Raw genomic sequence first — 56,855 nt, 5'->3', positions numbered from 1 at the left:
GCCGCTCAATCACGCCATGGTTTCGCGTTGGGCAGATAGTGCGGGTGCGGTCCTGATTTGTGGTCGCTACGAGGGTATTGACCAGCGTTTCGTTGACGAATACGTGACCGAGCAGATCAGCCTGGGGGACTTTGTGTTGTCCGGTGGCGAAATTGCAGCCATGGCTTTGCTGGACTCGGTCGCCCGACTTCAACCAGGGGTTTTGAATACGGCCGACAGCCACCAGCAGGATAGCTTCAATCCCGCGCTTGATGGATTGCTCGATTGCCCGCATTACACGCGACCCGAAAACTGGGCGGGCAGAGCCGTGCCTGACGTGCTGCTATCGGGTCACCATGCCCAGATTGAACGTTGGCGGCGCGAGCAGCGGCTTGCCATCACGGCCCGTCTGCGCCCTGAACTGATTGACCAGGCACGGCGGGATGGGCGTCTCACGGCCCAGGATGAAGTGGTCCTGGACAAGATCAGGTTATAATCTAAGGCTTACCGATCCTCTGGCCGGCCGTTTTGCTGTTTGACAGCCAAACTTTTAGCGTCAATCCCGACGCAGGTGTTGCCAAGATCATTTGAGGAAATCATGAATCTGATCCAAACCCTTGAGCAGGAAGAAATTGCTCGTCTCGGGAAAACCATTCCCGAATTCGCTCCTGGCGATACCGTTGTTGTGAGCGTCAACGTCGTTGAAGGCACACGCAAGCGTCTGCAGGCTTATGAAGGTGTTGTGATTGCCAAGCGCAATCGTGGCCTGAACAGCGGCTTTATCGTTCGCAAGATCTCCAGCGGTGAAGGTGTCGAGCGCACGTTCCAGACTTACAGCCCACTGATCGCCAGCATTGAAGTCAAGCGTCGTGGTGATGTGCGTCGTGCCAAGCTGTACTACCTGCGTGATCGCAGCGGCAAGTCGGCTCGTATCAAGGAAAAACTGCCAGCCAAGAAAACAGCCAACGTATAACGAAAGCTGTTTCCCAAAAGGCCGCCCCAGCTTATGCTTGTGGCGGCTTTTTTATTTTCCAACCAGCCAAAGCTGCCGTGTCCAAGTTGCCCTATTTTGATCCGCGCCAGATTCCCGTAGCAGGCGTTGACGCCCATCTGCCGGCTGTGGCGCACCATGTCTTGCAGCCGGCGGCTCTGCGGCAGCGTTTCATTTCACCGCCTGTGTGGACGCCCGAGTTGGTGGCCGAAAAAACGTTTTCGGAGCGTCAGCCCATTCATGCCTCGGTTCTGTTGCCGATTGTGATGCGTGAGCAGCCCACGGTTTTACTGACCGAGCGGACCATGCACCTGTCGACCCACTCGGGGCAGATTGCTTTTCCCGGGGGGAAAGCCGATGAAGAAGATGCGGACGCTTCGGCCACCGCCCTGCGCGAGGCACAGGAGGAGATCGGACTCGATCCTGCATTCGTCCAGGTGTTGGGCCACATGCCGCACTACATCACAGGCTCTGCGTTCATCATCACGCCAGTCGTGGCTCTGGTGGAGACTGGCTTCAAGCTGACCCCGAATGCCAACGAAGTGGCAGATATCTTCGAGGTGCCGCTGGCATTCTTGATGAATCCTGCACACCATCAGCGCCATGCTTTCGAGTGGGAAGGCGCGCGCAGGGAGTGGTTTTCCATGCCCTATCTTGAGCAGATGAACGGCCAGACGACACAGCGCTTTATCTGGGGCGCCACGGCCGGCATGCTGCGCAACTTCTATCGCCTTCTTTCTGCCTGAGGGAGCGTGCCGGTATGATGGTCGCATGAGCTTTATCTCTGTGCTTTTTGCCCTGCTGCTGGAGCAGGCTCGTCCCCTGGGTCGAGGCAACCCGGTTCACGCAAGTTTGCGCGCCTGGGTGCGCTGGAGTACCCGCAATTTCGACGCTGGCAAATCATTTCATGGCTGGTTGGCCTGGGGATTTGCGGTGGGCGGGCCCACGCTGGCGTCGCTTCTGATTTATTGGGGGCTGGATGCCTTGCTAGGCTGGCCGGGGTCGGTCGTATGGAGTGTGGCCGTGCTCTACGCCACGCTGGGTTTTCGCCAGTTCAGTTTCCATTTCACGCAAATCCGGGATGCTCTGGCTGACGGAGACGAGGAGCGTGCCCGCGAACTGCTCGCCACCTGGAAGCAGATCGACGCAAGTGAGTTGCCTCGTAGCGAAATATTGCGTCACGTGATTGAGCATTCCGTGCTGTCGGCCCATCGCCATGTGTTTGGTGTACTTGCCTGGTTCTCGGTGCTGGCCGCCTTCGGTTTCGGTCCTGCTGGCGCGGTTCTGTACAGGCTGAGTGAATTCGTGGCCCGTTACTGGCAGCACAAGAGCAAGACGCATCATCAGCCCGTGAGTGAAGCGCTGCAGACAACTGCGATGGACGCGTGGGCGATGATTGACTGGTTGCCTGCCCGTATCACGGCCATCAGCTTTGCCGTTGTTGGCAGTTTTGAGGAAGCGATAGATGGCTGGCGCAACCATGAGCCGCGTTCAACGGGGGACAACGATGGCATTGTGTTGGCTGCAACGTCTGGTGCCGTGAATATCCGCTTGGGTGGGCGCGCTGCGAGCGCATCGGCTTTCAACGCCGACGGTACGCCCGCAATGCCCCCATCCCCGGCTGACATGCCTGGGGACGCGCTACCAGGGCAGACGCCGGAGTTGGCGCATCTGGCGGTCATCGTGGGCCTGGTCTGGCGCACCGTGGTGATGTGGATGGTGTTGCTGGCGCTGTTGACCCTGGCGCGTCTGCTCGGCTAAATCCTTCAATTAATACACGCTTGGCCACCGCAGTTCCTAAGTGATCTGCCATCAAAATGGAAGTAAATCCTCTTTTGAAATCCTCGTTTTGCAGCCCCGTGGTGAGCCGCCTGGTGCCGTATGTGCCCGGTGAGCAGCCCAAGCTGGACCGGCTGGTCAAGCTCAACACCAACGAGAATCCTTATCCGCCATCGCCGCGGGTCGTTGCGGCCATTCAGGCAGCGGCGCAGCAGGGTTTGCAGCTTTACCCGGACCCTGAGTCGACCGCACTGCGCGAGGCCATCGCAGGGCACCATGGATTGGCGCCAAAGCATGTGTTTCTGGGCAATGGCTCCGATGAGGTGCTGGCCCATGCCTTTTTTGCTTTTTTCCAGCACGGTTGCCCCTTGCTGATGCCAGACATCAGCTACAGCTTCTACAAGGTGTACTGCGGCCTCTATGGCATTCCGGTGGAAACGGTTCCCCTGACGCCTGGGATGCAACTCGATGTTGCAGGCTATGCACGCCAGGACGGGAGTTCGGTGGCCGGGGTGGTCATTGCCAACCCCAATGCACCTACCGGCATCGGCTTGGCACTTTCAGAGATAGAGCAACTGCTGCGCTTGCACCCCCAACGCGTGGTTCTGGTGGATGAGGCCTATGTGGACTTTGGCGGCGAAAGCGCGATTCCCCTGATTGCCCGGTACCCCAACCTACTGGTGGTCCACACCCTGTCTAAGTCGCGCTCGCTGGCGGGTCTGCGCGTCGGCTTCGCCTGTGGACAGGCGCACCTGATCGACGCGCTGGAGCGGGTCAAGAACAGCTTCAATTCCTATCCTCTGGACCGGTTGGCGATCGTCGGTGGCGTCGCTGCTTTTGAAGATCAAGCCTACTTCGAGCAGACGCGCCAGGCCGTGATGAGCAGCCGGGAAGGCTTGGTGCTGGCTCTGGAAGACCTGGGCTTCGTCGTGCTGCCCTCGCAAGCCAATTTTGTTTTTGCGCGGCATCCGAACCATGATGCCGCCGGTATGGCGGCAGGTCTGCGCGCGCAGGGCGTGCTGGTGCGGCATTTCAAACAGCCCCGCATTGAACAGTACCTGCGCATCAGCATCGGCACGCCGGCGCAATGCGATGAGTTGCTGCAGGCACTGGGCTCAGTACTTTCTGATCTGGCTTAGCTCGGCATACAAATCGCCATAAATCTTATAGCGATTGGCGCTTATTCCATCGGGACTGCCGTCTGGTTTTACGGCAGCAATGACACCGCAGCCGGGTTCATGCAGATGGCTGCAGTTGTAGAACCTGCAGTTGGCCACGTGAGGTTTGAGGTCCGGCATATAAGCCGCCAGTTGCGCCGGATCAATGTGGTTCAAACCAAACTCCTGGAATCCCGGCGAATCGATCAAGGCCGTGGTCTTGTCCGCGTCGACCCAATACCAGGTGGTGCTGGTGGTGGTGTGCTTGCCCGAATTGAGCGCCTGCGAAATCTCGCCGGTCTGCGCCAGTGCGCCAGGCGCCAGCAGATTGATCAGTGTGCTTTTGCCTGCCCCGGAAGGCCCCAGTACCAGTGTCGTCTTGCCGTGCAGCAGCTTGGTGAGTTCCGCACGATCGACATCGCCGGAAGCCTTGAGGGACAGCGGCAGCACGCCGTAGTGCATCTGCCGGTAAGGTCGCAGCCACTCCCAGGCACGGGCAAAGGGCTCGACCAGATCGCTCTTGTTGAGTGCAATGATGGGCGTGATGTGCTCGGCCTCTGCCGCAATCAGCGCACGTGACAGCTGGCTGCTGGAGAACTCGGGCTCGGCTGCGATCAGGATCAGGATCTGGTCCAGATTGGCGGCAAACGATTTGGTCCGAACTTCGTCCTGACGGTAAAAAAGATTACGGCGCTCTTCTATTTTTTCGATCGTGCCCTCGTCTTGCGATGCCTGCCACAGGACCCGATCACCCACGACCCCCGTGCTTTTCTTGCCACGTGAATGGCAGATCAGACGCTGCCCCTGCGGTGTTTCCACCAGAAAGTGGCGGCCGTGGTTGGCGACGATCAGGCCGCGATGGAGTGTGGCCTGTGTCATGGATGGCTCGTCATAGATCAGTGATTGTCACGCCAGCAAGGCATCAATCTGCGCCGCGCAGTCAAAATCAGTCATGGAAATGCCCCCCAGATCATGGGTATTGAAACGCACGACGCAGCGGCTGAAATGCACTGACAGGTCAGGATGATGGTCCTGCGCGTGCGCGATGAAGGCCACCGCATTGACGAAGGACATGGTCTCGAAGTAGTTGGCAAAGGTGAAGGTTTTCTCGATGGCGACCGCAGCCCCATCGCCGTTCAGCCTCCAGCTTTCCAGCTTGGCTAAATTCGCTACAACTTCTGTAGCTGTCAGCGCACGTCGGGTGAGGGTTGACCAGTCTTTTTTCTTGAGCATGGAGGGCATGGCGGCGGTATCGAGGTGACAAGTTGCGGGGTCAGGCCACCATCTTTGCCAGGCGCTCGGAGGCTGGTGGATGCGAGTAGTAGAACTTCACGTACACCGGATCAGGTGTCAGTGTTGATGCATTGTCTTCGTAGAGCTTGAGCAGTGCGGTGGAGAGATCCTTGCCGCTGGTTTGGGCGATGGCATAGGCATCGGCTTCAAACTCGTGTTTGCGCGAGAACTGCGCCATTACCGGTGCAATGAAGAAGCTGAACACCGGAATGGCCAGCATGAACAGGAGCAGCGCCAGGGCGTCATTGGGCGCCTTCAGGTTGGGCTGTACTCCCAGTCCGGTGTAGAACCAGACCTGGGTAGCGAGCCAGCCCAGCAAGGCAAACCCCAGCAGGCTCAAGGCAAACTGCGAAACGATGCGCTTGATGATGTGCTTGTGCTTGAAGTGCCCCAGTTCGTGGGCCAGCACGGCGTCCACTTCGCCTGCCGAGAGCTTGGATAACAGCGTGTCGTAAAACACAACGCGTTTAGCAGCGCCAAAACCGGTGAAGTAGGCGTTGGCATGCGCACTGCGCTTGCTGCCATCCATCACAAACAAGCCCTTGGCGGCGAAGCCGCAGCGCTGCATCAGGGCTGTGACGCGCGCCTTGAGGGTTTCGTCTTCCAGCGGCGCAAACTTGTTGAACAGCGGCGCGATGAAGGTTGGGTAGATCGTGAGCAGAAGCAAATTCAAACCCATCCAGACGCCCCATGCCCACAACCACCACACCGTGCCGGCGGCGCCCATCATCCACAAAATCAGCGCCACGATGGGCAAGCCAATGACCGCACCCACCAGGCTGGACTTGATCAGGTCTGCCAGCCAGAGCTTGAAGGTCATTTTGTTGAAGCCGAAGCGCTCTTCAATCACGAAGGTCTGGTACAGCGTCAGGGGCATGTCGATCAGGCCGCTGATCAGCACAAAGGCCGCAAGCAGCGCCACTTGCTGAACCATGCCGCCACCAAGCCAGTCGAGCAGCGCGAGGTTGAGCGCCGACAGGCCGCCCAGCAGTGTCCAGCCCAGCAGGACCGCGCCACCCAGAGCCATGTCCAGCAAGCCCAGGCGGGCTTTGGTGATGGTGTAGTCGGCGGCCTTCTGATGAGCGGCCAGCGACACGGTGCCTGCAAAGGCAGGTGGTACCTGGTCGCGGTGTTGTGCCACATGCCGGATCTGGCGCGAGCTGAGCCAGAATTTCAGCACCAGACTCGCCAGCAACGTGAATGCAAAGATCAATGTCAGCATCAATGCGGGGGGAAGAGGGAAAAGTGAATCAGCCATGGCGCCCGAGTTTAGGCCATCAGCGACAATTGAGCGCATGGATCCTATCAACACCCCCACGACGAGCGCAGCGCTGGCCAAATCCGATCAAAACCTTGTCTGGCTCGACTGTGAAATGACGGGTCTTGACCCTGAGCGGGAGCGCATCATCGAAATCGCGGTCATCGTCACCGGACCCAAGCTCGAATCCCGGGTCGAGGGTCCTGTGCTCGTCATCCACCAAAGCAACGAGCAGCTGGACAAGATGGACGCCTGGAACAAAGGCACCCATGGCAAAAATGGTCTCATTGACAAGGTCAAGGCATCCACGCTGTCGGAGGCCCAGGCCGAGGAACAATTGATCGCCTTTCTCAACCAGTACGTGCCCAAAAACAGCTCCCCCATGTGCGGCAATAGCATCGGGCAGGACCGACGGTTTTTGGTGAAGTACATGCCCAAGCTGGAAGCGTTTTTTCACTACCGCAACCTGGACGTGAGCACGCTCAAGGAGTTGTCCAAGCGTTGGCGCCCTGAGGTCTACAACTCGTTCAAAAAGCAGCAGCGTCACACGGCCCTGGCCGACGTTCACGAGTCCATTGACGAGCTGGAGCACTACCGGAAACATTTTTTAAAGCTGGGGGATTAGGTAGAAACCCGAATCTGTGCCATAATCCAAGGCTGCGCTGCAAACAGCAGTGCATATTTGTACATCTCCCTTCATTCACTGGGTCCAAAGCGTGTATCGCATCCGCGGCATTGCTTAAGAAGGGCCCCCAGCGCTGATTGAACTCCTCGTGAGTCAGAGCAGGTTCCGTTTGATGGTTGATGTTTTTTAACCATTGACGGAGCAGTCGCAGACCCTGCGGCGCTCGCGTGTGAGTAAATTCATGACTGACGCTATCCAAGCGACGGGCGAAACATCGCTTGTCGAAAATTTTTCCAATGACACAACCGTGGCGACGCAAACCGTTGCCCAGCCTGTTGACGCCGTCGAGGCTGTTCAAGCTGCTGAAGCCATCGCAGAAGTCCCCAATGGCTTTGTAACTCTGGGCCTCGCTCCCGAGTTGATCCAGGCCGTGAAAGACCTGGGTTTTACCCAGCCCACTACGGTGCAGCAGAAAACCATTCCCCTGGCCATGCAAGGCCATGGCGCTGACGACAAGGCGGCCCGCTTTATCGATTTGATGGTTTCCAGCCAGACCGGCAGTGGCAAGACGGCCGCTTTTCTGTTGCCCGTGTTGCACACCTTGCTGACTCAGCAAGCGCAAGCCGAAGCCAAAGAGCGCGCTGATTTCGAGCAAGCTGTTGCTGACGCCGCTGCCAAGGGCGAGGCGCCTCCCAAGCGAGCCAAGCGCAAGGATCCGACCAATCCGCGTCATTTCGCGCCCGCCACACCGGGTGCCCTGATCGTGTGCCCGACACGCGAACTGGCCCAGCAAGTTGCCCACGACGCCATCGATCTGGTGCAACACTGCCGCGGTTTGCGGGTTGCCAACATCGTTGGCGGCATGCCTTACCAGTTGCAAATTGCCAAGCTGCAAAATGCCAACCTCGTGGTGGCCACACCGGGTCGTCTGCTTGATCTGCAGCGCTCCATGCAAATCAAGCTGGACCAAGTGCAATTCCTGGTGGTTGACGAAGCCGACCGCATGCTGGACCTGGGCTTCTCCGATGACCTGGCTGAAATCAACCAGCTGACCATCCAGCGCAAGCAAACCATGATGTTCAGTGCTACTTTCGCACCGCGCATTCAGCAACTGGCTTCACGCGTGATGCGCGAACCGCAAAAACTGCAAATCGACTCACCGCAAGAAAAGCACGCCAATATCAGTCAAAAGCTGTTCTGGGCCGACAACGCACAGCACAAGCGTAAATTGCTGGACCACTGGCTGCGCGACACCACCATCAACCAGGCGATCGTTTTTGCCAGCACGCAAATCGAGTGCGATGGCTTGGCCAATGACCTGCAACAAGACGGCTTCTCCGCTGTGGCATTGCATGGTGCCTTGAGCCAGGGCGTGCGTAACCGTCGTTTGATGGCGCTGCGTCAAGGTCAGGTGCAAATTTTGGTGGCGACCGATGTGGCAGCGCGCGGTATTGACGTACCCACTGTGACACACGTGTTCAATTTCGGCTTGCCCATGAAGGCAGAAGACTATACCCACCGCATTGGCCGTACCGGACGTGCCGGACGTGACGGCATTGCCGTGACCTTTGCCGAGTTCCGCGATCGTCGCCGCATCATGGACATCGAATTCCATAGCCGCCAGCAGTTCAAGGGCGAGACCATTCCTGGACTGGAGCCGCAGCAGCGTTTCCCTGACTCGCGTCCCAATTCGGGTGGCCGCGGCGGCAACGATGGTCACTCCCGTGAGCGCAACTTTGGTGGCGGTGGCCGTTCGGGCGGTTTTGCTGGCAATCGTGGTGGTTTCGCTGATAGAAATGCCGGAGCTCCTCGTGAATCGTTTGGAGGTGGCTATCAAAATAATAGCAATTCCGGATTTGGCCAGCGCGACGATCGCAGCGCAGGTGGCGGTGCCCGAGAAGGTTTCAGCTATGAGCGCAAGGGTGGTTTCAACGACCGCTTTGCCGGTGCCCGCAATGACGGTGCTGCTGCACCCCGTGGTGACTTTGGTGCCCGTAAGCCAGCTTTTGGCAAACCGATGGGCGTGAAGCCCGGTAACGGCGGCAAAGTGTTTGTGCCACGCGACGCCAAAAAACGTCCTGCACGCACGGCTTGATAGCTAAGCCCGCTGATGCGGGTGGTCTATTTGAGTGATCGAAACAGCCTGGTTTGCCAGGCTGTTTTTTTTTGCAAACAGGAATTCCCCCTTCATAATGAACGGCATGCTGCACCTGATACTCCCATTGCTTCGCGCAAAGTTGCTGTTGCCTGGATTGGCTATGTGGGTGCTTTGTGCGCTGCCTGTGCTGGCACAAGTTCCCAAGCGTGACCTGACGGTTGAATTGCGGCAAGTGGCCGAAGCCAGCGCAGGGCTTACCGTCAGCACACAACCGGGTCAGCCGCTTTTGACGCCGCAACGGGTTCGTGTCCGCAATGGTGAAAAGGCCAGCTTGCGTGTGGAGCAGGCCATGCCGATGCAATGGGTGCGCAGCGTTGAAGCGCAGAGCGCTTCGCTGTCAGCCCCCGGGGTGTCTGCCAGCAACCGAAGCGGCGGCGTGACGAATGCCGTGACCTGGATGGATGCGGGGCAAAGCATCACCGTCAAGCCGCGATGGCCCGGCGGCAAGCAGCCTGTCACGGTGGAAGTCGAAGTACGCTCAGCCAGTGTGGATGAGCGCGTTGGCGCAGACCTACCCAAGCAGTCGCGCACTGAGACTGTCACGACGGTCAGTGCGCCCTTGGGCCAATGGATCACGATCGCATCCAGCGGAAGCGGTGTACCAAGCGGCAGCTACAGCAGTGAGGCGGGGACTGAGGCCGCGCGTTTGCTTCAAATCCGGGTGTTGGCCCCCTGATAAAACGGCACGTATTGGCTAGGAAGTAACGCCCACCGCAGGGTGCAAGAGTGGCACCTTGGCCTCAATGTGCTTTAACAGCAGGGGCCAAATTTCCGCTTCCGCCACGCGTTGGAACACACCAAAATGTCCTACTGCTTTGCGCCCTACCGCGCGCGGGTGCAGGTGCAAGCGCTCGACTTGGCCCCCGCTCTGACCAAAGCACGCTGCCAGTGCGTCCACCGCATCCACCGGACCAAAAGTTTTGTCGTCGTCAATGCTCCACAGTTGCATGTGACCCTGAAATTGGTCGGGCTGGTACCAACCGTCGCACGCCGGGTCATCGCGAAAGTATCCCGGCGACATGCCCCATCGAGACCAGTCCATGGCGGCGGCCCCGGGCAGCGCCTCGCCACCGCCCAGCGCCCAGCCCGGCAGCTTGCCGGTAAGACGCACACACAGCGGGACCCAGCGCCCATAAAACACACGGGTCACCTGGCGGTGCCATCCGCGTGGCCACAGTTTCCAGTACCCGAACTGGGAACCCAGGGTAATGACAGCGTTGATGTGCTCAAGCCCCTGTACCAGCGGCAATCCATTGCCACCCAAGGAGTGCCCGACCCACAGCACGGGCAAGTGAGGGTCGCTTCGGGTGCTTCGGGCCTTCGCACAGGCCAAGGCCCCCGAGAGGTCGTGGCGCACCCACTCGCGCATGCCGGTGCGCCCACTGGCGCTGCGTGCGCCCATTCCGCGGTAGTCAAAGCACAGCACGGCATAGCCACGTGCGGCCAGCCAGCGGGCAAAGGCGTGGTAGTAGCGCTGCGGCACACCGGTGGCGGGCGCCATGACTGCCACCGCGTGGGCGGGGCGGTGCTGCGGCACAAACCAGTGCCCGTGCAGAGGGTGACCATCCGTGGCGGCAAATTGCACAGCGGCCATGCTTACCTCGGCGTCCTGCGGAGAGGGTTCGTCCTGGAATGGCAGATGGGCATGCAGGTGCGCTTGGTCGGGAGATTCCAATGTAGTCCTCACATACGTGGCAGTGGGGGCAGCGGCGGACAAGGCAGAGGACATAGTGTCTCCAAACAGGTGGTTCATGAAGCTGCATGGTAGATTTGTACTAATTTTTTGAATAGACTAACTATTTTCACCACACTGTTTACATGAACTCACCAAAAGACGCGATTGCCTTGTCAGCAACCCGGCTGCACCGCCATCGCGAGAACGCGGCCTTGGATGCCAACGCGCTGGAGTTGTTTGCCCGTGTGGTCGCGGCCGGCAGCTTTTCACGCGCAGCGCGCCAGTTGGGGCTGACGCGTGCGGCCGTCAGCCGCCGCGTGGCTGCCATGGAACAGATCGTCGGCCAGACGCTGCTGGCGCGCACCACCCGCTCCCTGGGGTTGACCGAGGCCGGGCGCGCGCTGGCTGCGCGGGCCCAGGTTGTGCACGAAGCCGCTAATGCGGCACGCATGGCGCTGCGAAAGGAGGGGGATGCCCTGCAGGGGCGCTTGCGCATCACCAGCATGCGTGCCTTCGGTTACAGCGTGTTGTTGCCTTTGCTGGCCGAGTTTGGTCGCACCCATCCGGGCGTGGCCATGGAGTTGATGTTCACCGAGCGCCGGGTCGACCTGGTGCGCGAGGGGGTGGATGTGGCCTTTCGCATTACCCGCAAGCCCCCTGAGGACTGTGTGGCCCAGCCGGTGCTGCGCTATCGCATTGGTGCGTATGGCAGCGCGCAATCACTCCTGCAGGGTCCGCAGGCCTTGCAGCAATGGCCTTTGCTCATGCTGGAGGGCGGTGCGCAAAGCTGGCTGCTGCAGTGGCACAGCCGCAGCGGCCCCGCCCGCGAGACCGTGGAGCTGCAGCCTCACATCAGCGCCGACAGCCTCGAAGCCTTGGTCCCGCTGGCGCGTCTCGGCCAGGGGGTTGTGTTGGCCCCCGACTTTTGCGTGCAGGAGGACGTAGCGGCCGGGCGTTTGCACAATCTACTGCCCGATTGGCACTTGCCCATTGCGGAGGGCGACTGCGTACAAGCCCTGACCTTGCCCGTACACACCGCAGGTGCCAACGCGCGCGCCCTGGTGCGCTTGGTGGCGCAGCGACTTGAACATACCCTTAGGACCTGATTGCGTTTCTGAATGTGCTGTGCACTTTTTGATCCACATCCGATGTTCATGAACCCGCGCAGAGCTCAGTTCCAAGCTGATGGCGTCACTTCGCCTTCAATTGCCACGAGCGCGAAAAAGCGCAGGGATTCATATGCAAAAAAGCTGAGTACCTTGGGGGTGAGCTTCAAGGATTGAGTGGGGCTCATTACCTGCTCGGCTGGCCACGCCGCACTGCTAACGTCCAACTTTCATGCGGGTCAACCAAAGCTCTGTCGGGGCGACCTTGCGTCAATAGTGCGTTAAGCGATGGCCAGGTCCACTAGTGGTGGGTCCTGACAGATTCGAACTGTCGACCTACGGATTAAGAGAGCAGGAAGCACCCTGTTTTCAACGTCCTGCCCACGGCTTACAGACACACGCACCACGTAACCGGGTGCCATGCGTAGCCTCAAACAGCTGTCAGAAGCTACGAAAGAGCTACGTTATGAATGACCACAACTCGGACGATTCCATGGACCGCACCATCTCGACTTGCGCCTGGCTGATTGATATTGCTCAACGCTCTGTTGATGAGCATGGTTGGGATCCTGTGATAGTGCGCTACCTCGAGCGCTTGGGACAAGCAACCCATGCCGCAGAAGCCGCCAAGAATGGGGGTATGGGGGCTGTGGCCCCCATGGTGACACATCGACGGCACTGAGTTGGCCGTGGTCGCGGGTGCAATGGTGGCGTACTACCGCATTCCCATCGCGCCTTGATAAACAGTCTTTGTCCTTCTCCGAGAGCCACAGCGTGCCGAGCCGCTAACGCATCGGCACTTGCCCCCGTGATGCGGAGCGAGCGGGGGAGGGCGGTGCGGCGGGTCGTTCGGTCAAGTGGATCGCTCGTTACTCGACGCTCGTAATATTGGCTCCCCACTATTGTCGAATCTGAGAACTGAGAACTGAGAACTGAGAACTGAGAACTGAGAACTGAGAAATCGAGATTTTCCCGTGAACGTCTAAAGACACGTGGCGATCAGACTGCTTTAATGCCCGGTTAATGCCTTCAAGATGTCGTATAAAACTGTTAACGACAAAGGTACAACTCCAAGTACGAATGCTGTGCCGAGCAATTTTCGACGGAGTTTCTCAGTCAACAGGTGCTCGGGGCCAATCTGTAGTTCTATGGACGGCCAAAGCTGCTTGAAACGGTCAGTGACTATCGATCTCCCAGGCCAGCCCACAAGCCAAGTCAACGCGTACTTGATTACATAGTGAAGCACAGGAAATTCCCTCAATGTGCTGACAAACCAAGCGAACTTTAGAGCGTCCTCTTCCTTGGGCGGGGTGGTCGGGAGCAAGGTGATTAAGAGAAAAATGATCGAACCAATGCCCATAGTAAGGGCGAAGTTAATAACGCTTGAATGCTTCAAATATGGATTGTCTTGCGGCGGGAAGCTTTTGAAGAGGCCAGCTAACGTTTCTAGTGTGCCTGCAACCCAGATGCGACTTCGGCCGCTGACCGTTATCGTTCCGTCCATATCCCCGTGCCGAAGAGCAACTTCCACTCGAGCCTTGTTTGGGTAGAAGGAGTACGTCACAGTGACATGGGTCACACGCTTCTGCGCAATTACCGAGTCCTCGGCAAAGATGTCGATATCCTCACTCTGAAACGACGAACCATCGTCGCATCGAGCTACGAAGGTCAGTTCGGCTTTATTTCTATCCTCAGGGGGAATGCTTTCGAGTTGAACTGCAACGGCCTTTGCCACTGCTCGCACATTTGCGAGCGTGAGGACCTTGTTTCGAATGACTATTTGTCGGTTTTCAATAATTTTTTCCATGCCCTGACTTTCGCACACCTAAACTGACCGACGTACATAATTCATTGACGAAGCCTGATGGTAGTTAAAGTCGGAATGTCGTAAAAGAGTCTTACCCCGAGCTTCACCCCCGTCCAAGCAACACGGGGGGCTGTCAATACAACCGAGCATACTAAGCGACTTCCTGGCTGTCCCACTTGCCCCGAATGGGGGGGTACCCTTACCTTCTTGACAAGATACTCGGTCAGCATGTAAAGTGCCCGATGTAGGCATACATACATTTAGCCCAAGATTGCCCGGGCACCTTTCAGCAAGTAGTCACTGAAAGACATAACAGGGCCCCCAACTTAACCCGACTGCGCCCTACACCTTCACCAACCTGGTGGACGTGTGCAGTCCGTGCGGCGTTCACCACTTTTGAAAGTGTGACGCCGTGGGTTCATCCTTCAGCAATTCTTCGTCGACTGCCGCATGGCCATGCGCTAGCGGGCTTGCGGCTGGCGGCGAAGCCGCAGGGCTTGTCCCATCTAAAACAACTGACCCCGCGTTTCTGGAAGTCAGTTTTCAACATGACGTTGTTCAAGAACGACGAGTCGGCAGGCTGCGCCGTACCGTCTGGGCCTGTGGTCACCTTCATCAATTTGCTTCGCCTAAAGGCTTTCGCGAAAACGTCTGGTTCTGCACCCTGACATACCGGGGTGTCGGTGACTGGCAACCGGGCCATATCTCTCGATGCCTAAAGGCCGTTCGCAAGTGGTGCAAAAAGCGGGGTGTTCCCTTTCGCTATGTCTGGGTGGCAGAGCTGCAAAAGCGCGGTGCTCTGCACTATCACCTGGCGATCTGGCTACCCAAGCGCATTCAACTTCCAAAGTTTGACAAGCAGGGCTGGTGGCCGCACGGCATGACCCAGCGAGTCATTGCCAAAAACGCCGTGGGGTACTTGATGAAGTACCTGTCCAAGATTTCCCCTTTTCACAAGTTTCCCAAAGGAGCACGCCTTCATGGATTCGGCGGACTTACCCAACAAGCCCGAGGCATCTGCTCTTGGCTCAATCTCCCTTCATGGTGCAAACAGCGCTTTGGAGTCGGACAACTCCAAACCATCGCGGGTCGTCGTGTGGTGCGTGAAACGGGCGAAGTTCTTGAAGCCATGTACCGACGAGTTTTCCACCCTGCCGGAATGCGCCTGTATCCCAATGGGCCACTACCTGAACGATGGGCTGATGGGCCGTATTCCGCGATAGATCGCTTCACAAATATGGCGGGCGCGCCATGACCACCCGCGTCCTCGATGCACGTGAAGCTGCCCAGCTGCTGCACATCCACCCGCAAACCCTGATGACTCGCGCTCGGACTGGCGTGATCCCGGGTTGCAGGGTGGGCAGGGCTTGGGTCTTTGTCGAATCTTTGTTAGTTGAGTATCTGGTGGCACAATCGCTCTCGCGTGTGTCTGTAGCCGGTACTCAGGAAAGAACTGAATGTCGCTCTACAGAAGAAAAGACTCATCCTATTGGTGGGTCAAGCTTTCGCCCATCCGTGGCGAATCTGGCCCGTTACAGGTCAGCACTGGGACTGCCGAAAAGCGTAAAGCTACCGAGTTCCATGACCGGCTGAAGGCCGAACGTTGGGAGCAAGGCAAGCTCGGCGCCAAACCTCGCAGGACGTGGGAGGAGGCCGTTTTGAAGTTCCTTGACGAGTCGGCCCATAAGCGAACCCATGACCGTGACAAATCCATCTTGCGTTGGCTGGATTCGGTCTTGGGCGGCAAGTACCTTGACGAAATCGATCGCACCTTGATTGATCAGATCAAAGCTACACGCGCCAAGATCGCAACCCAAAGCACGGCCAATCGATACCTGGCTGTCATCCGCACGGTACTTCGTAAGGCCTGCTACGAATGGGAGTGGGTTGACCGGGTGCCGAAGGTCTCCCTGTTCCGAGAGAAGGACGGTCGTATTCGTTCGCTCACGCCTGACGAGTTCTCGAAGCTGCTATCCGAACTTCCGCCCCATCTAGCGGACATGGCCCTTTTTTCAGTCGCAACCGGATTGCGTCAGGCCAACGTGAGCCAACTGGAATGGTCAGAGATAAACCTTGAGTTGCTGCATGCCGTCATCCCATCGGAAAAGTACAAGAATGGAAAAGCACACCCGGTGCCATTGAATGAGGCAGCCGTGGAGGTGCTCAAAAGGAAAGTTGGAGAGCATCCCACGCACGTTTTCACGTTCAGGGGAAAGCCAGTCACGCAGGTGTCCACCAAGGCATGGCGGGAGGCCCTGATACGCGCTGGGATCGATAATTTCCGCTGGCATGACCTACGGCATACGTTTGCCACTTGGCACCGTCAGGCGGGCACACCGACGCATGAGCTGCAACGTTTGGGAGGATGGAAGACGCTCTCGATGGTTGAGCGATACGCGCATGTTGCGCCGGAGGGCTTGCAAGTTGCTGCCAGTCGGCTCGATAATGCACTTCGAGGTACGCTATGGCTACGCTTGAAGCAGAGGGAGACAGACCATGACAGCCTGTTTACCAATGAAGAAAGTGGTGGGTCCTGACAGATTCGAACTGTCGACCTACGGATTAAGAGTCCGCTGCTCTACCAACTGAGCTAAGAACCCACTTTTGAGAATTTGCCATGAAGAGGAAGCATCGGAGGGGTCCAATCTGCCGCTTCGGCGAAGCTTTCGATCTTATCAGATTCGTGGGCTCAACTCATTCCGTTGCGGCTTGCCAGTTCGATAAAAAGTCCGGCGTGGTCCAGGTCGGTCAGGCCGTGTTCGATGCTTTCGCTGTACAGCTTTTCAAACAGTTTGGTGACCGGCGCATCAAAGCCGATTTCATCGGCGGTGGAGAGTGCATTGCGCAGGTCATTGAGTTGCACGGACATGCGTCCGTGTTGCGTGAAGTTGCGCTCCACCATGCGTTGACCGTGAATCTGGAGGATGCGGCTGTCGGCAAAGCCGCCGGATATGGCTTCTTTGACTTTGGCCATGCTGGCGCCGCCTTTTTCGCACATCAGCAAAGCCTCGGCCACGGCGCCGATGGTGACGCCCACAATCATCTGGTTGGCAAGTTTGGCGAGTTGCCCCGTGCCGTGTGGTCCCACATGCGTGGCCCGGCCGAATACCTGGAACACGGCTTGGGCACGTTCAAAATCAGCTGATTTCCCGCCCACCATGATGGCCAGGGTGCCTTGCTCCGCACCCACCGTTCCACCCGACACCGGTGCGTCCAGATGGGCTCGGCCCAGCTCGCTTAATCGGGCTGCATGGTCGCGCGCCTCGCTGGGCTGGATAGATGACATGTCGATGACCAGCCCATCCGGCTTCAATGCCTGGGCAACGCCGAGCGTCAAGAGGACTTCGCTGACGACAGCGCCGTTGGGCAGCAACAGAATGACGATGTCAGCGTTGCGTACGCTATCGGCGGCTTGCGCGTGGATGGTGGCGCCGTAGGGGGCGAGTCGGCTTGCCTTGTGGTGTGTGCGGCTCCAGGCGTGGACTGAATGGCCCGCTTCGCACAGCCGACGCGCCATAGGGAAACCCATCAGACCGATGCCCAGCACTGCAATTTCCATCATCGCTCCCAAAAGCAACAGGATACAGGGTTGGTGGCGCTGCGCCTCAGTAGGTTTCCAGATGCAGGCGACCTTCACGCTTGAGCGTGGCGCCCAGCGTGTCCCAATTCAGGCCGGCCTGTTGCGCCACGTCGCGCAGCGCCATCACCACGCCTTCTTCCATGCTCTTGAGGCCGCAGACATAGATGCCGGTGTTGGCGTCTTGCAGCAGTTCGATCAGATCGGCAGCGCGTTCGCGCAGCAAATCTTGCACATAGCGTTTCGGTGCACCCGGTGTGCGCGAAAAAGCGAAGTTGATGTCGATGAAATCCTTGGGCAGTTTTTGCAGGGGACCGAAGTACGGCAACTCCTGCTGGGTGCGGGCACCAAAAAATAGCATCAGCTTGCCGCCCTCGAACTTGCCCGATGCGCGCAGGCGGCGTCGCCATTCGGTCATGGCGCGCATGGGTGCGCTGCCGGTGCCGGTGCAGATCATCACGATGCTGGAGCGCGGGTGGTTCGGCATCAGGAAGCTGCTGCCAAAGGGCCCGATGACCTGCACCACGTCACCTACTTTGAGGTCGCACAGGTAGTTCGAGCACACGCCCTTGACGGCTTGTCCCTGGTGGTCTTCATTGACGCGCTTGACGGTGAGCGACAGGTTGTTGTAGCCGGGGCGTTCGCCATTGCGTGGGCTGGCGATCGAATATTGCCTTGCATGGTGCGGCTTGCCTGCAGCGTCTGTGCCCGGCGGGATGATGCCAATCGACTGGCCTTCGAGAACCGGGAAGGGCATGCTCCCAAAGTCCAGCACGATGTGGTGCGTTTCGTTGGCGGTACCGGCCTCGTTCACCTGGAAGTTGCCCACCACCGTAGCCGTGGTGGGTGCCTTGGGATCATAGAGATTGGTGTAGGGGTGCGCAGCCGACCACGGGGGCAGCGTAGCGCCATAGGCCGCCGAGTTGAACGGGGTTTCACCGGTCACATCTGACAGTGGCGGTGCAGCCGGGGTGGGCTGGGCCAGTTCGTCCGGGGTCACGCCCAAGGCGGCGAACTGGTCCGCCGACAACTCGGCTGGCAGCTCGTCCCACTTCAACTGGTCTTCGATGGCATAGGCGCTGGTGCGGGGCACTATGCGCCAGTTGTCGATCGACCCGGTCGGGCAGGGGGCGATGCAGTCCATGCACAGGTTGCAGACGTCGGCCTTGACCACGTAGTTGCGTGAATCGTGCGTGATCGCACCGACCGGGCAAATCGATTCGCAGGTGTTGCAGCGAATACAGATTTCGGGGTCGATCAAATGCTGTTTGATGATTGCAAGGTCGGTGGCCATGTCCATGGAAATTCCAGATCAGTTAAATCGAACGTAGTCGAAGTCTATGGGCTGGCGATTAATACCCATCACAGGAGGGGCAATCCAGTTGGCAAATTTGCCTGGCTCCACCACACGGCCCATCAGCGAGCCAACATAAGCCCGGTCATCGGCCGATGGCAGCCATTCATTGACGCGGGCATTCCACTCGGCGTCGCTCACGACGCGGCCATCGGGCGATACCTTGACGCCAGCCAGCGTACCGATCTGGCGGTGAAAGGCCTTGTGCGGCACGGTCAGGCGCATCGGGATACCGGCTTTTTCAATCAGGCGGTTCCAGCGGTCCACGCCACCAATTGAGTCCTTGATGTAGTCGTCGCGCAGCACTTCATTCAGGGCATTGAGCATGGGCACCTCCTTCTCGACCAGTTGCCCGTTTTGCACGTCAAGCACTTTGTAGGTTTGGCCCTTGAGCACATGGTCGTCAACGCGCTTGCCTTCTTCGTAGCGGCCTTTGAGGCCGGAGCTGTAGAAAGCGGCTGCATTGCTGGACTGGTCGGCACCGAACAGGTCGATGGTGACGCTGAAGTGGAAGTTGATGTAGCGCTGCAGCGTGGGCAGATCGATCACCCCGGCGGCGCGCAGCTTGCCCACGTCATCGGTTTTGAGCTGGTTCATCATTTCGCAGGTGCGGGCGATCACGCGGCCCACACCGGACTCGCCCACGAACATGTGGTGGGCTTCTTCCGTCAGCATGAACTTGGTGGTGCGGGCCAGCGGGTCGAAACTGGATTCGGCCAGCGCGCACAGCTGGAACTTGCCGTCGCGGTCGGTGAAGTAGGTGAACATGAAGAAGCTCAGCCAGTCAGGCGTCTTCTCGTTGAAGGCTTGCAGGATGCGGGGGTTGTCCGCGCTGCCGCTGTTGCGCTCCAGCAGGCCTTCGGCTTCTTCGCGGCCGTCACGACCGAAGTATTTGTGCAGCAGGTAGACCATGGCCCAAAGATGGCGGCCTTCTTCCACGTTCACCTGGAACAGGTTGCGCAGGTCGTACTGGCTGGGGCAGGTCAGGCCCAGATGGCGCTGCTGCTCGACCGATGCCGGCTCGGTGTCGCCCTGCGTGACGATGATGCGGCGCAGGTTGGCGCGGTGTTCGCCGGGCACATCCTGCCAGGCGGCTTCGCCCATGTGGTCGCCAAAATGGATTTTTCGGTCCTGCTGGCCAGGATTGAGAAAAATGCCCCAGCGGTAATCAGGCATCTTCACGTGGCCGAACTGGGCCCAGCCTTGTGGATCGACACTGACGGCGGTGCGCAGGTAGACATCGAAATTTTGTGAACCCTCCGGGCCCATGTCTTTCCACCAGTTCAGGTAGTTGGGCTGCCAGTGTTCCAGCGCGCGTTGCAGCGTGCGGTCTTCCGACAGGTTGACGTTATTGGGAATTTTTTCGCTGTAGTTGATGCCAGACATGAGATGGTCTCCAGGTTCAAATCCGCGGTGGAATAACTATTTTGGTTGCCACAGGCCCCACCGGGAAACCTGCAGCACAACGATTTCAGTTCAAACGCGGTTCATGTCAAAGGCGGCTTTCTCGCCCTTGCCATAGACCTTGAGCGCGCCTTTTTCTCCCACCGCGTTGGGGCGGTTGAAGATCCAGTTTTGCCATGCCGTCAGACGGCCGAAGATGCGGGTCGCCATGTTTTCTTTTTGCGCAAAGCGCAGGTTGGCTTCCAGTCCGGTCAGGGCGTCAGGCGACATGGCGGCGCGGGACTCCAGCACCAGGCGAATTTCGTCGGCCCAGTCGATGTCGTCCAGCGCGGCGGTTACCAGACCGAGCGCCTCGGCTGCGTCGGCATCGAGTGCCGTGCCGGCAGCGCGGCGTGCCGCTTCCATGGGCGCGGTTTCTTCGTAAAAGCGGCGTGCCAGGCGGGACTGGTCGTTCACCATCGGATAGAAGCCGAAGTTGAATTCATTGAGCGTCAGCACCGGCGCGCGCTCGGGCTCATCGGGCAGTGTCAGCATATAGGTACGGTCGGCGCAGAAGGCCAACTCTGCTAGCGTGCCGACAAAGCAGGAGCCGGGTTCGATCAGGGTAATCAGGCTGCGTGAAGATACGTCCAGTCGCGCCAGCGTGCGGCGCAGCAGGCCGATGGTCTCGCGTACCAGCCAGTGGTCTTTGTGGGCCAGCAGGGTGGCGTCGGCAGCCAGCACGGCCTGGGGATCGCCCGCGGTCTTGAGCACCCAGGTGCCGGTGTCCAGTTCGTTGGTGCGCATGTTCAGGATCGCATCGTCGAGTTCACGTGCCATCTGCAGCGGCCACCAGGCAGCGCCTGCGGCCTCGATGGCGGCGATATCGGTGGGCTGCGCACCTTCTGGCGCCTTCACCGTGAAAGTGGCCGTGCGTTTGGCACGGTCGATGTCCACCACCACATGGTCGTAGGCCAACCGGTCGGCGTCCACCATGCGCTTCAGAGCGGGCAGCGCCACGCCCTTGGCGTTGGCCGGGCGGTCGCTTTGGTTTGCCAGCGCTATAGCGCGTTCGCGTACCACCTGGGCAAATTGCTGGGGTTTGGCAATCGCGTCCACCAGACGCCAATCCACGGCGCGCTGGCCGCGCACGCCTTCAGAGGTAGTGCAGAAAATATCGGCCAGGTCATGGCGCACGTGGCGCTTGTCGGTCACGCGGGTCAGGCCACCGGTGCCTGGCAGCACGCCCAGCAGTGGCACTTCGGGCAGGGACACGGTGGAAGAGCGGTCGTCCACCAGCACGATGTCGTCACAGGCCAGCGCCAGCTCGTAGCCACCACCGGCACAGGCGCCGTTGAGTGCCGCGACGAACTTCAGACCCGAGTGGCGGCTGGAGTCTTCAATGCCGTTGCGCGTTTCGTTGGTGAATTTGCAGAAGTTCACTTTCCAGGCATGGCTGGAGAGCCCCAGCATGAAGATGTTGGCGCCCGAGCAGAAGATGCGGTCTTTCAGGCTGGTCACCACCACGGTGCGCACTTCGGGGTGCTCAAAGCGGATGCGGTTGAGCGCGTCGTACAACTCGATGTCCACACCCAGGTCGTAGGAGTTGAGCTTGAGCTTGTAGCCCGGGCGGATGCCGCCGTCTTCGGATATGTCGATGGACAGGGTGGCAATCTCCCCGTCGAAAGCCAGTTTCAAGTGTTTGTACTGCGACGGGTTCGTCTGGTAGTCCACAGTGGTCATAGTGCTCATGTCTGCTCCTGTGCGGGGAAATCGAAGGGATCGAAAGTAAAAGGTTCAAGCCAATGCACTTCAGTGCATGTTGTATGAATTATATTGCATGAATTGGAGTTTCGTCAAATGCATTTTTGTGCATGTTCTGGATTTCCTCTTTTCCCCCAATCCCCGATTACTTACAAGGGCAGGGCCAGATCTCCACGAACACGGTCACGCAGGGCGGTAAAGCTTTCATCCAGCGGGTGTTTGCTGGTGTCGAAGCTCAGATCCGCTTTGGAGTAGAAGGCCGAGCGGCCCTCCAGAATCCGTTTGAGGTCTTCCATGGCCTCCCGGCTGGCGGCCATGGGACGCAGGTCGCCCTGGGCGGTGACGCGGGCCATGTGGTCGGCCGGATCGGCCTGCAGCCATATGGTGTAGCAGTGAGCCAACATCAGGTTGAAGTTGGCCGAATCCGACACCAGGCCGCCGGGGGTGGCAATCACGACTTCGGGGTAAATCTGGATCGCTTCTTCCAGAGCCCGCCGTTCGTAGCGGCGGTAGGCATGGGCGCCATAGAGGTTGTGAATTTCACTGATGCCGCAGCCGGCAAATTTCTCAATCTCACGGCTGAGCTCAATGAAGGGCCAGCCCAGATCGTCGGCCAGGCGCTGACCCAGGGTGGATTTGCCGGCGCCACGCAGGCCAATCAGCGCAATGCGCGACATGCGCGCGTGGTCGCTTCCGGCGGCTCCGAACATCTCGCTCAGGGTGATGCGGGCGCGATGCAGGTCGGCCTCGCTGCGATGTTCCAGCAGTTCCCGGATCAGCAGCCATTCCGGGGACGAGGTGCTGATATCTCCCAGCATTTCTGCCAGCGAGCAGTGCAGGGCCTGCGCCACTTGCAGCAGCACCAGAATGGATGCGTTGCCGGTGCCGTATTCCAGGTTGGCCAAGTGCCGCTCCGATACTTCGGCGGCTTGGGCGACCGCCTTGCGTGTCATGCCCTGGCGGGCGCGCAGCAGACGCACGCGCTCGCCCAACGCCACCAGGAATGGGCTGCGAACCTCCTCCGCAGGTTCCGCTGGCGCAGCGACAACCGGCATCAGCGGCTCATTCGTCAAATCCGTACCCATGAACTGGATCTCCATGTCTGTTGATGGCCGGGAACACGCCCGGAAATTAGAAAATATGGCTTGACATGCACTTTAATGCATATTATCGTGCACACGCACAATAATGCATTTATACAGGCAAGTGAGCAGCTTGCAAGCTGAATTTTTCTCATTTTCAACAGGACATCCGTTTTTATGACCTCCTCAACTCTCCTGCTCCCCAACTACGTCGCCGGTCGCTGGCAAACGGCTCAGGGCTCAGGCACCCCCCTGTTTGACCCGGTGCTTGGCACGGAACTGGTTCGTGTATCCAGCGCGGGGCTGGATTTGAATGAGGGGTTCACTTTTGCCCGCGAACAGGGGGGGCGTGCTCTGCGCGCCATGACTTACCGGGAGCGCGCGGTCATGCTGGGGGCCATTTCCAAGGTGCTGCAGACGCACCGTGACGCCTATTACGACATTGCCACGGCCAACTCCGGCACTACCCGCAAGGATTCAGGGGTAGACATCGACGGCGCCATCTTCACATTGGGGTTCTATGCCAAACAGGGCGATGCACTGGGTGATGCGCGTGTGCTGATCGATGGCGAGCCTACCCGCATGGCCAAGGACCCGACCTTTCAATCCCAGCATGTGATGGTGCCGACGCGCGGTGTGGCGCTGTTCATCAATGCTTTCAATTTCCCGTCCTGGGGCTTGTGGGAGAAAGCTGCACCAGCCCTTTTGTCTGGCGTGCCCGTGATCGTGAAGCCCGCCACTGCAACGGCCTGGCTGACCCAGCGCATGGTGCAGGATGTGATTGACGCGGGTGTGCTGCCACCCGGTGCCTTGTCGGTCGTGTGTGGTTCGTCCGCAGGCTTGATGGATGCACTGCAGCCCTTTGACGTGGTGTCCTTTACCGGCTCTGCCGAGACCGCTGCGGTGATCCGCAGCCACCCTGCAGTCAGCCAGCGTTCGGTGCGCGTCAACATCGAAGCCGACAGCTTGAATTCGGCTTTGCTGGACCCGGCGGCAACGGTCGAATCCGAGGCCTTCAAGCTGCTGGTGGGTGAGGTGGTGCGTGAGATGACGGTCAAGTCCGGTCAAAAGTGCACGGCCATTCGCCGCATCTTTGTGCCGGCCCATTTGTATGACGCTGCAGCCCAGGCCATCAGCGCCAAGCTGGCCGGAGTTTCGGTGGGCAATCCGCGCAACGAGAGTGTGCGCATGGGGTCCTTGGTCAGTGGTGAACAACTCGCTGCGGTACGGGCTGGCTTGGCGCAATTGCGTGCTGAAGCAGACGTGCTGCACGATGGCGCCACCCACGCGCTGGTCGATGCCGACCCGGCCATTGCGGCCTGTGTCGGGCCCACACTGCTGGGCACGCGCCGCCCGGCAGAGGCCCGTGTGTTGCACGCGGTGGAGGTGTTTGGCCCCGTGTCCACACTCATGCCGTATGACACGCTGGAAGACGCACTGAGCCTGATCCGCCGGGGCGAGGGATCGCTGGTGAGCTCGCTTTACAGTGAAGACCCGGGCTTCATGGCGAATGCCGCGCTGGAACTGGCCTCTTCTCATGGCCGGGTGCACGCCATTTCGCCGGATGTGGCAGCATTGCATTCGGGTCACGGCAATGTGATGCCGATGTCGCTGCACGGTGGCCCGGGGCGCGCCGGTGGCGGTGAAGAGCTGGGTGGCATGCGTGCCCTCAACTTCTACCACCGCCGCAGTGCCATTCAGGCCAGTACGGCAGCGTTGGAGCAGATCGTTGCCAGCGGCCAGCGCCTGGTGCTCTGAAGTACGACCGCCTGCAGTCAATCGAAGGAATCTTAACCATGCACGCTTCTGTGAATCCGCCGCCTGTCCAGTTCAACTTTGCGCAGCACCTCATCGCCCTCAATGTGGGGCGCAGCGCCAAAACGGCATTGATCGATGACCTTGGCCGTGTGAGCTATGGCGAATTGGCCGGGCGCATTCGCAGCTTTGCCGCCGGCTTGATCGCGCAAGGCTTGCGGCGCGAAGATCGGCTTCTGCTGCTGATGCACGACAGCAGCGACTGGGTAGTTGCCTTTCTGGGGGCCTTGTATGCGGGGGTGGTGCCGGTGGCGCTGAATACCTTACTGACTGTCGACGACTATGCCTACATGCTGGACAACAGCCGGGCCCAGGGCGCGGTGGTGTCGCAGGCGCTGGTGCCGAGCTTGCAGGCCGCCATGAGCCAGGTGTCAAACGAGATCAAGACGGTTGTGGTGTCACGGCCCAGCGGCGCACTGCCGGCTGGCGCGGTGGATTTCGAGACCTTGTTGAAGGCAGAACCCATGAAGCTGCCGGCCGCCACGCTGGCGGACGAGGCCGCTTTCTGGCTGTATTCGTCCGGGTCCACCGGTAAGCCCAAGGGCACGGTGCACACCCAGGGCAATCTGTACTGGACGGCGGAGCTGTACGGCAAAGGCGTGCTGGAGTTGCGCGAGTCCGATACCGTGTTTTCGGCGGCCAAGCTGTTTTTTGCTTACGGGCTGGGCAATGCCTTGAGCTTTCCCTTGAGCGTGGGCGCCACAGTGGTGTTGATGGCCGAGCGGCCCACGCCGCAAGCCGTGTTCAAGCGTCTGACCACGCTTAAGCCCACCGTGTTTTATGGCGCGCCGACCGGCTACGGTGGCATGCTGGCTGCGCCGGATTTGCCTGCGCGTGGCGATGTGGCATTGCGTTTGTGCTCTTCGGCGGGCGAAGCCTTGCCAGGCGAGATTGCGCAGCGCTGGACCGCACATTTCGGCTGTGAAGTCATCGACGGCATTGGCTCCACTGAAATGCTGCATGTGTTCCTGTCCAACCGTCCGGGCGATGTGCGCTATGGCACCACCGGCAAGCCCGTGCCGGGCTACGAAGTGGAGTTGCGTGACGAGAGCGGCCGCCAGGTGGCTGACAACGAAATTGGCGACCTCTACATCAAGGGCCCCAGCGCCGCGCTGATGTACTGGAACAACCGCGAAAAGACCCGTGATACCTTCCAGGGTGCCTGGACCAAAAGCGGTGACAAGTACACCCGTGACAGCGATGGTTACTACACCTATGCCGGGCGCAACGACGACATGCTCAAGGTCAGCGGCATTTACGTGTCGCCTTTTGAAGTGGAATCCACGCTGGTGCAGCATCCTGCGGTGCTGGAATGCGCGGTCATCGGCAAGCAGGACGTTGATGGCTTGCTCAAAACCAAGGCCTTCGTGGTGCTCAAGCCGGGGCAGTTGTTGACCGAGGATGAAGTCAAGGCCTTTGTGAAAGATCGTCTGGCGCCCTACAAATACCCGCGCTTTGTCGAGTTCGTGGGCGAACTGCCGAAGACCGCAACCGGGAAAATCCAGCGCTTTCGTCTGCGTGAGCAGGAGACCGGGAAGACCTGAGGCTTTCTACAATGGGCGCATGTTCTCAGAAAATTCACCATCAGGCGCTCCGGATTCCCCTTTATTGCACAACTTGAACCCGGAGCAGCGCGCGGCCGTCACCCTGCCGGCCGAGCATGCGCTGATTCTGGCCGGGGCTGGCTCGGGTAAAACCCGGGTGCTGACCACCCGCATTGCATGGCTGCTACAGACCGGACAGGTCTCGCCCGGCGGCATCCTGGCGGTGACCTTCACCAACAAGGCGGCCAAGGAAATGATGACGCGCCTGTCCAGCATGCTGCCCATCAATGTGCGTGGCATGTGGATTGGTACTTTTCACGGTCTGTGCAACCGGTTTTTGCGCGCGCATTTCAAGCTCGCCAACCTGCCACAAAGTTTTCAGATCCTGGACACACAGGACCAGCTCTCCGCGATCAAGCGCTTGTACAAGCAGTTCAATCTGGATGATGAGCGCTACCCCCCGAAGCAGATGCAGTGGTTTATCGGCGGTTGCAAGGAAGACGGCTTGCGCCCCAATATGGTCGAGGTGCGCGATGAAGAAACGCGCAAGAAGGTCGAGATTTACCAGCTCTACGAAGACCAGTGTCAGCGCGAGGGTGTGGTTGACTTTGGCGAGTTGATGCTGCGCAGCTATGAGGTGCTGCGCGACAACGACCCGATCCGCGAGCACTACCAGCGGCGTTTTCGCCATATCCTGATTGACGAGTTCCAGGACACCAACAAATTGCAGTACGCCTGGATCAAGATGCTGGCCGGTACCGGTGCGCACGGTTCAGTCGATGATGCGTCGCGGTTCGAGCCAACCGGCTGTGTGCTGGCGGTGGGCGACGATGACCAGAGCATCTACGCCTTTCGTGGCGCACGGGTTGGCAACATGGCCGACTTTGTCAGCGAGTTCAAGGTGCGCCACCAGATCAAGCTGGAGGAAAACTACCGCAGCGGCAGCAACATCCTGGACTCGGCCAACGAACTCATCAGCCACAACAGCAAGCGGCTGGGCAAGAACCTGCGCACGACGCAAGGCCCGGGCGAACCGGTGCGCGTGTTCGAGGCCACCAGCGACTTTGCCGAGGCGCAGTGGATGGTGGATGAAATGCGCCAACTGGTGCGTGAAGATGTCGAGCGCAAGGAGATTGCCGTGCTGTACCGCAGCAATGCGCAAAGCCGGGTGATCGAGACGGCGCTGTTCAATGCCGGCTTGCCCTACAAGGTCTATGGTGGATTGCGCTTCTTCGAGCGTGCTGAAATCAAGAATGCGCTGGCTTATTTGCGTTTGCTGGAGAACCCGCGTGACGACACGAGTTTTCTGCGCGCTGTGAATTTTCCGCCGCGCGGCATTGGCATGCGCAGCCTGGAGCAGCTGCAGGACGTGGCCCGTGCCGCCGGTTGCGCGCTCAGCGATGCGGTGAGCGGCCTCGGTGGCAAGGCGGGCACCAACATTGGCGCCTTTCTGGCAGGCATCGATGTATTGCGCGAGCAGACACAAGGCATGACCTTGCGCGAAATCGTCGAGAGGGTGTTGGCGCACAGCGGCTTGATTGCGCACTACAAAGCCGACCGCGAAGGCGCGGACCGGGTGGAGAATCTGGAAGAACTGGTGAACGCGGCAGAGAGTTTCGTCTCTCTGGAGAACTTCGGGCGTGATGCGTCCATGCCGCCCGTGGATGAACAGGGTCGCGCCCTGACGCATTCACCGGCATCGCAAGGGCTGGACCTCAACCAATTGCCGCCTGAAGAGCTGGCGCCGGATGCCGAGACTGGCGAAACCCTGTCCCCGCTGGCGGCCTTCCTGTCGCATGCGGCTTTGGAGGCGGGAGACAACCAGGCCCAGGCCGGGCAGGACGCAATCCAGCTCATGACCGTGCATTCCAGCAAAGGCCTGGAGTTTGACTGCGTCTTCATCACCGGCATGGAGGAGGGCTTGTTCCCGCACGAGAACTCGATGAACGACCGGGATGGCCTGGAAGAAGAGCGGCGCCTGATGTACGTCGCCATCACCCGCGCGCGCAAGCGCCTGTACCTGAGCCATTCACAAACCCGCATGCTGCACGGGCAGACGCGCTACAACCTGAAGAGCCGGTTTTTCGAGGAGCTGCCGGAAAGTGCCTTGAAGTGGATCACCCCGAGAAATCAGGGGTTTGGCTCTGGATTTGCTACGAATTCGGGAGCTGGTAGTGCATATCCCACCAGGGGAAGCGGCTCATTTGGCACTGATTATTCGAAGTATGCGGCGGCGCCGGTGCCTGCTCAGAAAGCGGCACCTTCCCATGGCTTGCGTTCGGGCATGAAAGTATTTCATGCCAAGTTTGGTGAAGGCACGGTGCAGACGCTGGAGGGCACGGGCGACGATGCACGCGCCCAGATCAACTTTCCCCGCCATGGCGTCAAGTGGCTGGCACTGAGTGTGGCGAAGTTGACGCCGCTGCCGTGATCATCGGCAGCCCCTCAACCTAGCCCTGGGCCGGATAGGTTTTCATTTCCTTGCTTCCTTTTTTGCCGGCGATCTGCCAGGCGGTGCGCTGGTCGACCAGGCGGGCCAGGAATTCCAGTTCTTCGTCACTGTGGTTGATGGCCTTGGCCGGGATCAATGAGCGCCCGTCCCTGGCTGCGGGATCACTCCAGAACGCAGTGTGGTAGTCCGCCTTGACGATTTCACGTGAGTTGTCTGCGCTGAGGTCCACAGTGCCGTAGCAGTTGCAGAAATAGCTGCGGTTGTTTTCCTTGGCAAAAATCTCGGTGTACACGCCCGTGCCGCGAATCCCGGCGGTGAGGGTGGGGGTGACGATCTGGCGGCTGGTGCCCTTGCCCCAGACGCTGACCACGGCGCCGGTGAGCAGGCGCAACAGGCTGACCGCATTCAGGGTGGCGCCGCGCTCCACGCTCAGGCGTGAATTTTGCCGCACCTGAAAAGACGAATTGCCCAGTACGAAGATCAGGTTCGAGTTGGGACCCGTGACGATTTCATCCCCGGTCTGGATCGTTTGCTGAGGCCGCAGGCGCATGCCGTTGACCAGGGCGTCGCCTACCAGTTCCACAATGTTGCTGCGGCCCTGGGCCTGCACCGCACCGATGCCACCCATGGCGGTCCAGGCGGCTGCAGCCTGCAGAAAACTGCGACGCTGAAACCACAAAATTTCGTCTTCTGTGCGGCCTTGCAGGCTGTGCTGGGTCATGGAGTGGGTCCTTCCTGTGCGTCAAAGGTGTCGCGAAATGTGAAGTAAAGCGAAGTGAAAAACATGGCCGCCATCAGGAGCAGTATCGGAAACAGGATATCGCCCGAAATGCCGGGCTTGCCCAGCAATGCGGCCGTGATGGTGATGGTGGCGATGACCAGCGTCAGCACCAGCACCCAGGTCAAGCCGAAAATCACATAGGCCCAGAAGTTGCGCAGGCAGGCCACGATGCTGAAAAACAGGCTTTTGACGGGTGGCAAACCATGCCAGTGCAGCAGCGCTGGCGCATGCCAGAACAGCAACGACAAGGGCAGGTGCAGGCCAATGAAAATCCACATGGCCGTCTGAAAGGCGGGCTCCATCATCATGGCGGGCGTCGGCGCAGCGCCACCGAGGTAGACGCGGGCGAATCCGCCTCCATCGACCAGATAGGAGATGCCCATGGCACAGAGGAAACCTGCCGCATACAGGGCGCCCAAAATCAGCATGGCGCGGGCTTGCGCGCGCCCGGCGCGAAAGGCCGCCAGCAGGATCACCGGCATGGGAAAGCGCCCGTCTGCCGCCTCGCGGGTGGCGGCCATCAGGCCCAGTGTGGAGGCCGGAAGCAGCATCATGGCCAGCACAAAACCGATGTAGGGGATTTGACTTGCAATGGTCATGATGGCCATGAACATGAAGAACAGGCCCGCCAGCGCCAGAGGCTGACGGAAGAATGTTTTGATGCCCAGTTTGACCCACACCATACCGGTGCGCGCAGGGACAAGGTTCAATTTCATGCGGGGATTGCCGTGGGGCTCAAAGCGGCAGCATGGGTCACCCGATCACGCAGCACACGCTCGAAATGGCCCGGGTCATGGGCCTGCAGCATGCTGGCTGCGCGTGGCAGGTGAAAATCCCACAGACGCGAAATCCAGAAACGCAGGGCGCCGGCGCGCAGCATGGCCGGCAGCATGGCGCGCTCTGCCGTGGTGAATGGGCGCACCAGTTCATAGGCCGCGATGAAGCTGTGGGCCCGTTCGGCGTCGTGTGTGCCTGTGGCCAGGTCAATGCACCAGTCGTTCAGGCACACGGCAACGTCAAACAGCCAAGTGTCCACGCCTGCAAAATAGAAATCAAAGAAGCCCGTGAGTTCTGGACCTGCATCCAGATTTTCAAACAGCACGTTGTCCCGGAACAGGTCGGCGTGAATGGGTCCACGCGGCAGGGCCGCATAGGCCGATGAAGCCGCGATATGGTTTTGGTAGGCCAGCTCACTTTTGATCAGGGCGGCCTGGTCGGTGGTCAAGTGGGGCAGTACCACGGGCACGGTTTCGTTCCACCAGCCCAGGCCCCGAAGATTGGGCTGCGACATGGAGAAGTCGCGCCCGGCCAGGTGCATCTTGGCCAGCGCGGCGCCTACGGCGGCACAGTGAGCGGCAGTGGGCTTAAGTTCGCTTTTGCCGCGCAAGCGGTTGACCACGGATGCCGGTTTGCCCTTGAGGTCAAACACCAGGTCACCATCGCGGTTGGCTGCGGGGTCTGGCACCGGCAGACCGTGAAAGGCCAGGTGTTTCATCAACCGCAGATAAAACGGCAATTGCTGGAAGGTGAGTCGCTCAAACAGCGTCAGCACGTACTCGCGGGTTTCTCCGTTTGCCTCGGTGGTGACAAAGTAGTTGGTGTTCTCAATGCCGCCGGCGCAGCCTTGCATGGCGGTGAGTTCGCCGAGCTTGAGTTGTCGAAGGAACGCGCTGGCCTCGTCAGCCGAGACTTCTGTGTATACCGCCATGAATCAGAAACCCACGATTTTCCAGGTGCGCTCGCCATTGGCGGGCTGAATCTGGTAAGCGGGCATGCCACCCTTGGGTTGAACGTTGATGCTCCGGGTTTCACCACCCACACGCACCTCGTCGATACGGGAGCCTGCGTCTTCAACGCGAATTCGCTCGGTGCGCTTCTCCACCGCGTTGCTGGCGCCGGTCGGGGACGCTTGTGGCAGGGTGGCAGCGGCTGGCACCGTGTTTGCCGGCTGGGCCTGGCAGACGCTGGCGCAGGCCAGGAAAAGAGAAAGGGCAGGGGGGAGAAGGAGGGAGGCACGCATGGTCTGATTGTAGAACCACCGCTGTCATTGCGGGCGCAGGCAAAATGGGCGCATGAATGACTCCAAACCCACGCCCAAAACCCTGTTATTGGTGGACGGCTCCAGCTATTTGTACCGCGCTTTTCATGCCATGCCGGACTTGCGCGCCGTGCCTGGCGACCCTGCCAGCCCCCCTACCGGCGCGATCCGGGGCATGATCAACATGCTGCAAAAGCTGCGCAAAGACGTCAAGGCCGACTACGCCGCCTGTGTTTTTGATGCCAAGGGCCCCACATTTCGGGATGCGATCTACCCCGAGTACAAGGGCCACCGGTCGCCCATGCCCGATGACCTGCGCCTGCAGATCGAGCCGATCCATGAGGTCGTGCGCCTGATGGGCTGGAAGGTGCTGGACGTACCCGGTGTCGAGGCTGACGACGTGATTGGCACCCTGGCCGTGACCGCAGCGCGCCAGGGCATTGAGGTGGTGGTGAGCAGTGGTGACAAAGACCTGGCGCAGCTGGTCAATTCCCACATCATCATCATCGACACCATGAATGGCCGTGTGCGTGACCTGGCCGGCGTGGAAGAAGAATTTGGCGTGCCGCCGCACCTGATGGTGGATTATCAAACGCTGGTGGGCGATGCCATTGACAATGTGCCCGGCGTGCCCAAGGTCGGCCCCAAAACGGCGGCCAAATGGTTGCAGGAATACGGCTCACTGGAAGCCGTGGTGGCCCATGCCGATGCCATCAAGGGCGTGGTGGGCGAAAACCTGAGAAAGACGCTGGACTGGCTGCCCACCGGCCGGCAGTTGTTGACCATCAAAACCGATTGCGATTTGAATGGTTGGGTACCCGATTTGCCTGCTATGGATTCAATAGCTACCGGGGTAGAAGATACCAAGGCCTTGATCACTTTTTACGACAAATACGGGTTCAAGGGCTTGGCCCGGGCACTGGGCGGTGAGGCCACCGTGCCGGGTGCTACACCTCAGGCGGGCGCCACGCCGCGCAAGCAGGCGGGTTCAGGCGCTTCCTCTTCAAGCAAGTTAAACCGCGAGCCGGGTCTGTTCGATGAGCCCGATGAACCCGGTGTGGCGGGCACCTCGGGTGTGAGCACGCTGGCCTACGACACCCTCCTGACCTGGGAGGCGTTGGATGTCTGGCTGGCACGCATTGAATCGGCTGAACTTGTGGCGGTGGACACCGAGACGACTTCGCTGGACGAGATGCGTGCCGAGATCGTGGGTGTGAGTTTCAGCGTAACGCCGGGCGAGGCGGCCTACATTCCATTGGCCCACACCTACCCGGATGCCCCGGCCCAACTGCCCCGAGACGAGGTGCTGGCGCGGCTCAAACCCTGGCTGGAAGACGCGAGCAAAAAGAAGCTGGGCCAGCACATCAAGTACGACCGCCATGTGTTCGCCAACCACGGCATTGAGGTGCAGGGCTACGCCCATGACACCATGCTGCAAAGCTATGTGCTGGAAGTGCACAAGCCGCATGGATTGGCCAGCCTGGCTGAACGCCATCTGGGGCGCAGCGGCATCAGTTTTGAGGATTTGTGCGGCAAGGGTGCGCACCAGATCTGCTTTGACCAGGTGGACATTGCCAAGGCCGCCGAGTATTCCTGCGAGGACTCGGACCAGACCCTGGATGTGCACCGAGTTTTGTGGCCGCGGCTGCAGGCAGACGACAAATTGCGCTTCATCTACGAGCTGGAAATTGCCAGCAGCGAGGCGCTGTACCGCATCGAGCGCAATGGCGTCCTGATTGACGCACCGACTCTGGCAGCGCAAAGCCACGAGCTTGGGCAGCGCATTATGCAACTGGAAACAGAAGCGCATGAGCTTGCCGGACAGATCTTCAACCTGAGCAGCCCGAAGCAGATCGGCGAGATTTTCTTCACCAAGCTCGGTTTGCCGGTGGTCAAGAAGACCGCCACGGGCGCGCCGAGCACGGACGAGGAAGTGCTGGAAAAACTGGCCGAAGACTACCCGCTACCGGCCAAGATTCTGGAGCATCGTGGTCTGTCCAAGCTCAAGGGCACCTACACCGACAAGCTGGCCCAACTGGCGCATCCGCGCACCGGGCGCGTGCACACGCATTACGCGCAGGCGGTGGCCGTGACCGGGCGCCTGTCCAGCAACGAGCCCAATCTGCAAAACATCCCGGTGCGAACCGTCGAGGGGCGTCGTGTGCGCGAGGCTTTTGTGGCGCCTGCGGGGTGCGTGATTGCCAGCGCCGATTACAGCCAGATTGAGTTGCGCATCATGGCGCACATCAGCGGCGACGCGGCTTTGTTGCTGGCGTTTCATGACAATATGGACGTACACCGGGCCACGGCTGCCGAAATTTTTGGTGTGCGCACGGATCAGGTCACGAGTGAGCAGCGTCGTTATGCCAAGGTCATCAACTTCGGCCTGATTTACGGCATGAGTGCCTATGGCCTGGCGCGAGCCTTGAGCATCGACAACACGGCGGCCAAAAACTACATCGAGCGCTACTTCGAGCGTTATCCCGGGGTGAAGCAGTACATGGACCAGACCCGCCAGTCGGCCAAGGCCAAGGGGTATGTGGAAACCGTGTTCGGCCGGCGCTTGTACCTGCCGGAGATCAATTCTCCCAACGGTCCACGGCGCAGCGGTGCCGAGCGCGCCGCCATCAATGCGCCCATGCAGGGTACGGCGGCGGATCTGATCAAACTCAGCATGGTCAAGGTGCAGCAGGTGCTGGATGAGGAGAAGCGGGGCACCAAAATCATCATGCAGGTGCACGATGAACTGGTGTTTGAAGTCCCTGAGTCAGAGATCAACTGGGTTCGCCATGAGGTGCCGCGCCTGATGGCGGGCGTGGCGCATCTCAAGGTGCCCCTGCTGGCCGAGGTAGGGGTTGGGTCGAACTGGGACGAAGCACACTGACAAGCCCGCAAGCGCGAGGCTCAGCCACTTTCACAGCACACCTCAGCTCAGTGGTACGGGGCGGCTGCGGGGGGTGTCGCGGTCGATCTCCCAGTCGGCCTGGTCGGCGACTTCGAAGTGTGCCCGCCCACTGGACTTGGCCCGGTACATGGCGGCATCGGCCGCGTTGAGCAGGTCGGTCAGGCTTTGCGAGGTGTCGCCCGAGGTACAGGCGATGCCCATGCTGAAAGTCACATGGGCTGCGGTGGACGAGGCTGCATGGGGAATGGCGGCTTTGGCGATGCGCGCCATGCACTGCTGGGCCGTTTCACACGCATGGGCCACGTCTGCGCCGGGCAACAGGATCACGAACTCTTCCCCGCCGAAGCGCGCCACCAACTCGCCAGCGCGGCGCACACTTCCGTTCAAAATGGCCGCTACCTGGCGCAGGCATTCGTCGCCTGCCAGGTGACCGTAGTGATCATTGAATTTTTTGAAATGATCGATATCAACCATCATCAGGCTCAGCGGAGCGCCGCTTCGGGCTGCACGTTGCCATTCGGTGGCCAGTGCCTCGTCAAAACGCCTGCGGTTGGCCAGACCGGTCAGGTCATCGGTGGCTGACTGATGGGCCAACTCGTGGTTATCCGCTTCCAGCAGCTTGCCCTTGCGGACGAGCTTGGTGACGTCGACGCGGGCCACGACCAGATAGCCTTCGGGCGTTCTGGTTTCGTAGGTGTGGATCCACTGATTGCCTTCCAGCTCCTGCAGCAAGGGCTCCTTGTGCTTGCCACGGGACGCCAGACGCTCTGCCAGCCATTCTTCTTCGCGTCCAATGGCGGCGGTGATCAACTGGCGCTGCATGTTGGCGCGCACCAGTGTTTCAAAGGACTGGCCGATGTTCTCCTGCGCCAGAAAGTTGGCCCGCATCCGGTTGATCTTGTTGTTGTACAGCATCAGGCGGTCCTGATCGTCCCAGATTTCGACGCCCACTTCCATCGTGTCAAGAGTCGACGCCAGCACCAGGCGGGCCTTGAGCGCGTCCAGTTTGGCCTCGGACAACTTGCCTCGCTGCAAGGCAAAATAGTGCTTGTACCGCTGCGCGCGCCGCAGCGCCTGGCGACTGCGAACGACTCCGCGCGACAGCCGCAGGGAAACAGCCAGCGCGCCGAACGCCCCCATCATGCCAAGCAAGGCGGGTCCGGTCAGCGCCGCACCGGGTGCTGCCTGGCTGGCCCACCACCATGCCCCTGCGGCGGCGGTGAGGGCCAGCAAAGCCAGCCAGGGGATCTTTTTGAAGGAGCGCGAGGAACTCATGGGTGCGTGATTATCCTTTCAGTCCACGATGTCCGTCACGCGTTTTGCAACAAGAAATATGCAAATTCTCCGGAATGCATCAAGTCGGCACCATGCCCTGCTTGACACGGTTGATAAGATGGCCTTGAGAGCAGACAGCCGACTGGCCTGAAAATCCGGGTGTTGCTCATGGAAATGACATCAGCCCCTTATTTATAAAGCGTTTTAAGCGATGGTTTTGGTAGCAATTATTCTGGGAACCCTGGCCGCCGGTATCGGCAGTGTCTGGCTGGCCGCGGCTTTGAGCTTCGGTGCGCTGGCGCGTTACACCCAGCACATGCTGAGCCTGGCCGCCGGTGCGCTGCTGGCCACAGCCTTCATGCATTTGCTGCCCGAAGCTTTTGAGAGCCAGGCCGGTGCCCACGATTTGTTTGTGACCTTGCTGATGGGGTTGATCTTTTTCTTCCTGCTCGACAAGGCTGAACTGTGGCATCACGGGCACGAGCATCATCATGAGTCGGCGCACGATCAGGTCCACGATCACGATCACGGCCATGCGCATGGTCACAACCATGCGCCCAAAGCCGGAACCTGGGCCGTGCTGACCGGCGACAGCGTGCACTGCTTTGGCGACGGGGTGCTGATCGCCTCGGCCTTCATGGCTGACATGCGCCTGGGTGCCATTGCTTCGCTGGCGGTGCTGGCCCACGAGGTGCCGCACCACATGGGCGACCTGATGGTGTTGCGTACCGGTGCTGGCGGCAAGCATGTGGCGCTGGTCAAGGTGTCGATGGCCGGGGCTGTGACGGCGCTGGGTGGCTTGCTGGGCTTCTGGCTGGTTGATCGCCTGCATGACTACCTGCCTTATTTTCTGGTGGTGGCTTCCAGCAGTTTTGTGTATGTGGCACTGGCCGATCTGATTCCCCAATTGCAAAAGCGCCTCACGGCGCGGGAAACAGCGGCTCAAATTGTCTGGCTTCTTGTGGGTATCGGCCTCGTGACCTGGGTGAGTGGCGTAGCCCACGGGCGCTGAAGCCGCAGGTACACAGCGGCTGCTTCAGGCTTGCGGTGTCGGCGCGACCAAGGGCAGGTTGATGCTGATCGTGGTGCCCACGCCGACTGTGGACTGCACCTGGAGCGTGCCGCCAAGTGTCTTGCCCACCAGGTTGGCCACGATGGTCAGGCCCAGTCCGGTGCCGCCGTGATCGGTCTTGGTACTGAAAAACGGCTGGAAAAGATGTGACTGGGTTTCCTCGGACATCCCCGTGCCATTGTCCGAAAAGCTCATGCGCACCCGATCTTCTGCCAGGCGGGCGCTGATGGTGAAGACACCGCCGGTCTGGCCTTCAAAGGCGTGCAGGTAGGCATTGTTGATGAGGTTGATCACGATCTGTCCCAGGGGGCCGGGATAGCTGTCCATGGCAATGCCCTGTGCAATGTCCACCACCACATGGTGGGGACTGTTCTTCAGGCTGGGCGCCAGCGTGCCAAGCACTTCCTGTACTGCAGTGGCCAGGTCGAAGCTGCGGCGCCGCTCGCTGGCCTGGTCATTGGCCACTTGCCGGAAATTCTTCAGCAATTCGACGGCCCGTTGCAGGTTGCGCAGCATCAGGTCATTGCCTTCGTGCACGGTATTCAAAAATGCAGTCAGTTCCGAGCGCTTGAGCTGGTTGGCGTCAACCAGCCTCTGAAAACTCCGGCTTTGCTCCACCAGTGTGCTGGCCGTCATGAGGCTGTTGCCCATCGGTGTGCTGAGCTCATGCGACACGCTGGCCGCCAAAGTACTCAGCGTGGCATTGGCTTCACTGCGCGCCAGCTCCTCCTGGGATTGGTGCAGCGTGGCAAGGGTGGTTTCGAGCTCTGCGCTGCGCTCCTGGACACGCTGTTCCAGGGTGTTGTTGAACTCAATGATTTGTTCTTCGGCCTGCTTGCTTGCACTGATGTCCTGGACGGTGCCGGCGATCCATTGCGGCTTGCCGTCGGCGGTATGCGAGAACACGCGGCCCCGCGTCAACACCCAGACCCAATGGCCGTCCTTGTGCCGCCGTCGCGACTCCATGTCAATGACCTCGGTTTCACCATGACGCAAACGCGTCAGGTAGTCGGTCAGTGGCAGCACTTCGTCAGGATGGTTCAGGTCTCGCCATGATTTCAGTGTGAAGGGATGCATCTCCTCACGGGTGTAGCCCAGCATGGAAAACATGCGGTCGTTGGCGTATATTTCGCCGGTTTGCAGGTTCAGCTCCATCGTGCCAGCGCCGGTCCCCTCCAGGATATTGCTCAGTCGCAGTCTTTCCGCCTGCAACGCCTGCTCACTGAGTTTCAGGCTGGCCTGGGCGTCTTCAATGATCCATTGGCGTCGTTGTGTCATGTACACCGCAAAGGCCAGCAACAGCGTGGCGGCAGTACCGCCCGCCAGCACGGCCATGCCGGTCTTGCGCGCATCACCGTCGTGGAAGGCCGCCTGGGGCCGCAGCACGATTTGCCAGGGGCGGGTTGCAATGCTGACGGTCAACGATGTATCGCGTTCGTTGGGTTCGAAAAAGACCTGGCTTTTGGCAGGCCGCTTGCCATCTTCCTCACGCAGTGCATAGATGATCTTTCTCGGCTCCGCGCCCAGATCAAAGACCACTACGTCGAGCTTGGTCGCGGCAGCACGAAAAGCCGCTTCCTCCAGCAAAACGGTAACGTTGATTTCCCCGCTGACATAGCCCTTGAGCCGTTCACGGCGCTCTGCCAGGTTGGACGGCGGGCGATCGGGATCGAAGACCGGCGCAGAGACGGAAAATGCCAGCGCACGGCCACCTTCATCACCACGGCCCGTCCATTTGTAGGTTTCCGAGGCGATGGGCTGGCCGGTGTCACGCGCCCGCAAGCGCGAAGTCATCCGGTCCGGCTCTGATGCGAGGTCAAAACCCAGTGCGGAGGACTTCTCGGGCGCCGAAAACAGAATGGGAACGTGCAGTGCACGGGCGCTGGCAGGGACCAATTTGCCACCGACTGTCTCGAAAACACGGTAGCCCGCAAGGCCATCCGCCTGGGCAGTGGCTTCGAACCTGGCCAGCTCGGCGGCCGTGATCAAGGGTTGCCATTGCAGGGCGCTTAACTTGGGCGAGTGCGCGAGTACGCCGGTTCCATAGCTTTCGAATTCGCGCCGTGTCAGGGTCTGTTGCGATGCCACCATGAGCGCTGCACTGCGCACTGCCTCGACGGCGCGGGTCGTTTCCAGATCAAATGCTTCGAACACCGATTGACTGACCGCATTGAGCCGCTCCTGGCGCTGCAGGGTGTTGTTGGTTTCAATCGCGCGGTAAGTCAGCCAGGTGCCCGACAGGCCAATCAGCACAATGAAAACAATCAGACTCCCGTCCCGCAACGCTTTGCGCCAGCGCTCGGGCCCCGCCAGGCTGTCTCCGGGACGGTTTGCCTCCATGATGTTTTCTTGCATGATTTTTTGAATCGCCGGGGTTCATGCAGTTTAGTCTGGAGTGCTACGCTTGTCCAAGCGTTGGAGACCAGAGCGCCTGATCGCGTCAGCCTTTCGCCACCGGTCTTTGCGGGTCGCTGCACCACTCGCTCCAGCTTCCGGCATACAGGGCCGTGCGCCCCAAACCGGCGATTTCCATGGCGAGCAGGTTGGGCACGGCGCTCACGCCGCTGCCGCAATGGTGCACCACGGTTGCGGGGTCATGCCCGGCCAGCAAGGCCTCAAATTCGGCGCGCAACTCGGCGGCCGGCTTGAACTTGCCCTGCGCATCCAGGTTTTGGGTGAATGGCCGGTTCAGTGCACCAGGGATATGCCCTGCCACGGGGTCCAGCGGCTCGACTTCGCCTCTGAAGCGTGGCGCACCCCGCGCGTCGATCAAGGTCTGTTGTGCCTGAGTGAGCCTGTCTGCTACTTCTTTAGTAGCAATCAGCAAGGCTTTTTCGGGGGCCAGCGGGTATCTGACGGCCGCATTGATGGCTGGTGTGCTGATATCCCGGACGCTCTCCGTGCTGCCGCCATGCGACTGCCACGCCTGCAGTCCACCATCCAGCACCGCGACCGCTTCGTGGCCCACCCACTTGAGCATCCACCACAACCGTCCGCAATAGTTGGCGCCCTGACGGTCGTACACCACGGCCTGCATGGCAGGGGTGAACCCGACGCTGCCCAGCCAGGCGGCAAAGGTCTCGCGCGAGGGCAGGGGATGCCGACCGCCCGATGCGGCATCGGGTGCCGTTGGATTTGCGCTCAGGTGCCGATCCAGGTCAGCCCGCACGGCGCCTGGGATGTGGGCCTGCTGGTATTGCAGGTCGCCAGCGCCGGCTTGCATCAGCTCAAAACTACAGTCAAAGACCATGCAGGGCTTGCCGCTTTTCTGCAAATCCTGGAGCTGCCGGGCGGATATCAGGGTGGTGTACATCGCTGGCGTTTCCTTTCAGTGTTCTTCGGCTGGCGTATTGGGGATGGTTCGGGTGCGCAGCACGGTGGCGGCCAGACCGCTGGCCACGATCAAGGCCATGCCGGCCCATCCCAACAGCGCAATCTGGTCGCCAAACAGCACCAGACTGTAGAAGGCCGCAAACACGATGCCGGAGTACTGCAAATTCGCCACCAGCAGGGTGGAGCCACGGCTGTAGGCCCGCGTCATGCACCATTGGCCCAGAGACGCCAGCACACCGATCGGGATCAGCCAGACAGCCGCCTGCCAGTGCACCGTGGACCAGGGCGTCAGCCCCGTGAAGCTGATGCCGACCAGGCCAGCCAGTGCCGAGCCTACCGAGAAGTAAAACACCGTGCGCCCTTCGGGCTCACCTGCTTTGCCCAAGGCCGTGACCTGCATGTAGGCCAGTGCCGCACCCAGACCTGAGAGCAGCCCGATGAGTCCGGCAAACAACTGGTTTTGCTCCAGTGTGGGGCGCAGCATCATCACCACGCCGGCAAAGCCCGCCAGCACCGTGGCCATCAGGGGCCCCTGGCGTTCTGCTTTGCCGTACATCACCGCGCCACCCACGATAAAGGCTGCCACCCAGACCCCGCTCATGTAATTCAGCGTCATGGCCGTGGCCAAGGGCAAATGGGCAATGGCATAAAACCAGGCCCCCAGGGACGACACGCCAATCAGGCTGCGCCAGGCGTGCATCAGGGGAACGGGGCTGCGAATGGAGATGTGGCGCGTGCGCAGCACCACGGACATGAAGATCACGCTCACCACACCGCGATAAAACACCAGTTCGAAGGTGTTGAAACTGCCTGAGGCAATCTTGATGCCCACCGCCATGGTAGCAAAGAAGAAAGCCCCCAGAACCATCCACAAGGCCTGCATGGGCTTCAGATCTGGACTTGGCGGCGATACCAGTCGTGAAAGTGCTGCATGCCGTCTTCCATGGGACTTTGGTACGGACCGACTTCGTTGTCGCCGCGGGTCAGCAGGGCGCGGCGACCGGCGTCCATGCGCTCACCAATCTCATCGTCCTCAATGCAGGTTTCCATGTAGGCGGCCTGTTGCGCTTCAACAAACTCCCGCTCGAAGGCTGCGATTTCTTCGGGGTAATAGAACTCGACCATGTTCATGGTCTTGTTCACGCCCATGGGGTGCAGCGTGGAGACCGTCAGCACATGTGGATACCACTCGACCATGATGTGCGGGTAGTAGGTCAGCCAGATCGCGCCGTACTTCGGCGGCTCGCCCTTGCGGTAGCCGCGCAGCGCATCCTGCCAGCGCTGGTAGACCGGGGTGCCGGCCTGTCCGGTTTGCCGGGCCACGCCCACGGTTTGCACCGAATAGTTTTCCTTGAATTCCCAGCGCAGGTCGTCGCAGGTCACAAAACCGCCCAGGCCCGGGTGGAAGGGGCCCACGTGGTAGTCCTCCAGGTAGACCTCGATGAAGGTTTTCCAGTTGTAGTTGCACTCGTGCATTTCGACCTTGTCGAGCACAAAACCGGTGAAATCCAGATCGGCCCGCGGGCCCATGCCGGCCAGGTCGGCGTGGATGTCACGGCCATTGTCCTCAAACAGCAGGCCGTTCCACTCACGCAGCTTGTAGTTGTTCAGGTTCAGGCAGGGGTCCTGGGGGAAATGAGGTGCGCCCAGCAGGGTGCCTGCCGGCTGGGGGCCGCTGCCGCTGTAGGTCCAGCGGTGCAGCGGGCACACGATGTTGCCGGCTGCAGTGCCCGCCTGGGTGGTGTTGACCGAGCCGCGTCCCTGCAGCATGAGTGCCTGGCGATGGCGGCACACATTCGAGATCAACTCGATACCGTTTGATGTGTGCACGAGCGCACGTCCCTGTGCCTCTTGAGGCAGGGTGGCATAGTCGCCCACCTGGGGCACACTCAAGCGGTGCCCCACGTAGCGGGGCCCACTCTGGAAAATGTTTTTCAGTTCGCGCTGGTAAAGCGCTTCGTCGAAATAGCTTGAAACTGGTAGTTGGCCGGTGGCCTGCTGCAGTTGAAGACTTAAATCAGACATGGGGGACCTGACCTAAAGACTCCCCACAGGGAGATGCGCCAATGCGCGGTAAAAAGGGAACCGGCCTGGGCCGATGCAAGAAGGCTGGATTGTACCTGTCGCCCCCCTTGGGTCATGCGAAAGCTCAATTTGGGGTATTTTGAGCCGTTGCCCGGGTGTTTCCCCGGCCCCTTGTTCACTTGGAGCACCCCAGCGCCTAAAATCCCCTCTTTTGATCCACGGAATTTCCCGACCTATGGCTTCAGCCTCCCGTCCCGCACCCTCTGCCCCGGCAAGCTACGAAACCGCTCTGGAAGAGCTTGAGCAGCTGGTTGCCCGACTGGAGTCAGGCGATATGCCTCTGGACCAGTTGCTCACTGGCTACCAGCGCGGGGCTGAATTGCTCAAATTTTGCCGGGACCGGCTCGAAGCCGTGGAATCCCAAATCAAGGTTCTCGACCAAGGCGTACTCAAATCATGGACACCCGAGTGAAAGTCGCGACGGCATTCGACCTGGCCGCCTGGAGCGCCGGACATCTCAACACCGTTGAGCGTGCGCTGGAGCGCTGGGTTACCGCCGACGCACCCGCTGGCGTAGACCATGGCGCCCCGGCTGAACTGGTTGAAGCCATGCGCTATGCAGTGTTGGACGGCGGCAAGCGGCTGCGTCCGCTGCTGGTGATGGCGGCCTGGGAAGCGGTGGGGCCGCCCCCGGGTTCGACCGGTGAAGACCAACGCCAGGCAGCTGTGCGCGCCGCATGCGCCGTGGAATTGATCCATGCCTATTCCCTGGTTCATGATGACATGCCGTGCATGGACAATGACGTGCTGCGACGGGGCAAATCGACCGTTCATGTCAAATTTGGCGAGGCCAGTGCGCTGCTGGCGGGCGATGCCCTGCAAGCCCTGGCTTTTGAACTCCTGACGCCTGACGACGCCGGGATATCCGGCGAACGGCAAGCCCGTCTTTGCCGGCTGCTGGCGCGGGCAGCAGGCAGCGGCGGCATGGCAGGCGGGCAGGCGATTGACCTCGCCAGCGTGGGCGTGGCCCTCACTGAGAGCCAGTTGCGGGATATGCACCGTCTCAAGACCGGTGCCTTGCTGCAGGCCAGTGTGATGATGGGGGCGGCCTGTGGCGATGCTTCGGAGATGGCCTTGTCGGGCCTGGACCGCTATGGCGCCGCCATCGGGCTGGCGTTTCAGGTGGTGGACGATATTCTGGACGTGACCGCCGACTCGGCCACGCTGGGCAAAACGGCAGGCAAGGATGCCACCCAGGACAAACCCACCTATGTGTCGGTGTTGGGGCTGGAGCGATCCGCTGCCCATGCGCAGGAGTTGCTGGCGCAGGCCCTGGCCGCTTTGGCGCAGAGTGGCTTGCCCGACACCCGGGCACTGCAGGGGCTGGCCAACATGGTGGTGAATCGTTGCAGTTGAAGTGAGCTGCTCCGATCTGAAGGTATTAGGGAAATAGGCTATTGGCCCTTGTAAAATAAGAGCTTATAGCTACATAAAATATAGCATATGTCAAACAAGTTGTATCCGTTGCTGCAGACCATCAATGATCCCGCCGACCTGCGGCTGTTGCCACGCGCCCAGCTCAGCGTGCTGGCGGACGAACTGCGGGCCTACGTGCTTGACAGCGTCTCGAAGACTGGGGGGCACCTGAGCTCCAACCTGGGCACGGTGGAACTCACGGTGGCCTTGCACTATGTCTTCAACACGCCGGAAGATCGTCTGGTATGGGATGTGGGCCACCAGACCTATCCGCACAAGATCCTGACCGGACGGCGCGACCGCATGTCCTCGCTGCGCCAGCATGGTGGCTTGAGTGGCTTCCCCCAGCGCACCGAGAGTGCGCACGACACCTTTGGCACGGCCCACTCCAGCACGTCCATTTCGGCCGCCCTGGGCATGGCGCTGGCAGCCAAGATCAAGGGGCAGGAGCGGCATGCGGTTGCGATTATTGGCGATGGCGCCCTGACCGCCGGCATGGCCTTTGAGGCGCTCAACAACGCGGGCGTTGCCGATTGCAATCTGCTGGTCATTCTGAACGACAACGACATGAGCATCAGCCCGCCGGTGGGCGCGCTCAATCGTTACCTGGCCCAGCTCATGAGCGGCCAGTTTTACGCTGCGGCCAAGAATGTCGGCAAGACCGTGCTCAAAGGCGCGCCGCCCCTGTTTGAGCTGGCCAAGCGCATAGAAGAGCATGCCAAAGGCATGGTGGTGCCTGCCACCCTGTTCGAGAAGTTCGGCTTCAACTATGTGGGCCCGATTGACGGCCACGACCTGGATTCATTGATCCCGACGCTGGAAAATATCAAGCACCTCAAGGGACCGCAGTTCCTGCATGTGGTGACGAAAAAAGGGCAGGGTTACAAACTGGCCGAAGCCGACCCGGTGGCCTACCATGGCCCCGGCAAGTTCGACCCCAAGGTCGGTCTGCAAAAGCCCAGCACGCCTTCCAAGCAAACCTTCACCCAGGTCTTTGGCGATTGGCTTTGTGACATGGCGGCCCACGATCCCCGGCTGGTGGGGATCACGCCCGCGATGCGCGAAGGCTCGGGCATGGTGGAATTTGAAAAGCGTTTCCCGGATCGTTACTTCGATGTGGGGATTGCCGAGCAACACGCGGTGACCTTTGCCGCTGGCCTGGCCTGTGAGGGTCTGAAGCCGGTGGTGGCGATTTACTCCACCTTCCTGCAGCGGGCCTATGACCAGTTGATTCACGACGTCGCCATTCAAAACCTGCCGGTGGTGTTTGCGCTGGATCGGGCCGGTCTGGTGGGGGCTGATGGTGCCACTCATGCCGGTGCTTATGACATCCCCTACCTGCGTTGCATTCCCAATGTCAGCGTGGCTTGCCCGGCTGATGAAAACGAATGCCGCCAGCTGCTGTGCAGTGCTTTCGAGCAGGATCACCCGGTGGCCGTGCGCTACCCACGTGGCGCCGGTGCCGGTGTGGCGGTCCAGTCCAGCCTGGCGGCATTGCCGTTCGGCAAGGGCGAAGTGAAGCGACAGGGCAAAGGCGTTGCGATACTGGCTTTTGGCACGCTGTTGTACCCCGCCCTGGAGGCGGCCAAGGCGATCAATGCCACTGTGGTCAACATGCGCTGGGCCAAGCCGCTGGATACAGAGTTGTTGCTCAGCATAGCCAATGCACACGAAGGCTTGGTAACGGTTGAAGAGGGCGCGCTCATGGGTGGCGCAGGGAGTGCTGTGCTGGAGGCGCTGAATGCTGCAGGGCTGGAGCGGCCGGTGTTGCAGCTGGGTCTGCGCGATGAGTTCATTGAGCATGGTGACCCCACCAAATTGCTGGCCCTGCAAGGCCTGGATGCAGCCGGTATTCAGGCCGCTGTCATCAAGCGATTTTCGACGCTGCTGGCGTCTGATCGCCCAACGCTCAAAGCCGTCGCCTGAGGGTGTGCTGACAGCTTCGTGTCAGTCTCGGCAAGGGAAAACCCCTGCGCCGGGTGTCGCGCATGTTCCTACAATCCTTGATGACTCTTATCAGTCATCGTCGTGCCTACCCGCATGACGAGATGTTCAATCAACAACTCCAGGAGTGACCCAAATGGATCGACGTTCCCTTATTAAAAATGCCGGCATTGCTGGCGTGTTGGCGGCCGGTGTTGCACCCGCCGTCCATGCGCAAGCTGCCATTCGCTGGCGCATCGCCTCCAGTTTCCCGAAGTCACTGGACACGCTGTTTGGTGTTTGTGATGTGTTCGCCAAGAAAGTGAGCGATATGTCGGGCGGCAAGTTCGTCATCACGACCCATGCGGCTGGTGAATTGATGCCTGCCTTCGGTGTGCTGGATGGCGTCTCCAATGGAACAGTCGAAATGGCCAATACGGCCCCTTACTACTTCTTCGGCAAAGACCCCACTTACGCCCTGGACTGCGCCATTCCTTTCGGCCTGAACAGCCGTCAGATGACAGCGTGGATGTACGAAGGCAATGGCTTGAAGCTCACGCGCGAGTTTTATGCCAATGTAGGCATCGTGAACTTCCCCATGGGCAATACCGGGGCGCAGATGGGCGGCTGGTACCGCAAGGAAATCAAGTCGGTCAAAGACCTCAAAGGTCTTAAATTCCGCGTAGGTGGTTTCGGCGGCAAGGTTATCGCTCCTTTGGGCGTGGTACCGCAAAACATTCCTGGTGGCGAGATTTACCAAGCCCTGGAAAAAGGCACGATCGATGCGGCCGAGTGGGTGGGTCCGTACGATGACCTGAAGCTGGGCTTCAACAAGGTGGCGCCGTTCTACTACTACCCAGGATGGTGGGAAGTGGGCCCACAGTTGTCGCTGTATGTCAATCAAAAGGCGTATGACGGTTTGTCGGCCGAGTACAAAGCTATCGTAGAGGCGGCTGCGTCCTACGCGCATACCGATATGCAGGCCAAGTACGACTACAAAAACCCCATTGCGCTCAAGACCCTGGCCAGCCAGGGCACCAAGTTCCGCCAGTTCCCGAAAGACGTCATGGTGGCAGCGTTCAAGTCTTCGCAACAAGTTTACGCTGACCTCAGCGCTTCCAATCCTGCGTGGAAGAAGATCTACGCTGATTATTCGACCTTCCGTCGCGATGCCAATCTTTGGTTCCGCTTCACGGAAGCCAGTATCGACAACTTCATGCAGTCCCAGAAACTGTGATGCCTGTCTGACCAGTTCGCTGGCAACAAAAAACCCCGCTGTTGCGGGGTTTTTTGTTGGGGTTGACTGAAGTAGCCGGGGTCAGGGCTTCTTTTCCTGTTCCGATTTCATGGAGTCCAGCAGACCTTTCATGGCATCGTCATTGGCGTCGGCATCTTTGGCCGGACCCTCGGCATTTTCAGGTGCGCCGGGCGCCGACGACGCTTCAGCGGCTGGTATGGTGGTGGTGTCCTGGGCTGCCTCCTTGGCCTGGTCCTCCGTCTGCATCTGGACCAGTGCCTTGTCTCCATCGATCGTCGCCTCCTTGTCCAGCCCGCTGGAGACCAATCCCGGGAAGGCGATGATCAGGCCCACCATGATGATCTGAATGATCACGAAGGGCACGGCACCCCAGTAAATCTGCTCGATCGTCACCTTCTTGATAGGCTTCTTCGTGACCTTGTCGGTGTAGTCTTCACTTGGGGCCACACTGCGCAGATAGAACAGGGCGAAGCCAAACGGCGGGTGCATGAACGACGTCTGCATGTTCACGGCCAGCAGCACACCGAACCAGACCAGGTCAATGCCAAGCTTTTCGGCCACCGGTCCGATCAGGGGAATGATGATGAAGGCCAGCTCAAAGAAGTCCAGAAAGAAGGCCAGCAGGAATACCAGGATGTTGACCACAATCAGAAAGCCAAGCTGACCGCCGGGCAGGCCGGAGAGCAGGTGCTCCACCCACTTCGGTCCGTCCACGCCCTGGAATGCCAGACTGAACACCGTGGCGCCCACCAGAATGAACAGCACAAAGCATGACAGCTTCATGGTGGAGTCCATCGCCTGGCGAATCAACTTCATGTCGATACGACGGCGCGCCAGTGCCATGATCAAGGCACCCACTGCGCCCATGGCGCCGCCTTCGGTGGGGGTTGCAATGCCGAGGAAAATGGTTCCCAGCACCAGGAAAATCAGCGCCAGCGGCGGGATCAGTACGAAGGTCACGCGTTCTGCCATGCGGGACAGCAGCCCGAGTTTGGTGACCTTGTTGATGACGGATGCAAAGAATGCCACGCCCACGCCCACGCACATGGAGGTCACGATCAGCTCATCCAGCGGTGTGGTTTCAGGGCGCCATTTGGCAAAGCCAACGGCGGCGATCACGGACAAAACCATCAACACGCCAAGCGAGCGCAGACCGGCGGTGCCGTCGTCTTCGCGAATCGTGCGTGCTTCCGCGGGCAGTGCCGGCACCCATTGCGGCCGGATGAAACTGATCAACAGGATATAGCCAACATACAGCCCCGTCAGTACAAAGCCAGGAATGAAAGCGCCCTTGTACAGATCGCCCACGCTTTTGCCGAGCTGGTCCGCCAAAATGATCAGGACCAGGGACGGCGGAATGATTTGCGCCAGAGTTCCCGATGCCGCAATCACCCCCCCAGCCACGCGGCGGTCATAGCCGTAGCGCAACATGATGGGCAGCGAAATCAAACCCATGGAAATCACCGATGCGGCGACCACCCCGGTGGTGGCCGCCAGCATCGCGCCCACCAGAATCACCGCGTAAGCCAGGCCACCGCGGATCGGACCAAACAACTGGCCAATGGTGTCGAGCAAGTCTTCGGCCATGCCCGAGCGCTCCAGGATCAGGCCCATGAAAGTAAAGAACGGAATGGCCAGCAAGGTGTCGTTCTGCATGATGCCAAACATGCGCAAGGGCAGGCTCTGCAGAAAGGCGGGCTGGATCATGCCCAGTTCAACACCTACAAACCCAAAGAACAGCCCGCAGGCAGCCAGCGAGAAGGCCACCGCATAACCAAACAGCAGGAACAAAACCAGTGAGCCGAACATGATCGGCGCCATATTGGCGATGAGGAATTCGGTCATTTCTTGGCTCCTAGCAAGGCGGCTTCACGCGCAGCGACTTCTTTATTCAAGAGAAACTCGGCCAGCTCTTCCTCTGATGTCTTGGCACCCTGCTTTTTGGTCGGATCAGGAATCAGGCCCTTCAGAAAAGCGATGCGCTTGATCAGTTCGGAGACGCCTTGCATGCCCAACAGCGCCAGCCCGATCGGCAGCAGTGCGAACACCGGCCAGCGGATCAGACCACCGGCGTTGGACGACACCTCTTGTGTGACATAGGCATTGATGACCAGCGGCATGGCCAGCTTGATGACCAAAATAATGAATGGGAACAGGAACAGGCAGATACCCACGACGTCGAGCCAGATCTGGGTGCGCTTGGAAAAACGGCCCGATATCACGTCAATTTTCACGTGCTCCTGGCGCATCATGGTGTAGCCCGATGCCAGCAGAAAAACGGCGGCGAACAGATACCACTGAATCTCCAGAAACGCGTTGGAACTCATGTCAAACGCCTTGCGCGAAATGGCGTTGCCCGTGCTTATCAAAACGGCCGCCAGCACCAGCCAGGCGACCCAGCGCCCGATCCATTCACTGAATTGGTCTATCCGTCTGGACAGTGATAAAAGGAAGCTCATGTTGTCTCCATCGGTCAAAAAAATACATGGCGGCATCTTGTCGCAAGCTCAAAAAAATGTGCAGCGGCAGATCCGTCCGTTAAAGTCTGAGCGTAACGCCTCGCGACTGAGAAAAACCTGACGATCCTGCATTTTGGCCTAGGGTAAACACTGATGCCCTTGCTGCAAGCGATATCGCGCCTCTGTTGGGCTGCGGCAATAATCCAAGCCAAACACCATGCTCAAAAAACCAACCATTTCCATTGATTCCCCCGATATGCGTCAGGCTGGCCGAGACGTTCTCTCGCTGGCGCTGATGGACGCGCGCAACCATACCCTGCACTTGCTGGGTCAGTACGAAACGGCGCTCGCGTCCGACGACTTTGCGGTGCCCTTGTTGCCGGAACTCAATCCACCCTTGTGGGAACTGGGGCACATTGGCTGGTTTCAGGAATACTGGATCGGTCGCAACCTGCAGCGCCAGCTTGGGCGGCATTGCGATTCCTCGGCAAGCCGGCTGGCATCGATCGAACTGCAGGCTGACCGCTGGTGGCATTCGGGCGAGGTGCCGCATGACAGCCGCTGGGCCTTGAGCCTGCCCGATGTGGCCGGCATACGCCACTACCTGCTCGAAACCCTTGAATCCACGCTTGAATTGCTGGAGAAAACCCCCGACGAAGATGATGCGCTGTACTTTTTCAGGCTCGCGCTGTTTCATGAAGACATGCATGGCGAAGCCCTGATTTACATGGCGCAAACCCTTGGATTGCCCTTGCAGCTGCCGATGAGCGGTCCGACCGCCGCGCGCGCTCCGCTGGTGGTGCCCGGTACGCGATGGTCCTTGGGTCTGGACGCTGCTCAACCCGGTTTCGCTTTTGACAATGAGTGCCCGTTGCATGAAGTGTCGGTGCCTGAGTTCGAGATCGATGCGCAAGCTGTCAGCTGGGCGCAGTATGTCGAGTTCGTGGACGATGGTGGCTATGACCGCCCGGAACTCTGGCAACCCGAGGGTTGGCAATGGTTGCAGGAAAAAGCATCGGGCGAGGGCCGCCGCGGCCCGCGTTATGTCGATCAGATCGGTGTGGCCAGCGGGGCTGTCTTGCAGACCCGCTTTGGCACCGCCATGCGCATGCTGGGGGGGCAGCCCGTGACGCACGTCAGCTGGTGGGAGGCTGATGCATGGTGCCGCTGGGCTGGCCGGCGTTTGCCTGCCGAGGTGGAGTGGGAAGTGGCCGCGCACAGCGCCGCGCGTCGTGGTTTCCGGTGGGGTGAGGTGTGGGAGTGGACTGGCACCACGTTTCGGGGCTATCCCGGGTTCACCGCCGACCCTTATCGCGACTATTCAGCGCCGTGGTTCGGCACCCACAAGGTGCTGCGTGGGGCATCGTTTGCGACCCGTGCCCGCATGCACAACCCCAAATACCGCAACTATTACCTGCCGCACCGCGATGACATTTTTGCCGGGTTCAGGTCTTGCGCCCTTTAGGCTTGGCGGGGGACAGCCTGATTGACACGGGGCGCTTGATCTCGCTGACCGGCACCATGCTGATCCGGGGCCGACGGCTCGCGGCCAAGGGGCGTGTGATGTCCGCCAGGGTCACCTTGTCGAGTTCGGCCAGGTAGCTTTGCAGGGCGGTTCTGAAAACTTGCTGCAACTGGCAATTGTTGGTGAGCGTGCAGACATTCAGGCTGGCGTCAAAGCATTCCACCATCCTGAAATCGGTCTCTGATTGACGCACTACATCACCGATACGGATCTCTGCGGCATTTTTCAGCAGACGCAGGCCGCCACCGCGCCCGCGCGTGGTTTGCAGCAAACCCTGGCGCGCCAGGTCGTTGACGATCTTCATCAGGTGGTTTTTGGAGATCGCGTGGCTCTGCGCCAACTCGGCAATGGTGATCGAACGCTGCGGGTGCAGCGCACAAAACATCAAGACTCGCAAGGTGTAGTCGGTGTAGTCCGTCAATCTCATCAGGGCGTGTCCATGTGTACGTTAGCGGTCATTGGCAGGTCGATCCAGTGTAATGTCGGAAGGATTTTCAATTGGTTGTATTTTAAGATGCATGTAAAATGAATCTATTAAAAATTTCTGATGTGAAAAACGTCACTTTGAAATGAAGCCTGATTCGCTGCCCATCTTTTCCGAAGTCAAGGCCGCTGCACAGATGTCCAAGGGCATGCCTTTGCTGCGACTGGGTTTTCGGCCTTTTTATATCGGCGGGGCCTTGCTGGCCGCACTCATTGTGCCGCTCTGGGTCGCCATGTTTCTCGGCTGGGTGCAACTGGCACCGCCGAAGGCCGCACCCATGCTCTGGCATGCGCATGAAATGCTGTTCGGCTTCGCCGTGGCCATCATCGTCGGATTTTTGATGACGGCCGGGAAAGCCTGGACCGGGTTGGCCACACCACGCGGCCCCGCGTTGGGTGCGCTGGCGCTGTTGTGGCTGGCTGCGCGAGTGACGTCGGTGGTGGGGCCGTACGCGGTCTATGCGGTGCTGGACATGGCATTGTTGCCATTGGTGGCCGGGGTTCTGGTGAACATACTGCTGCGCTCACGCAATCATCGCAACCTGCCCTTGGCGCTCATTCTGGCCTTGCTCGCTGCCGCCAATCTGGGCTTTCATCTCGCTGTGATGGGTGTGCTGGATGTTCCCGCCATGACGGCTCTGTACGCCGGGCTGGCCCTGATCGTGATGATTGAGTGCGTGATGGCCGGGCGCGTTATTCCTGCCTTCACCATGAGCGCCACGCCGGGCCTGAAGCTGCCTGCCATCGCCTGGGTCGAGCGTGCCTCATTGGGTCTCACCGGCCTGGGGCTGGCGCTGTGGGTGTTTGCACCGGCCGGTGTGTGGGGTCTGATGGTGCTGGCTCTGGCGGCTGGTCTGCAGGTCAAGCGTTTGCTGGGCTGGCGCCCCCTGATCACGCGCGATCGCCCCATTCTGTGGGTGCTGCATGCGTCTTACGCCTGGCTTCCGGTTGGACTTGCGCTGCTGGCGCTGGCGCAGACGGGTCTGGTACCTGTTTCTGCCGGCGTGCATGCCCTGGCTGTTGGCGCCACGGGTGGCCTGATCATTGGCATGCTCACGCGTACGGCGCGCGGCCATACGGGCAGGCCCCTGAAGGTCTCCCGGGCCGAGGTGGCGGCGTACGGGCTGGTCATGCTGGCGGCGGCGCTTCGTGTGTTGCTGCCCTTGGTGTCGCCAGGGCTGCTGCTGGTGTCATTGCTTGGTGCGGCGCTGGCATGGAGTGCCGCATTTCTGATCTACTTGTGGATTTTTACGCCCTGGTTGATCAGTACCCGCCTGGATGGCAAGGACGGCTGAGCCCGGCGGCGCCGGATGGAAGGAATCTGCGTGGACTACTATTTGGTGAAGTTGCTGCACGTAGGTTGTGTGGTGCTCAGCATCAGCCTGTTTATTTTGCGCGGTTCATTGGAACTGTTTGCACAAGCCTGGCGCCAGTCGCGCTTGCTGCGCGTGGCTCCGCATGTGATCGACACAGTGCTGCTCAGCTCCGCAGTCTGGATGGCGTGGCGCATTGGCCAGTATCCTTTCGTGAATGCCTGGCTGACCGCCAAGGTACTGGCTCTGCTGGCTTATATTCTGCTGGGCATGAAGGCCCTGGGCAAGAGCACACCCGCATCACAAAAGCTGGTGTACTTTGTCGCGGCGCTGTTCAGTGTGGGTTACATCGTGGGCGTGGCGCTCACGCGTTCGCCCAGCTGGGGCATGCTCTAGCGCAGTTGATCAAACGCGAGCGAAGTCGATGACGATAGCGCCGGGTTCGGCTGTGTCAGGGATGAAGAACTAGGGGCGCAGATATTTCAGTGCAGCGTCAATCACTGTCTGAAGTTCATATTCGGAAAATGGCTTGTTCAAATAGCCCAGGGGGGCAGACTGGCTGGCGCGGGCCCTGCTTTTTTCTTCGGCCACGAAAGCACTCAGAAATATCACGGGTACGTTGCATTGGGTTCGCATTGTTTGTGCCGCTGTGATGCCATCCATCGCGCTAGCCAGATGGATGTCCATCAGGGTCAGATCAGGCTGCAGGCGTGCGGACATCTCGATCGCCTGCTCGCCACTCGCGGCAATGCCTACCGGGATGCAACCCATTTTTCGTAGTTGCATGGCGATGTCCATAGCGACTATCGCTTCGTCTTCAATCACAAGAATTCTGGGTGGAGTCCTCGTTGTGTTGTTTTGGCTTTGAAGATTCACGATGACTGCCCCATGGTTGCCGCTAAACTAATCCGGCGTGATTTTTCCGCTTGGCGGCTTGATCTCGAACTCGATCGCGAAGGTAGAGCCTTGGTCAATGCTCAGAACGCCACCCATCTGGGTCGCCAGACTGGAAACCAGTTGAAGTCCCAGGGATTCCTGACGCTTTGACTCGAAGTCCTCAGGCAAGCCCACGCCATTGTCGGTGACGCTCAAACGCCAATGCTTGCTCGCGTCCATTGGCTTCAGAGTCAGCCACACTTCTCCAGTGCGCTCATCCGGGAATCCGTGCTTCAGCGCATTGGATAGTAGTTCGCTCACCAGCAATCCGCAAGGTGTAGCTTGATCAAGCCCGACCTGTACGGATCCCAGTTCCAGACGAAGTTGAATGGATGCTGGCGATGCGAGCAAGGTTGAGAATGTCTGGGTGGCGACCTCACTGAGGTAGCTTCCCAGATCAATGGATGCGAAAGTACCGGCCCGGTAGATGGATTCGTGCAATAGGGCCATCGAGCGAACCCGGTCCTGCATCGCCTGAAGTACGGCTTGGGCTGAGGCGTTGTCGCTACGCCCTCTCTCCAATCGGAGCAAACTTGTGATCACCTGCAAGTTGTTTTTGACCCGGTGGTGTACTTCCTTCAGCAAGGCTTCCTTATCCCGCAGCGAGGTCTGCAAGGACGCGTTGGCTTGCTGCAAGGCCTCTTCTCTTTCCGCCAGGGTTTTCAATACGCCATTGAAGCCAGTGACCAGTTCACCGATTTCATCGTCATTTGTGATTGGCAAGGGCAGCAAGGGCTGCCTTTTCTTTGACCAATCGCTCAACAGGTTGGCAGCGCTGACCAAGGGAGACAGTTGACGTTTCAGATTGAACCAGATCAGACAGCCGACCACCAAAGTAAGAATCGCCGTGGCAGCCCAGGTTCGTGTGAGCAGATCGTTCAGTGGGACGAAGGCTTCCGCCGTCGGCAGGGACAGGATGAGTATCCATCCCGCAACAGGGATTTTTTTGGCGAGCCCAATTACCTCATCTCCTGCAATGTTGACAAATTTCTCGATACCCTCGTAGCCCTCCAGCCGACGATCCAGAACAGCGTGAACGCCACGCTCGGGAAGTATTTCCAGGCGTCGGCGGCTATCAGAGGAGGTGATGATTTGCCGATACTGCGGCGCGACCAGCCCGAAGTTGCCGGAATTGCCATAACGGCCATAGGTCACATGGTCCAGAAAGCCAGGTTTGCCAAGATCGGTCAATCCGGATACGGCTCCCACGAGCTTGCCTTGCGAATCCAGAACCGGGACTGTAATGTCAAAAGTTGGACCCGATGGCGGTCTCCCTTTTGTCGCGCGCCCAAATGTCAATGCACCGGTTTTGAGCGTGGCAGCAACACTTTCTTTGACCATGTGGTTTTCGCCCAGTCGACCCGCCGAAGCGGGAACCGACGCGATGACCTTGCCGTCGAGATCCAGGACGACGATGCCGTCGTTGAAGAGATCCTGAAATAGCGGACGCTCCTCTATGACGGTCTGCGGTGTCACGGAATTTCCCGTCATGGCTCGCCCCAGTGCCTTGGCGAGATTTCTCAGTCCACCAGAGCGATAACTCAGATCCTTATCGATCTGCGTGGCGACGGATGACGCCACTGACATCATCTGGTGGCTCAACAAGCGCTCCATATCGCGGCGCAGAAGCTGGCTTGTATACAACTCCAGGGACCAGAGGCTGACCAGGAATATGCCCAGCGACCCCAGTGTGATCCGTGTTTTCAGCGAGTTATGGGGGCGCACGTTTTATGCATCGAAGGCATCCAAATTTTGAGTCAAACTCCCTGCCAATTGCAGTGTCCGCCATGAGGCGCAAAAATCCCCTAGTGGAATACCCGCAATCGGTGGTCGCCGACCCGGGGATAAATCTATTTTCCAGCCCCTGCACCATACAACGTTTTTTCTTCCCCGGCATAGTTTGCATACGAGTCTTTCAAGCTGGCCACGTTCAGCAGCATGCTGGCCAAAACCTCCTGGCCACCGGGCGCATAGACCTGGGTGCGCAGCCACATGCTTTCGGTACGGCGGCTGCCGCTCAGAAACACCACTTCAGTGTCCAGCTCATAGGGCTCGTTGGCAAACAAGGGGCCCTTGATCAGGCGAATCTCCTGGTCGGCGAACAGGCCCACGGCGGGTCCGCGCACCGGCAGCGGGTCGGCCGATTTGGCATAGCCGCAGAGCACGCTGATCATCTCAAGGGGAATGGCGGGCCGTTTCCAGGGCGCGGTTTGTGCGCCTGTCTCGGTGTACCAGGGTGACGGTTCGGTGATCACCTTGAGTTTGTCGGCCAGCGAGAACGGGTACAGGTCGCCCATTTTCTGGTTCATGTCCATGCGCACGGCAATGCGTCTGGTGCGCATTCCCACTTTGATGTCGCGCAGGATGACCGCTTTTTCCAGCGGTGCAAGCTCAGTCAGGCGTTGCGCCAGCGCCGATGGCGCGTTGCCTTCACCAATGGATGCGGTGCCGCGCAGTATTTCCGTGCCATCGTCGCGCTGCATCCAGATTGTGGTTTGCGTTGCGCCTTCGGCGGGTGTGGCAACGAAGGCGCGCACTTTTTCGCCTTCGTAGCAGGGGTTGCGGTAGTGGGCGGAGATGCAGCCTTGCTCCAGCCATCGCGTACCCCACAGGCCTACGCACAAGGGTACAAACTGGCTGAAGTGGGTCGGGCCTTCGATGGTGCCGCCCTTGAAGCCGAGCTTTTGTGCAGTGGCATCGTCATGAATCGAGGCATGGCTGTCGTAGCTTTGCTCTGCCAGCATCTGACGCGGCATGCGCCACGGGCCGGACAATGCGCCGTCTTTGAGTTCCAGGGTGGTGTCGAAGGCTTGTGGCATGGTTGGCTCCATTAACTTTGAATGTGGGTGGGTTGGCAGGCTGGCCCGCCGCGATTCTAGGCAGTGCAGGTTGTGCTGTCTGTCGCCAACCCTACTGCGCCAGGCCCTGCAGCACAAGCCGACTTTCAAATCGCCGCTGTTCGCCAGTCACCGGGTCCAGGAACTCCACAGATTTGGCCAGCAGTTGCAGCGGGTGTTCGTAGTCTATTTGGCCCTGCGGCGTGAGGATGGGGTACAGGCCATCGCCCAGCAGCGGCAGGCCCAGTGCGGCCATGTGCACGCGCAGTTGGTGGCGCTTGCCGGTGACGGGGCTCAGGGCATAGCGGGCCAGTGGGCCGAGCACCTCCAGCACATCAATGTGGGTGACCGCATTGGGCGGGCCGCTGACCTCGTGCTGCAGCATGAAGTGGCCTGCTTCCTCCATGCGGCTCTCAC

51 protein-coding genes and 1 tRNA gene (2 of these 52 cut by a window edge) are annotated in these 56,855 nt (G+C 59.8%); 25 read left to right on the top strand and 27 right to left on the bottom strand.

Annotated elements, in window-relative coordinates:
* The 5 genes from trmD to hisC all read left to right on the top strand — a co-directional run.
* Positions 1-475: the 3' portion of a tRNA (guanosine(37)-N1)-methyltransferase TrmD gene (gene trmD / locus IV109_RS11425; protein WP_296696372.1), read on the top strand. It extends 275 nt beyond the left edge of the window; 475 of the gene's 750 nt are visible here — the last part of the coding sequence; its start codon lies beyond the left edge, outside the window; it ends in the stop codon at positions 473-475.
* A 102-nt stretch (positions 476-577) separates the two neighbouring features.
* Positions 578-952, top strand: coding sequence for a 50S ribosomal protein L19 (rplS, locus tag IV109_RS11420; RefSeq protein WP_296696369.1), 375 nt, complete (start codon positions 578-580; stop codon positions 950-952).
* Positions 953-1,029: 77 nt separating this feature from the next.
* A complete protein-coding gene (locus IV109_RS11415) occupies positions 1,030-1,716 on the top strand; it encodes a CoA pyrophosphatase (protein ID WP_296696365.1) in 687 nt (228 codons plus the stop codon).
* Between the two features lie 25 nt (positions 1,717-1,741).
* Positions 1,742-2,731: a CobD/CbiB family protein gene (locus tag IV109_RS11410; protein ID WP_296696362.1), complete on the top strand. Its 990-nt coding sequence runs from the start codon at positions 1,742-1,744 to the stop codon at positions 2,729-2,731.
* A 56-nt stretch (positions 2,732-2,787) separates the two neighbouring features.
* Entirely contained in the window at positions 2,788-3,888 is a 1,101-nt protein-coding gene (gene hisC, locus IV109_RS11405) for a histidinol-phosphate transaminase (RefSeq protein ID WP_296696360.1), read from the top strand.
* On the opposite strand, the gene rsgA is transcribed toward hisC, so the two are convergent.
* Genes rsgA through IV109_RS11390 form a run of 3 tightly spaced genes read right to left on the bottom strand, consistent with a single transcriptional unit; the run spans position 3,865 to position 6,457 of the window.
* The gene (rsgA, locus tag IV109_RS11400) at positions 3,865-4,785 is read right to left on the bottom strand and encodes a ribosome small subunit-dependent GTPase A (RefSeq protein WP_296696357.1); all 921 of its coding nucleotides are present in this window, start codon (positions 4,783-4,785) and stop codon (positions 3,865-3,867) included. The two genes, hisC and rsgA, sit on opposite strands and share 24 nt — an antisense overlap.
* Before the next feature lie 27 nt (positions 4,786-4,812).
* Positions 4,813-5,148 carry a 4a-hydroxytetrahydrobiopterin dehydratase gene (locus tag IV109_RS11395; RefSeq protein ID WP_296696354.1) on the bottom strand — a complete coding sequence of 112 codons (336 nt, stop codon included), beginning with the start codon at positions 5,146-5,148 and terminating at the stop codon, positions 4,813-4,815.
* 31 nt (positions 5,149-5,179) lie between these two features.
* Positions 5,180-6,457, bottom strand: coding sequence for a M48 family metallopeptidase (locus IV109_RS11390; protein ID WP_296696349.1), 1,278 nt, complete (start codon positions 6,455-6,457; stop codon positions 5,180-5,182).
* Between the two features lie 37 nt (positions 6,458-6,494).
* Between IV109_RS11390 and orn the strand changes: the two genes are divergently transcribed.
* The 3 genes from orn (at position 6,495) to IV109_RS11375 (ending at position 9,916) form a co-directional block, all read left to right on the top strand.
* A complete protein-coding gene (gene orn / locus IV109_RS11385; RefSeq protein ID WP_296696348.1) occupies positions 6,495-7,082 on the top strand; it encodes an oligoribonuclease in 588 nt (195 codons plus the stop codon).
* A gap of 241 nt (positions 7,083-7,323) precedes the next feature.
* Positions 7,324-9,177, top strand: a complete 1,854-nt coding sequence (locus IV109_RS11380) for a DEAD/DEAH box helicase (RefSeq protein WP_296696343.1) — start codon at positions 7,324-7,326, stop codon at positions 9,175-9,177.
* A gap of 163 nt (positions 9,178-9,340) precedes the next feature.
* The gene (locus IV109_RS11375) at positions 9,341-9,916 is read left to right on the top strand and encodes a hypothetical protein (RefSeq protein ID WP_296696341.1); all 576 of its coding nucleotides are present in this window, start codon (positions 9,341-9,343) and stop codon (positions 9,914-9,916) included.
* A gap of 18 nt (positions 9,917-9,934) precedes the next feature.
* Here IV109_RS11375 and IV109_RS11370 read toward each other — a convergent pair whose 3' ends face one another.
* Positions 9,935-10,969: an alpha/beta hydrolase gene (locus IV109_RS11370; protein WP_296696338.1), complete on the bottom strand. Its 1,035-nt coding sequence runs from the start codon at positions 10,967-10,969 to the stop codon at positions 9,935-9,937.
* Between the two features lie 89 nt (positions 10,970-11,058).
* On the opposite strand from IV109_RS11370, the gene IV109_RS11365 reads away from it, so the two are divergent.
* Both IV109_RS11365 and IV109_RS11360 read left to right on the top strand, forming a co-directional pair.
* Complete coding sequence (locus IV109_RS11365) at positions 11,059-12,021, top strand: LysR family transcriptional regulator (protein ID WP_296696334.1); 963 nt, start codon at positions 11,059-11,061, stop codon at positions 12,019-12,021.
* A gap of 466 nt (positions 12,022-12,487) precedes the next feature.
* The gene (locus IV109_RS11360) at positions 12,488-12,703 is read left to right on the top strand and encodes a hypothetical protein (RefSeq protein WP_296696329.1); all 216 of its coding nucleotides are present in this window, start codon (positions 12,488-12,490) and stop codon (positions 12,701-12,703) included.
* 327 nt (positions 12,704-13,030) lie between these two features.
* Here the strand turns inward: IV109_RS11360 and IV109_RS11355 are convergent, their stop codons facing one another.
* Entirely contained in the window at positions 13,031-13,828 is a 798-nt protein-coding gene (locus IV109_RS11355; RefSeq protein ID WP_296696324.1) for a hypothetical protein, read from the bottom strand.
* A 412-nt stretch (positions 13,829-14,240) separates the two neighbouring features.
* Here IV109_RS11355 and IV109_RS11350 point away from each other — a divergent pair, with 412 nt between their 5' ends.
* From IV109_RS11350 to IV109_RS11345, 3 genes are read left to right on the top strand one after another with little or no spacing between them, the layout of a single operon-like run.
* A complete protein-coding gene (locus IV109_RS11350; protein ID WP_296696320.1) occupies positions 14,241-15,083 on the top strand; it encodes a hypothetical protein in 843 nt (280 codons plus the stop codon).
* Positions 15,080-15,421, top strand: a complete 342-nt coding sequence (locus IV109_RS19100; RefSeq protein WP_366834236.1) for a helix-turn-helix domain-containing protein — start codon at positions 15,080-15,082, stop codon at positions 15,419-15,421. The genes IV109_RS11350 and IV109_RS19100 overlap by 4 nt, the downstream gene beginning before the upstream one ends.
* Positions 15,340-16,365: a site-specific integrase gene (locus IV109_RS11345; protein WP_366834238.1), complete on the top strand. Its 1,026-nt coding sequence runs from the start codon at positions 15,340-15,342 to the stop codon at positions 16,363-16,365. The genes IV109_RS19100 and IV109_RS11345 overlap by 82 nt, the downstream gene beginning before the upstream one ends.
* Here the strand turns inward: IV109_RS11345 and IV109_RS11340 are convergent.
* From IV109_RS11340 to IV109_RS11315, 6 genes are all read right to left on the bottom strand, one after another.
* Positions 16,353-16,428, bottom strand: a tRNA-Lys gene (locus IV109_RS11340). The two genes, IV109_RS11345 and IV109_RS11340, sit on opposite strands and share 13 nt — an antisense overlap.
* Before the next feature lie 89 nt (positions 16,429-16,517).
* Complete coding sequence (locus IV109_RS11335) at positions 16,518-17,387, bottom strand: NAD(P)-dependent oxidoreductase (protein ID WP_296696314.1); 870 nt, start codon at positions 17,385-17,387, stop codon at positions 16,518-16,520.
* A 46-nt stretch (positions 17,388-17,433) separates the two neighbouring features.
* Positions 17,434-18,705 carry a benzoyl-CoA 2,3-epoxidase subunit BoxA gene (gene boxA, locus IV109_RS11330; protein WP_296696310.1) on the bottom strand — a complete coding sequence of 424 codons (1,272 nt, stop codon included), beginning with the start codon at positions 18,703-18,705 and terminating at the stop codon, positions 17,434-17,436.
* 12 nt (positions 18,706-18,717) lie between these two features.
* Entirely contained in the window at positions 18,718-20,145 is a 1,428-nt protein-coding gene (boxB, locus tag IV109_RS11325) for a benzoyl-CoA 2,3-epoxidase subunit BoxB (protein WP_296696309.1), read from the bottom strand.
* A gap of 90 nt (positions 20,146-20,235) precedes the next feature.
* The gene (boxC, locus tag IV109_RS11320) at positions 20,236-21,894 is read right to left on the bottom strand and encodes a 2,3-epoxybenzoyl-CoA dihydrolase (protein ID WP_296696306.1); all 1,659 of its coding nucleotides are present in this window, start codon (positions 21,892-21,894) and stop codon (positions 20,236-20,238) included.
* A gap of 161 nt (positions 21,895-22,055) precedes the next feature.
* Positions 22,056-22,961 carry a helix-turn-helix transcriptional regulator gene (locus tag IV109_RS11315; RefSeq protein ID WP_296696550.1) on the bottom strand — a complete coding sequence of 302 codons (906 nt, stop codon included), beginning with the start codon at positions 22,959-22,961 and terminating at the stop codon, positions 22,056-22,058.
* A gap of 204 nt (positions 22,962-23,165) precedes the next feature.
* Here IV109_RS11315 and IV109_RS11310 point away from each other — a divergent pair, with 204 nt between their 5' ends.
* Genes IV109_RS11310 through IV109_RS11300 form a run of 3 tightly spaced genes read left to right on the top strand, consistent with a single transcriptional unit; the run spans position 23,166 to position 28,778 of the window.
* On the top strand, positions 23,166-24,746 hold the full coding sequence (locus IV109_RS11310; RefSeq protein ID WP_296696303.1) for a 3,4-dehydroadipyl-CoA semialdehyde dehydrogenase: 1,581 nt from the start codon (positions 23,166-23,168) through the stop codon (positions 24,744-24,746).
* 38 nt (positions 24,747-24,784) lie between these two features.
* Positions 24,785-26,347 (top strand): benzoate-CoA ligase family protein, encoded by a 1,563-nt coding sequence (locus tag IV109_RS11305; protein ID WP_296696301.1) that lies wholly within the window; start codon positions 24,785-24,787, stop codon positions 26,345-26,347.
* A gap of 19 nt (positions 26,348-26,366) precedes the next feature.
* Entirely contained in the window at positions 26,367-28,778 is a 2,412-nt protein-coding gene (locus IV109_RS11300; RefSeq protein WP_296696298.1) for a UvrD-helicase domain-containing protein, read from the top strand.
* A gap of 19 nt (positions 28,779-28,797) precedes the next feature.
* Here IV109_RS11300 and IV109_RS11295 read toward each other — a convergent pair whose 3' ends face one another.
* From IV109_RS11295 to IV109_RS11280, 4 genes are read right to left on the bottom strand one after another with little or no spacing between them, the layout of a single operon-like run.
* Positions 28,798-29,520 carry a twin-arginine translocation signal domain-containing protein gene (locus tag IV109_RS11295; protein ID WP_296696295.1) on the bottom strand — a complete coding sequence of 241 codons (723 nt, stop codon included), beginning with the start codon at positions 29,518-29,520 and terminating at the stop codon, positions 28,798-28,800.
* Complete coding sequence (locus tag IV109_RS11290; protein WP_296696292.1) at positions 29,517-30,296, bottom strand: BPSS1780 family membrane protein; 780 nt, start codon at positions 30,294-30,296, stop codon at positions 29,517-29,519. Before IV109_RS11290 ends, IV109_RS11295 begins: the two co-directional genes overlap by 4 nt.
* On the bottom strand, positions 30,293-31,288 hold the full coding sequence (locus tag IV109_RS11285; protein ID WP_296696288.1) for a homoserine kinase: 996 nt from the start codon (positions 31,286-31,288) through the stop codon (positions 30,293-30,295). Before IV109_RS11285 ends, IV109_RS11290 begins: the two co-directional genes overlap by 4 nt.
* 3 nt (positions 31,289-31,291) lie before the next feature.
* A complete protein-coding gene (locus tag IV109_RS11280) occupies positions 31,292-31,600 on the bottom strand; it encodes a hypothetical protein (protein WP_296696285.1) in 309 nt (102 codons plus the stop codon).
* Between the two features lie 52 nt (positions 31,601-31,652).
* Here IV109_RS11280 and polA point away from each other — a divergent pair, with 52 nt between their 5' ends.
* Positions 31,653-34,502: a DNA polymerase I gene (gene polA, locus IV109_RS11275; protein WP_296696282.1), complete on the top strand. Its 2,850-nt coding sequence runs from the start codon at positions 31,653-31,655 to the stop codon at positions 34,500-34,502.
* A gap of 42 nt (positions 34,503-34,544) precedes the next feature.
* On the opposite strand, the gene IV109_RS11270 is transcribed toward polA, so the two are convergent.
* Complete coding sequence (locus IV109_RS11270; RefSeq protein ID WP_296696279.1) at positions 34,545-35,798, bottom strand: GGDEF domain-containing protein; 1,254 nt, start codon at positions 35,796-35,798, stop codon at positions 34,545-34,547.
* A gap of 211 nt (positions 35,799-36,009) precedes the next feature.
* Between IV109_RS11270 and IV109_RS11265 the strand changes: the two genes are divergently transcribed.
* Positions 36,010-36,810: a ZIP family metal transporter gene (locus IV109_RS11265; RefSeq protein WP_296696276.1), complete on the top strand. Its 801-nt coding sequence runs from the start codon at positions 36,010-36,012 to the stop codon at positions 36,808-36,810.
* Between the two features lie 24 nt (positions 36,811-36,834).
* Here the strand turns inward: IV109_RS11265 and IV109_RS11260 are convergent, their stop codons facing one another.
* The 4 genes from IV109_RS11260 to IV109_RS11245 all read right to left on the bottom strand — a co-directional run bounded on the left by IV109_RS11260 (position 36,835) and on the right by IV109_RS11245 (position 42,228).
* Positions 36,835-39,225 carry a CHASE domain-containing protein gene (locus tag IV109_RS11260; RefSeq protein WP_296696273.1) on the bottom strand — a complete coding sequence of 797 codons (2,391 nt, stop codon included), beginning with the start codon at positions 39,223-39,225 and terminating at the stop codon, positions 36,835-36,837.
* A gap of 85 nt (positions 39,226-39,310) precedes the next feature.
* Positions 39,311-40,183 (bottom strand): sulfurtransferase, encoded by an 873-nt coding sequence (locus tag IV109_RS11255; RefSeq protein WP_296696271.1) that lies wholly within the window; start codon positions 40,181-40,183, stop codon positions 39,311-39,313.
* Positions 40,184-40,198: 15 nt separating this feature from the next.
* Positions 40,199-41,086: a DMT family transporter gene (locus IV109_RS11250; RefSeq protein ID WP_296696268.1), complete on the bottom strand. Its 888-nt coding sequence runs from the start codon at positions 41,084-41,086 to the stop codon at positions 40,199-40,201.
* Positions 41,087-41,091: 5 nt separating this feature from the next.
* Positions 41,092-42,228 (bottom strand): aromatic ring-hydroxylating dioxygenase subunit alpha, encoded by a 1,137-nt coding sequence (locus IV109_RS11245; protein WP_296696265.1) that lies wholly within the window; start codon positions 42,226-42,228, stop codon positions 41,092-41,094.
* Positions 42,229-42,463: 235 nt separating this feature from the next.
* Here IV109_RS11245 and IV109_RS11240 point away from each other — a divergent pair, with 235 nt between their 5' ends.
* The 4 genes from IV109_RS11240 (at position 42,464) to IV109_RS11225 (ending at position 46,864) form a co-directional block, all read left to right on the top strand.
* Positions 42,464-42,700 carry an exodeoxyribonuclease VII small subunit gene (locus IV109_RS11240; protein WP_296696262.1) on the top strand — a complete coding sequence of 79 codons (237 nt, stop codon included), beginning with the start codon at positions 42,464-42,466 and terminating at the stop codon, positions 42,698-42,700.
* Complete coding sequence (locus tag IV109_RS11235; RefSeq protein ID WP_296696260.1) at positions 42,685-43,644, top strand: polyprenyl synthetase family protein; 960 nt, start codon at positions 42,685-42,687, stop codon at positions 43,642-43,644. The genes IV109_RS11240 and IV109_RS11235 overlap by 16 nt, the downstream gene beginning before the upstream one ends.
* 87 nt (positions 43,645-43,731) lie before the next feature.
* Positions 43,732-45,630: a 1-deoxy-D-xylulose-5-phosphate synthase gene (dxs, locus tag IV109_RS11230; RefSeq protein ID WP_296696257.1), complete on the top strand. Its 1,899-nt coding sequence runs from the start codon at positions 43,732-43,734 to the stop codon at positions 45,628-45,630.
* Positions 45,631-45,784: 154 nt separating this feature from the next.
* Complete coding sequence (locus IV109_RS11225) at positions 45,785-46,864, top strand: TRAP transporter substrate-binding protein (protein ID WP_296696253.1); 1,080 nt, start codon at positions 45,785-45,787, stop codon at positions 46,862-46,864.
* Positions 46,865-46,945: 81 nt separating this feature from the next.
* Here IV109_RS11225 and IV109_RS11220 read toward each other — a convergent pair whose 3' ends face one another.
* Together IV109_RS11220 and IV109_RS11215 are read right to left on the bottom strand one after the other, a co-directional pair.
* Entirely contained in the window at positions 46,946-48,730 is a 1,785-nt protein-coding gene (locus IV109_RS11220; RefSeq protein ID WP_296696251.1) for a TRAP transporter large permease subunit, read from the bottom strand.
* The gene (locus tag IV109_RS11215; protein WP_296696248.1) at positions 48,727-49,344 is read right to left on the bottom strand and encodes a TRAP transporter small permease subunit; all 618 of its coding nucleotides are present in this window, start codon (positions 49,342-49,344) and stop codon (positions 48,727-48,729) included. The genes IV109_RS11220 and IV109_RS11215 overlap by 4 nt, the downstream gene beginning before the upstream one ends.
* Before the next feature lie 217 nt (positions 49,345-49,561).
* Between IV109_RS11215 and senA the strand changes: the two genes are divergently transcribed.
* On the top strand, positions 49,562-50,809 hold the full coding sequence (gene senA, locus IV109_RS11210) for a selenoneine synthase SenA (protein WP_296696243.1): 1,248 nt from the start codon (positions 49,562-49,564) through the stop codon (positions 50,807-50,809).
* Here senA and IV109_RS11205 read toward each other — a convergent pair.
* Complete coding sequence (locus IV109_RS11205; RefSeq protein ID WP_296696241.1) at positions 50,790-51,296, bottom strand: Rrf2 family transcriptional regulator; 507 nt, start codon at positions 51,294-51,296, stop codon at positions 50,790-50,792. The two genes, senA and IV109_RS11205, sit on opposite strands and share 20 nt — an antisense overlap.
* Positions 51,297-51,438: 142 nt before the next feature.
* Here IV109_RS11205 and IV109_RS11200 point away from each other — a divergent pair, with 142 nt between their 5' ends.
* Positions 51,439-52,647, top strand: a complete 1,209-nt coding sequence (locus tag IV109_RS11200) for an NnrS family protein (protein ID WP_296696238.1) — start codon at positions 51,439-51,441, stop codon at positions 52,645-52,647.
* A 30-nt stretch (positions 52,648-52,677) separates the two neighbouring features.
* Positions 52,678-53,061, top strand: coding sequence for a SirB2 family protein (locus IV109_RS11195; protein WP_296696236.1), 384 nt, complete (start codon positions 52,678-52,680; stop codon positions 53,059-53,061).
* 69 nt (positions 53,062-53,130) lie between these two features.
* Here the strand turns inward: IV109_RS11195 and IV109_RS11190 are convergent, their stop codons facing one another.
* From IV109_RS11190 to IV109_RS11175, 4 genes are all read right to left on the bottom strand, one after another.
* The gene (locus IV109_RS11190) at positions 53,131-53,490 is read right to left on the bottom strand and encodes a response regulator (protein ID WP_296696232.1); all 360 of its coding nucleotides are present in this window, start codon (positions 53,488-53,490) and stop codon (positions 53,131-53,133) included.
* Between the two features lie 78 nt (positions 53,491-53,568).
* The gene (locus tag IV109_RS11185) at positions 53,569-55,326 is read right to left on the bottom strand and encodes a sensor histidine kinase (RefSeq protein ID WP_296696229.1); all 1,758 of its coding nucleotides are present in this window, start codon (positions 55,324-55,326) and stop codon (positions 53,569-53,571) included.
* Positions 55,327-55,451: 125 nt separating this feature from the next.
* Complete coding sequence (locus tag IV109_RS11180) at positions 55,452-56,420, bottom strand: hypothetical protein (RefSeq protein ID WP_296696226.1); 969 nt, start codon at positions 56,418-56,420, stop codon at positions 55,452-55,454.
* Positions 56,421-56,511: 91 nt separating this feature from the next.
* Positions 56,512-56,855: the final stretch of a pseudouridine synthase gene (locus tag IV109_RS11175; protein ID WP_296696223.1), read on the bottom strand. Its footprint extends 565 nt past the window's final position; only the last 344 of its 909 coding nucleotides appear in the window; the start codon falls outside the window, past its right edge; the stop codon is at positions 56,512-56,514.

The organism is Rhodoferax sp. (assembly GCF_018780565.1).
Lineage (GTDB): Bacteria > Pseudomonadota > Gammaproteobacteria > Burkholderiales > Burkholderiaceae_C > Rhodoferax.
Note: the sequence above shows the minus strand (reverse complement) of the source record. Positions and strands in the feature narration are given on the sequence as shown.

Excerpts from the sequence above, each read along its gene's own strand:
- IV109_RS11370 (WP_296696338.1), bottom strand. The coding sequence starts at position 10,969 with ATGTCCTCTGCCTTGTCCGCCGCTGCCCCCACTGCCACGTATGTGAGG.
- IV109_RS11205 (WP_296696241.1), bottom strand. The coding sequence starts at position 51,296 with ATGAGATTGACGGACTACACCGACTACACCTTGCGAGTCTTGATGTTT.
- IV109_RS11235 (WP_296696260.1), top strand. The coding sequence starts at position 42,685 with ATGGACACCCGAGTGAAAGTCGCGACGGCATTCGACCTGGCCGCCTGG.
- IV109_RS11245 (WP_296696265.1), bottom strand. The coding sequence starts at position 42,228 with ATGTCTGATTTAAGTCTTCAACTGCAGCAGGCCACCGGCCAACTACCA.
- dxs (WP_296696257.1), top strand. The coding sequence starts at position 43,732 with ATGTCAAACAAGTTGTATCCGTTGCTGCAGACCATCAATGATCCCGCC.
- IV109_RS11390 (WP_296696349.1), bottom strand. The coding sequence starts at position 6,457 with ATGGCTGATTCACTTTTCCCTCTTCCCCCCGCATTGATGCTGACATTG.
- IV109_RS11180 (WP_296696226.1), bottom strand. The coding sequence starts at position 56,420 with ATGCCACAAGCCTTCGACACCACCCTGGAACTCAAAGACGGCGCATTG.
- IV109_RS11290 (WP_296696292.1), bottom strand. The coding sequence starts at position 30,296 with ATGAAATTGAACCTTGTCCCTGCGCGCACCGGTATGGTGTGGGTCAAA.
- IV109_RS11365 (WP_296696334.1), top strand. The coding sequence starts at position 11,059 with ATGAACTCACCAAAAGACGCGATTGCCTTGTCAGCAACCCGGCTGCAC.
- IV109_RS11380 (WP_296696343.1), top strand. The coding sequence starts at position 7,324 with ATGACTGACGCTATCCAAGCGACGGGCGAAACATCGCTTGTCGAAAAT.
- hisC (WP_296696360.1), top strand. The coding sequence starts at position 2,788 with ATGGAAGTAAATCCTCTTTTGAAATCCTCGTTTTGCAGCCCCGTGGTG.
- IV109_RS11295 (WP_296696295.1), bottom strand. The coding sequence starts at position 29,520 with ATGACCCAGCACAGCCTGCAAGGCCGCACAGAAGACGAAATTTTGTGG.
- IV109_RS19100 (WP_366834236.1), top strand. The coding sequence starts at position 15,080 with ATGACCACCCGCGTCCTCGATGCACGTGAAGCTGCCCAGCTGCTGCAC.
- IV109_RS11200 (WP_296696238.1), top strand. The coding sequence starts at position 51,439 with ATGAAGCCTGATTCGCTGCCCATCTTTTCCGAAGTCAAGGCCGCTGCA.
- IV109_RS11255 (WP_296696271.1), bottom strand. The coding sequence starts at position 40,183 with ATGTACACCACCCTGATATCCGCCCGGCAGCTCCAGGATTTGCAGAAA.
- orn (WP_296696348.1), top strand. The coding sequence starts at position 6,495 with ATGGATCCTATCAACACCCCCACGACGAGCGCAGCGCTGGCCAAATCC.
- IV109_RS11280 (WP_296696285.1), bottom strand. The coding sequence starts at position 31,600 with ATGCGTGCCTCCCTCCTTCTCCCCCCTGCCCTTTCTCTTTTCCTGGCC.
- IV109_RS11270 (WP_296696279.1), bottom strand. The coding sequence starts at position 35,798 with ATGAGTTCCTCGCGCTCCTTCAAAAAGATCCCCTGGCTGGCTTTGCTG.
- polA (WP_296696282.1), top strand. The coding sequence starts at position 31,653 with ATGAATGACTCCAAACCCACGCCCAAAACCCTGTTATTGGTGGACGGC.
- IV109_RS11220 (WP_296696251.1), bottom strand. The coding sequence starts at position 48,730 with ATGACCGAATTCCTCATCGCCAATATGGCGCCGATCATGTTCGGCTCA.
- IV109_RS11285 (WP_296696288.1), bottom strand. The coding sequence starts at position 31,288 with ATGGCGGTATACACAGAAGTCTCGGCTGACGAGGCCAGCGCGTTCCTT.
- IV109_RS11215 (WP_296696248.1), bottom strand. The coding sequence starts at position 49,344 with ATGAGCTTCCTTTTATCACTGTCCAGACGGATAGACCAATTCAGTGAA.
- IV109_RS11335 (WP_296696314.1), bottom strand. The coding sequence starts at position 17,387 with ATGGAAATTGCAGTGCTGGGCATCGGTCTGATGGGTTTCCCTATGGCG.
- rplS (WP_296696369.1), top strand. The coding sequence starts at position 578 with ATGAATCTGATCCAAACCCTTGAGCAGGAAGAAATTGCTCGTCTCGGG.
- IV109_RS11375 (WP_296696341.1), top strand. The coding sequence starts at position 9,341 with ATGTGGGTGCTTTGTGCGCTGCCTGTGCTGGCACAAGTTCCCAAGCGT.
- IV109_RS11300 (WP_296696298.1), top strand. The coding sequence starts at position 26,367 with ATGTTCTCAGAAAATTCACCATCAGGCGCTCCGGATTCCCCTTTATTG.
- boxB (WP_296696309.1), bottom strand. The coding sequence starts at position 20,145 with ATGTCTGGCATCAACTACAGCGAAAAAATTCCCAATAACGTCAACCTG.
- IV109_RS11315 (WP_296696550.1), bottom strand. The coding sequence starts at position 22,961 with ATGCCGGTTGTCGCTGCGCCAGCGGAACCTGCGGAGGAGGTTCGCAGC.
- IV109_RS11410 (WP_296696362.1), top strand. The coding sequence starts at position 1,742 with ATGAGCTTTATCTCTGTGCTTTTTGCCCTGCTGCTGGAGCAGGCTCGT.
- boxC (WP_296696306.1), bottom strand. The coding sequence starts at position 21,894 with ATGAGCACTATGACCACTGTGGACTACCAGACGAACCCGTCGCAGTAC.
- IV109_RS11360 (WP_296696329.1), top strand. The coding sequence starts at position 12,488 with ATGAATGACCACAACTCGGACGATTCCATGGACCGCACCATCTCGACT.
- rsgA (WP_296696357.1), bottom strand. The coding sequence starts at position 4,785 with ATGACACAGGCCACACTCCATCGCGGCCTGATCGTCGCCAACCACGGC.
- IV109_RS11250 (WP_296696268.1), bottom strand. The coding sequence starts at position 41,086 with ATGCAGGCCTTGTGGATGGTTCTGGGGGCTTTCTTCTTTGCTACCATG.
- IV109_RS11265 (WP_296696276.1), top strand. The coding sequence starts at position 36,010 with ATGGTTTTGGTAGCAATTATTCTGGGAACCCTGGCCGCCGGTATCGGC.
- IV109_RS11395 (WP_296696354.1), bottom strand. The coding sequence starts at position 5,148 with ATGCCCTCCATGCTCAAGAAAAAAGACTGGTCAACCCTCACCCGACGT.
- IV109_RS11310 (WP_296696303.1), top strand. The coding sequence starts at position 23,166 with ATGACCTCCTCAACTCTCCTGCTCCCCAACTACGTCGCCGGTCGCTGG.
- boxA (WP_296696310.1), bottom strand. The coding sequence starts at position 18,705 with ATGGACATGGCCACCGACCTTGCAATCATCAAACAGCATTTGATCGAC.
- senA (WP_296696243.1), top strand. The coding sequence starts at position 49,562 with ATGCTCAAAAAACCAACCATTTCCATTGATTCCCCCGATATGCGTCAG.
- IV109_RS11225 (WP_296696253.1), top strand. The coding sequence starts at position 45,785 with ATGGATCGACGTTCCCTTATTAAAAATGCCGGCATTGCTGGCGTGTTG.
- IV109_RS11240 (WP_296696262.1), top strand. The coding sequence starts at position 42,464 with ATGGCTTCAGCCTCCCGTCCCGCACCCTCTGCCCCGGCAAGCTACGAA.
- IV109_RS11260 (WP_296696273.1), bottom strand. The coding sequence starts at position 39,225 with ATGCAAGAAAACATCATGGAGGCAAACCGTCCCGGAGACAGCCTGGCG.
- IV109_RS11305 (WP_296696301.1), top strand. The coding sequence starts at position 24,785 with ATGCACGCTTCTGTGAATCCGCCGCCTGTCCAGTTCAACTTTGCGCAG.
- IV109_RS11355 (WP_296696324.1), bottom strand. The coding sequence starts at position 13,828 with ATGGAAAAAATTATTGAAAACCGACAAATAGTCATTCGAAACAAGGTC.